The organism is Lysinibacillus canaveralius (assembly GCF_047301505.1).
In the GTDB taxonomy this organism is placed as follows: Bacteria; Bacillota; Bacilli; order Bacillales_A; family Planococcaceae; genus Lysinibacillus_B.
The window spans coordinates 3840172-3897842 of record NZ_CP154840.1 but is presented as its reverse complement, the minus strand read 5'-3'; the positions used below and the strand labels follow the sequence as shown (position 1 = coordinate 3897842).

Sequence of the window (57671 nt, the reverse complement as noted above, 5' to 3'; positions counted from 1 at the left end):
TTTGTACTTGTAAGAAAATCAAGACAAATTTTTGTAGATGCACCGGTAGTGGCAACAGAAGAAATACAGCGTGAAAAAACAGCGGTTTTACTTCGGAGGATTTTTTCAAGCCGGCAAGCATGGGCTCTATTCTTTTGTCATTTTGGCGTAGTCGGCGGTTATGTAGGTTTTATTAGTTCTTGGGCCGTACCATATGGAATGAATATGTATGAAATGACCCGCTCAGATGCAAGCCAGATGATCATGATCGGTCTTATCGGAGCACTTATTGGCGCCCCTGTAGCTAGCTGGGTTTCAAGCCGGTTAGAAACAATAAAATGGCCATATATTATCGTTCATCTCATTGTTTTGTTAAGTTGGTTTTCCTTCCTGTTGTTTAAGGGGCTGCCGCCGTTTTTCTTGTTAATGATACTCTTCTTTATTATTGGTTTTGGATACGGAGCGAGCGCATTGACATTTGCAGGTGTACGTCAATCCTTCCCTGTAAAAGAATCCGGTATTATTTCGGGATTTGCTAATACAGGAGGTTTTCTAAGTGCAGTATTGCTGCCAATCATTTTTGGCTATGTACTAGATTATTTTCAATCCACTTCAGGTAATCAAGGTGAGGGATACTATTACGGTTTCTTCACACCTGTTATTTTCTCCATAATGGGATTAGTTGGAGTGATTTTATTTAAAGAAAAGCGCCGGCAATCTAAGATTAGCACCGATATCCCGCAATCTTAATTAGTGTAGTTGAATAAAAGTGCTTCCCTACCTAAAAAAACTTAGGTCTGTTCCTTAAGGTTTTCTAATCAACTGCTGTAATAAAATTTTTATAATTTAAAAAGGAATGTTTCTCTTTATTGCTGTATAGTTAGAGAAAATTATAAAGCTTAAGCACAAACGGGAATGGGTGTACTAGCAGAGGGAGATGGACAATGAGAAGGATTATTTTAACGACAGAGAGTGGAGCAGATTTACCGAAAGAATTGGCTGAGAAACATCATGTTCAAATAGTACCAATGCATATTATTATGGAGGGTCAGGATTATTTAGATGGCCATTTATCCGTAAAAGAAATTTATAATTATTATGACCGCACAAAAAAGATACCGTCTACATCTGCGACAAATGTCCATGAGTATTCTGAGTTCTTTACGGGTATTAGAAAGGAATTTCCTGATAGTATCATTATTCATATTGGTTACACATCAAGAGCATCAGCATCCTTTCAGAATGCGTTAATTGCTGCGGAAGATTTTACAGATCTTTTTTTAATTGATGCGCTAAACGTTACAGGCGGACTAACTGCCGTGGTAATGTATGCTGCTGATTTACTAGAGAATGAACCGTCGATTGAGCCTGCTCAATTAATTGAAAAAATTAAATCCATGGTTCCTAAATCAAGACTTGCTTTCAGTCCAGGAAGCTTAGATTTTTTAAAGGCAGGTGGACGGGTAAGTAATTTAGCGTATCTCGGCGGCGCTTTGCTGAAAATAAAACCATGCATTGAGTTAGTAGACGGAAAGCTTGTTTCCACTAAGAAATACCGAGGGAATATGAGCGTTGTTGCGGAAAAATTAATGCGTGATTATTTATCTCAATATGATATTGATAGAAAACAAATTTATTTTATCTATTCAATTGGACTCAGTGAAAGTATTAAGCAGAAAATGAATGAGATGGCAGTTCAAGCTGGTTTTGAAAACATCACTTGGATTCAAGCTGGTGCTATGATTTCTACTCACTCGGGACCTGGCGGCTTTGGGATTGCTGGATTAGAGAATTAGAAGTGCTTCAGAAAAATGTGAAAAGAAGGTTTTATTAAAGAAATCCTTCAGGTGAAATAATAGTAGATAAAATAATAAAAGATACATTAGGTAAATGCCTTCACCAAGTCTTGATATCACTCGGTGGAGGCATAGTTTTTTATCTGCTCGCCTGGCAAAAGAAAGGCTGAGCCAAGGCTTTTATTTAAGTCCCTCTATGTTTCGTAACTTCCTGCGGAGCGTTATTATGAATGACTTGGTTTAGCTCTTTTGAATACTCTTCGCGTATATTTGTATCCTTGTGTTCTTTCTTTTCCTTTTTGAATGTAGTTTTACTTTTCTTTGCCATTTTATTTCACCTCCTTTTCGTAATATGAAGAACGGCCGATAAAGTCTAAACTAATATGTGCAAAGTTGCATGTTATATTAAAAGCAATTTGATTAGCTTATGGACGATTTACACGTTTAAAGTGTCTGTCTTCTTTTTCATCATTCCTTTTTTGCATAAATCAAATAAAGAAAAACAAACTAATGCAGTAATCAAAAATGAAGAGGAGGTCTTTAAAATGGCGATAAAGAAAAATAGGGATGGTAAATCGAATAATGCGTTAAGTCTGGATAGAATGATTGAAAATACAGAGGAAAATATCCGAGAAGCGGAGATCAGCATGGAATTTGCGGGTCCGGAAGAACGTGAAAACCTTGAAGAAAAAAATGAGCGCCGCAAGCATTCAGTTGATAAAATGAAGAAACAGTTAAGTGACGAGGCTGCATTTGAAGCCCGAAAAAATAGCTTCGAATAAGGCGATAGCTCAGAAAGAGGCAGCAGTCAATTCGAAATTTAAAATTGAATACATGAAAAATGGATTCCCAGGATGGGAATCCATTTTTGATTTAACGCAGTCCAGCAACTATTTTTTTACTAAATTTAGCGCAATATCAGCTTTTTCTAAGTCATGCTGCATCTGCTCATCTAAATCATATGCATGGTACATTTCATTTTTAATCATGTATTGAGCAATTTTATCATGCAGATCAATAGCGTTATCCAACTCACGGCGTAGCAGCTTTTTCACGGAAGGAGTAGCTGTTTCCGTAATTGCAACCGCTAAATTTCTTACGCCTGCTTTAGCTGTGATAAGTAAATCAGAAGCGATTGCCAGGTCATCAATAACAGTTACATCTAGCTGTTCATTTTTTGTTTCCTCGGATTTTTTAGTAGCCATTACTCTTCCTCCTGTCTTTTATTTACTTGCATCTGCAAGCACTTTTTTCAAATCTTTAATTGCTTTTGTGGAAAGCTCTAAATCTTCTTCGATAATTTCCTTTAATTTCTTGTCTTGAACTAGATCTACAAATAATTTACTTTTTGTTACACAAGTCGTTTTAAAAATAAGGACTTCATGTACTTCCAATTGTTCATGTAATGCAAGTTCCTTTGCAGCCATTCCATTACCTCCTAGTTCGTATTGGGTTTTCCCCTATCGTTTACCCGGAGTTGCTAATTTTAATCCTAGAATGATAATCCTATAAATTTTTACACGTATCTGCCTATGTAGAAATCTCCATAATAAATAGAGAACAGCCTCACATCTTCGCATGAGGTTTTGTGGAAAATACAATCTTTTAGGTGCCAGAACTTCTACACTTTCCAGCCTATAGGCAAAGCTGTTTTGTTTTATTGCTGCTTTCTTCATTCAGTTGAATTCTAAAAAGATAGCAATCTGGTAAAATACATATATTTAAATAACCATAATAAGGAATTGAATTCATGCAAAGAAGTATTACTTTACGGGCCGCCTCGTGTTTTTTGTACCACCAGATGAAAAGGCTATGAATGGTGATGCAGCACAGTTAGCTGTATGTACAAACCTTGACGCAGAAAAAATAGACAATAGATAAGGAGCCATAGGTGTGAAGAATCTAAGTGAAGATAATAAACCTACTATAAGTATCACTTTTGAGGAATACGATGAAAATCATCATATTGTTTTTGTTGAAAAAGACAATATAGATTTTAGCTTTTCATTGGTGTTATGTGAATTTCAAAATTGGATGGATCTTTTTTGTAATGTGCTAATTAAAATAGAAAAATATAAAGATAAAGTGGGTTTTGTTTTTCATAAAAAAGATATCACGACAATTGAGATGAGAGGCGAAATCATGCAATTTATTTACTACTATAATTTAGAAAAGCGGGGTTAAAGCTCACGAGAAGATATTCACCTAGCAGCGCTTTGGGTTTTGAGTTTAAGTAAGGGATCCGTGAAAATAAAACAGAGCTGCCCAGAAAGTTATTGCTTTCTGGGCAGCTGCTTTTTTAGAGGGAGAGTTGATGTTAAAAGCGGGAACAACTATACTAACTGCCTTTTATGGGGTTTCATACTAGTAACCACCGTATCCGCCGCTGTAGAAAGAAGCTCCTACAATAATTAAAAGGATAAAGAGAACAACTAAAAGAGCAAAGCCAGAACCAGAACCGTATCCGCCGTATCCGCCGCCGCCTTGATAACCTGATGCACCCATTCGTAACACCTCCTTTTGTTTTTATTCAGTTTAGTATATGTAAGGAAATAAAGCGGGTATGGATAAATGTAATAGATTGTTATCATTTTAAAAAATAAAATACAAAATGCATTTAACTTAAATACAAAATATCCTAATTATAAGCATTGGAACTAAGAGATTGTGGTCTATCATTCCTTCATGATGCAAGGGTCTTGCAATCGTTGTTTTTATTTACTTAAAGTGAGCTTTTCTATTCCCGAAAAGATGGAATTGGTCTTATAAAAATGGATGCATAGAATGATTAGAAAAATCCAAACTAATACCGAAATCTTTAGAAACTCAGGAGGTTACCATGTCTAATTCAAAACATCCAAAACCTGATGATCGTTCAAACAATGTGGAGCGAATCCGGGATATTATTAGAAATACGGAAGAAAATCTTCATGAAGCTGAAATCAGTATGGAGTTTGCTGATCCGATGCAAAGCGAAATAATCCAAGAGAAGAATGAACGACGCAAACAATCAATTGAAGGGTTAAAAGAAGAAATGAAAGATGAAATTGAAGCTCGTAAAAAAGGCAAGGCGTAGGGCATAATCTTTTATTTCACTAAGACAAAACAATTTAAAAGACGGCAATCTAGAAGCTCGGGAATGGGCTTCTGATTGCGGTCTTTTTTTTGTAAGTAAAATAATACCAATTCGTTTTTTTTCAATATGAAAGCCGCGAATTTTGTCGACTTGAAGCATGCTTATGTGAACTATTTAGAAAGCTGAAAAGTAATCCAGGTATTAAAAACTGGATGCAAGCCTTACTATCTATTCAATAATGAATGAGTCTTTTTCATTAATCCTCGCATGATAGAAATATTACATCTTATTTAAAACCTCCATGGCTCCTTCAATTTTAGCTGTATTTGATAATCAGAACAAAAGACCCGTTGTAGTTATTTTCCATATTTTTTGTTTATCTTCTTAAGTTTTTCTAGTCTAAATTAATTGTTTTTGTAAAAGCAGACTCTTTCTCTCTGAATTTCTCCTATTAAAAACCTATGTAGATCAGTACTACAACACTTTTTATAATATTTTTCTTAACTATTTACCTATATCCGAATAGGATATAGTTACTGAAAAGTAAATAATCATAATAGTATGACAAGTTATGACAGAAATAATTTACATACTCATTTATCATAGGACTCACATCTAGAAATCTCACAATGATCGAACTAATTCTTTTTACCTGAATTATTTAGCGTAAAGGAGGGAAGCGATTTATCAATCCCTTGCAGAGATTGATAGTGAAGAGTAGGTAAAAAGAGAATAAAAAACGAAGGGGGAAGGAAATTGAAGAGGAAAAAGTCTTCTGGCAAAGCAATTAGTGTGGTAGCCTCTGCATTTATGACGGTTTCTTTATTAACACCCGGATTTGTTAGCGCAGAAACAACTGCTAACCGTCTCTATGAATCTTTTAAAGATTCTAACAGCCCGGTCAGCTCTGTACGGGATAAGGTGAGTAATCGCTTGCTTGAAAGCTTTAAAAGCGATGATCAAGTGACATTTTTAGTGAAATTCAAAGAGAAAGCAAATTCAGCTCAGGCAGCTACGGAAGCCCGGGAAAAAGCAGAAGGATCAAACCTGTCCGCACATAATGCAAAGTTAATGCAGCGCTCTGCTGTTGTTTCTGAATTAAAGGCAACTTCTATAGAATCTCAACAAACAGTCCTTCAATTTCTTGAACAAGAGGCAGCTGCTGGGAATGCGGCTGATATTACATCCTTCTATATCGTAAATGCGATTGCCGTAACAGCAACAAAAGAAGTGGCCGAAAAAGTGGCGACGTTCGCTGAGGTAGAAAAAGTGCTGCCAAATGAAACACGTCAGCTGTTTACTACAAAAACTGAAGAGGCAGCAGCACCAAGTGCGGAAACGGCGAATGTTGAATGGAACATTGAGCGTGTAAAAGCACCGGAAGTATGGGATATGGGCATTGATGGTTCTGGAACGGTTGTTGCAAGTATCGATACAGGCGTTCAATGGGATCACCCGGCTTTAAAAGAGAAGTACCGTGGTTATAATGCCGCAACGGGACAAGTAACCCATGATTATAACTGGTATGATGCTACGGCTTCTGGACGGTCTGCCCCATATGATGATCTGGATCATGGAACACACGTAACAGGCACAATGGTCGGTAGTGAACCGGATGGCTCCAACCAAATTGGTGTGGCACCGGGTGCTAAATATATTGCTGTAAAAGCATTTACTTCAAATGGCGGATCAGATGCTGATCTTTTGGAAGCTGCACAATGGATTTTAGCGCCGACAGACGCCAATGGAAATCCACGTGTTGATATGGCTCCGGATATTGTAAACAACTCATGGGGCGGCGGCCCAGGCTTGGATGAGTGGTACCGAGATGTCGTTAATAACTGGCGTGCAGCCGAAATCTTCCCTGAATTTTCTGCCGGCAACACGACAGCTACAAATCCTGGAGGAGCAGGTTCAGTTGCTTCACCAGCCAATTACCCTGAGTCCTTTGCGACGGGTGCAACGGATATTAATAATAAAGTAGGGAGCTTCTCATTACGAGGACCATCTCCGTATGATGAAATTAAACCAGACATTTCAGCACCAGGTGTAAATATTCGTTCTGCTGTACCAGGTGGGGGCTATGAGGGAGGATGGAATGGTACCTCAATGGCAGGTCCTGCTGTATCAGGTGTAGCAGCCCTTCTTCGCCAAGTAGATGCAAATCTAACAGTCGATGAAATGGAAGAGATTTTGTTAGAGACTGCAAATCCGTTGACAGACAGCCAATATCCATCTGTTCCTAACCATGCTTACGGCTATGGATTAGTCGATGCGTATGAAGCTGTATCCTCTATCATTACAGGCCTTGGTACATTGGAAGGCCAAGTAACACAACAAGGTTCTGATAATGAAGCACCTACATTTGAGCATACTGCACCGGCTGAAACATATGCTGGCATGGCATTGAATCTCTCTGTTTCTGTGAGTGATAATATCAGTGTTTCCTCTGTCGTACTTCACTACAAAGATGCAAACAATGCATGGCAGCAAATTACAGCTGGCCGAAAATCCGGGGATTATAAATCCGGTGAATTCGCTGTAGTAGTACCGGGTGAGATGATTACCGGCAATTCATTCACATATAAATGGACAGTGAATGATTTTGGTAATAATGAAGTCAGCAGTGAAGAGTATGTGGTCGATGTGAAACCAGGAATTACAGTTGGTTATTCTGAAGACTTTGAAGTACAGCCAACTGGCTGGTATTCATTCGGCAGTCAGGATAGCTGGGAATGGGGTGTACCGACATCTGGTCCCGGAAATGCAGCATCAGGTGAAAAGGTATATGCGACAAATTTAGCAGGCTCCTATGCAAACAATATGAATGCTACACTTGTTGCACCGCCAATTGATTTACCGGAAGGAAACACATACCTTCAGTTTAAGCATTGGCATAATTTTGAACAGTCTACTTCTGGTCGAGCATGGGATTATGGACATGTATTTGTTTCAACAGACCAAGAAAATTGGACGCAATTATTAACAGTTCAAGGCCAATCGAATGGCTGGGTAGATGCAGAAGTTGACTTATCCGATTATGCGGGTCAGCGTATTTATATCGGCTTTAACGCTTACTCAGATTCAAGTGTACAGCGGGATGGCTGGTATATTGATGATATCGCATTAACTGATGTGTCTCAAACTGGTAAAGTATCAAAAGGTAAGAATAACGGAAACAATGGCAATAAGGGTAACGATGGTAATAAAGCAAACAATGGTATTCATGGAGGAAAAGGAAATAACGGAAATAACGGAAATAATGGAAATGCGAAGGATAAAGATAAAGAGGCATTAAAAGAAGCGATTGATCCAAAGACAATTAAACCGGAAGTGCGCTCAAAAGACGGGGCGCCAGTTGTTGAAAAAGTTAACAATCCTACACTGCTGCCATTAGGTGCTCAGGTAAGCGTACTGGAATCAGGACGCTCTGTTTATACGAATCCAGCAGATGGTTCTTATGCGCTTACACATGGAGCAGGGACGTTTACAGTGAAAGCGGAAGCTTACGGCTTCACATCTGAAGAACAGTCGGTCACAATCGAGGCGGATGGTACTTCCACTGCGAATTTCACATTAGATGAAGTCGCACAAAACACGGTACAAGGAACCATTACGGATCAGTCTACAGGAGAAGCAATTGAAGGAGCAACGGTCATTCTTGTGGAGGATGCCAATGTCGCTCCTGTTGTAACTGATGCAAGTGGTAACTTTACGGTAACTGCTTATGAGGGCGACTATACATTAAAAGTCATCGCTCGCGGTTATCATGGCCAAGAAGTGCCTGTATCGATTGCTGGACAACCAGTGACGCAAAATATTTCACTTGAACCATTCTACACGTACCCAGGTGGAGAAATTGGGTATGATGATGGTACAGCTGAAAATGCGCGTGCATTCAATGCTGCTGGTAATGCGTGGGCGGTGAAAATGTCTCTTCCTGAAGGGAAGGAAAATGGAATTGTTACAGATGGCGTCTTCCGCTTCTGGACAGCTGAGTGGCCTTCACCAGGTGGAACGGCATTTGCTGTAGAAGTATGGGATGCATCTGGTGCAGATGGTACGCCTGGCAAGAAGCTGGCAGGACCTATTGATGCTACTGCTTTACGTAATGGCGAATGGACAGTTGTTGACTTATCGGAACATAATATTGTCGTAAATGGCGACTTCTATATGGTGTACCGCCAAACAGTTGCAAATCCGAACAGCCCGGGGCTTGCTACAGATGAAGATGGCACAAATGCAGGTAGAAGCTATCAAGATGTATCAGGGGCTTGGTCATCATCTCCAACGAGCGAAGGAAATTATATGATTCGGGCACGTGTCAGCTATGAAGTAACTGGTCCAATGATTACGTCTCCGGCTACAGGCTCTATTACAAAAGAGGCTGCAACAACGGTTACTGGAACAGCTTCACCAACAACGACGATTGAATTAAAACAAAATGGCGAAGTAGTAGCGGATACAGTCGTTGGTGATGACGGCAAATTTGCCATTGATGTCAATCTGGTTGAAGGCTCAAATGAGTTTTCGGTTGTTTCGAAGCTAAATGATAAAGTAACAGGGGAATCTACTCCAGTATCTGTTATTTTAGATACAACGGCTCCAGAGCTAACAATCGATAAACCGGCGAATGGTGAAAAAGTAAATCGTGAAACAGTAACGGTAGAAGGGTTAATCTCGGATGCTAATATTGACACGGTTATGGTCAATGGTTCACCTGCAGCCGTAAGTGATGGCAAATATTCAAAACGTATGATTTTAGATAATGGGACAAATGAAATTACTGTAGTAGCAACGGATAAGGCCGGCAACAGCGTGTCAAAGACAGTGACAGTGACGGCTGATTTCGATGCACCACAAATTTCTAACTTAAAACCAGTAAGCGATATTTATGTGGCAACTGGTAGAACAGTCAAAATCGAATTTGATAGTGAGCCTGGATTAAAACCGACGTTTGTCATCCATATGCCACTAACAAACGATGTAAACAATGCGACTGAATTACCGATGATGGAACAAGGAAACGGTCATTATATCGGCTACTGGACGGTACCTGCTGATACTGTAGCTAATGGCGCAGTCATTGAAGTTATTGCAATCGATGGCTTTAACAATGAGACTCGTCAAAGAGCGGCTGGTAAATTATATGTCAATGTCCCAGCACCTGCAGGAGAGACTTCTGGTGGAGCTGAAGATAAACAAACTTCAGGTGAATCTGAAGACAAAGAAGCTGCTGAATCATTAAACGGTGAAGTAAAACAAACACCGTAAAATAACAATGAGAGAGGCCTCTAAATCGTTTATAACGATGATAGAGGCCGTTCTTTTTTAGTCTGCTTGAAAAAGAAAACCTCCCCTGATTGAAGCTGTAATTCTTTTTGAGGGAATTTGAGTTAGATTTTATAAGTAAAGTATTTCCTAATTATGCCGATATTCAGACTGTTGCAGTTACTAATTATACCCTGGAGGTAAGTACATGAATATTGAGACGTTAGGGAAGCAGTTTATAGATGGAGAGTGGCGAGATGGACACAGCAGTTCGCTTTTAAATAATATCAATCCTTATAATGATCAAGTAATTAATACATATAAATTAGCAAGTATCCAGGATATAGATCTTGCTTATCAGGCAGCAGAAAAGGCTAAACAGGAATGGGATAAAGTGAATCCCTATAAGAAACGCGATATTTTAGAAAATGCGGTGAAATATATTGAAGAGCATGAAGAAGAAATTACCTCCATCATTATGGATGAGCTGGGAGGTACAAGGCTAAAAGCGGCATTCGAGATTGGTCTTGTAAAGAATATCATTAAAGAGGCTGCTACTTTCCCATTAAGAATGGAGGGGAAAATTCTGCCTTCGACAATAGATGATGTGGAAAATAGATTGTATCGTATTCCAGCAGGCGTTGTAGGGGTTATTAGTCCATTCAACTTCCCTTTCTTTTTATCGATGAAATCAGTGGCACCTGCATTAGGAGCAGGAAATGGAGTTGTATTAAAACCACATGAAGATACACCAATTATGGGTGGAACATTAATCGGAAAAATCTTCGAGGAAGCAGGCGTTCCAAAAGGGTTAATTAATGTTGTTGTAACAGACATCAATGAAATTGGGGATGCATTTGTGGAGCATCCAATTCCAAGGATTATTTCCTTTACAGGTTCAACAAAAGTCGGAAGTTATATTGGACAGCTGGCTGTTAAAAACTTCAAAAAACCTTTACTGGAACTAGGTGGAAACAGTGCCTTTATTGTATTGGAGGATGCTGATATTGAATATGCTGTAAATGCTGCGACATTTAGCCGCTTTACACATCAAGGACAAATCTGTATGTCAGCCAATAGAATTCTTGTGCAACAATCAATTTACAATGAATTCATTGAAAAATATGCTCAAAAGGTAGCGAGTCTTACGGTTGGTGACCCGAAAGATCCTCAGACAATTATCGGCCCTGTCATTAATGACCGTCAGGCAAAAACTCTTGAAGCCTTAATTGAAAAAGGGATTGCAGAGGGGGCAACGCCGCTTCTTAAAGGAAATATTCATGGCAGACTGCTTGAGCCAACGATTTTAGCAGATGTAACAACTGATATGAGCGTTTCACAGGAAGAGCTGTTTGGTCCGGTAGTGTGTGTGATTCCATTTGAAACAGAAGAAGACGCAATTAATATTGCTAATAATACTCGCTTCGGCTTAAGCGGTGCAGTTCATACATCTAACTTGGAGCGTGGTGTGGAGCTGGCGAAAAAAGTACACACGGGTATGATTCATGTAAATGATTTAACAATTAATGATGAACCGATTGTAGCGTTTGGCGGGGAGAAACAATCTGGCCTAGGTCGCTTGAACGGAGAGTGGAGTCTAGAGGAGTTCACAACGTTAAAATGGATCTCTGTAAACTATGGTCAAAGAAAGTTACCTTATTAATAGAAAAGAGAGTGGAAAGCGATGTCACAACATGAAGTTATAAATGCATTTATAAAAATAGCTCCATTGCTAAATGATCTGATCCATGATGATATTACCGTGGGAATCTATGATACAGAAAAACTGATCATCAATATTCCAGGAAAAACCTTCGCTTTAAATGTAAGCCCTGGCGACCCATTGATGGAAGGCGATATTGTGACAAATGCTATTAAAACGAATCGGCCTTTATCAGCAACCCTCCCAAAAGAGTTATTTGGATTTCCATTGATCGCGCGTGCCCTCCCGCTTCATGATGACCAGGGTAAAGTGGTCGGTGGTGTAGGAATTGGGACTAGTTTGGAAAAAGCGAATAAGTTATTTGAAATGGCAGAAAGCTTTTCGGCAATCGTTGAACAGACAGCGGCTTCCGTTGAAGATATAAGTGAGTCCGTTACCCAGCTTGCCGATCGTGTAACGGATATAACCGGCCAAATGAAGGATGTTAGCTCAAGCGCCAATCAAATTGGTGAGATTTCTTCAGTTGTAAAGGGCATATCTGACCAGAGTAACCTTTTAGGCTTGAATGCTGCAATTGAAGCAGCACGGGCGGGAGAAGTAGGGAAAGGATTTTCGGTAGTAGCCGATGAGATTCGGAAGCTTGCAACGAATTCAAAAGAAAATGTAAATCAAATTAATGATATAACGAAAAATATTCATGGACTTCTTGTAACGTTGAACCAGGCCTTTGGTGAAATCAATACGCTAACTGATACCCAATCAGGCTCCATTCAAGAATTTTCAGCTACAATTCAGGAAATTAGTACAAAGGCTCAAGAATTAGCCCAATTAGCTGAAGCGACTTTATATGGGGATAGCAAGAAAAAGTAAGAAACTGTGCTCATCCAAGATCACTAGGAAAGGCTATCCGGCGTAAATAGCGCTTTATAGATAACTTATTTACACAAGTATATTTTTGATATGCATATATTGCAGGCTGTAAACATTTTGATTTTATCAAGTTGTTTGCAGCCTTTTTTGTTGCAATCTGTGGCAATAGAAAGTCTCCAAATCTTAACAGGTTTTTCAACATGTATTGCAGTAAGGAGAGTTTTATACTCTACGGAGCGTTTGTTGCCGGAAAAGTAATTAGCAACTATGATGAAAGTAGCTGGAGGTGAACAGATGAATTACAGCAAAATTGGTAGTTTGATTTCTACATTGCGGAAGGAAAAAGGGTTGACGCAGAAAGAACTGGCAGAGCAGATGCATCTATCTGACCGCACCATTTCGAAATGGGAACGAGGCCAAGGATGCCCAGATGTATCTTTGCTGCCGGAGTTATCTGCCCTTCTGGGTGTAAATATAGAGGATATGTTAGTCGGTGAACTTATGACAAATGATTTTGTAGGAGGAAATATGAAAAAGTCGAGCTATTTTGTTTGCCCATCTTGTCATAACATTGTTTTATCTACAGGAAACGCAACGATTTCTTGTTGTGGTAGAAAACTGGAGGCTTGTGTGCCGACGAAAGCGGTAGACGAAGAAAAACTGGAAGTTACACAAGCAGATGGCGAATGGTTTATTTCAAGCGATCATCCGATGAACAAAGATCATTTTATATCATTTATTGCTTTTGCAACAGGAGATCAGGTGCACATTATAAAGCAGTATCCAGAATGGGCACTGCAAACACGTTTACCCATGCGTAAACGAGGCACACTGCTTTGGTATTGCACACAACATGGTTTATTTTACCAATTTATATAGCTAAAAAAGAGCTGTTCAGAAGGATAAAACTTTCTGGACAGCTCTTTTACCTGGTTTTCCAACTGCTCCATTTCTACAGTAATCCCAAAATGATTATATAAACTATGATTATCACATTAGAAATCATGAAGCTCTCAAAGCTAATCCCGCCCTTTGAAGCAATGCGCTCTTCTAATGTTTCCTGATGTTCATATTTATTTTTATATTTGTTGATAGTTTTTATTGCGTGCTGCCGGTAAATGGAGTTTCCGGATATACCAAGAGAAATCATGACAGCTAACCTTAACAAACCGTCTATTTTACTGAAGTCAAGATTGAATAGCGCTGTCACTATATGAAGGAATAAGAATCCGCCCAGAATCGTTATAAGCGGTATGTACATTCTCCGGTAACCCAGCCACCATAATGAGAAAAAGAATGCAGCCCAATTCCATGTCGGCCTTGCTTGTGCCCATTTTTTCAGGTAGTACTCTCGCCCGTCATCACCGGCAAATAACCCTAATAAATGCTCTACATGATCATTATGTTGAATCAGTTTTGAACTATTAAAAAAGGATTTTTTTTGTTTCAGCGCTGTTTCCACTGAAGAAGGTTCGTTGGAATTAGCCTCGCTGCCTTGATGGTTATACTTTTCTGTAACTGTATGACCGTTCCTTGTCTGGTGCAATATATCTCCCCCTAAAGCTTTACATAATAGAATATAAGTTTAAAAAGATCAGCGGCCAAAGTAAATATATTACAATTATAAACATGTTATGAATAATTTTGGCATTACGATTCTTTTTATCTATTTTAATAAAGCTGCTATAGGAAAAAGAGTTTGATTTTTATAATAGGAAATCTATCTTTATCTGCTTCAAATAGTCTGAAAAATGGCTGTTCTATCCATAAAGCTTAGTATGAAGGGGGGGAACAGAAGGTGAGTTTTTGGGACAAATGCATTAGACAAGTCTCTGCTGTATGTTAGCGCCAACGCAGTGAAATCAGCAATCGGCAACATTCAACACCATCTATTGTTGATGTGAACTCTAAGCGAAGGCCATCTGGGTTGTACTGGGCATCTACATTCGCCGTGATGCCGAGCGAGCGGATTAAACGAGTAACTTCCGCTGTATCTGAGCGTTGGGCAGCCTCCATTAACTTAGCATCAAATTCTTTGGAAGTAGCCAAGCGGTCAAGTAAAATACTTGCTTCTGACATGAGCTTACGGGAGCTTTGGGCTGATTCATATAAATGATTAGGGTTGACAGGAGGAAATTCAGGTTTCTGAGCAGTCGGAAGTAAGCGTTTCGGCGCAGCAGTTGCAGCATTGCGGTGAGACATAGGGCGATTCAAAAGTTCAGGATCTATAGACGGGGAAACGGGAAAGGGATGATAAGCGATCTGTCCATAAGGAGATGGATAATGATGAGGTTGATACAAATAATACATAGCTGGACCCCTTTCTTTAGAAAAATATGCATACAGCTATTTCTAAATTATATTATGAAGGTTGCACATGATAGCTGGAGGTATATGCCTATCGCAAGTTTTGTTTTAACCTTTCAAATAAAAAATGAAGCTGATCATGGCTTGTTTACTTTGTTGATTAGCGGATAATTGGCGTTATCTCAAAAAAATAATTGCCAGGCATGAGTAAGTACTTTTTAATGTACCAATAGGGTTTTAGTACCTTTCTGCCCAATTTATCCTTTTACATTTTATTAAATATTGTTTGTTCCTCTGTGTATTTTCAACTCATTTTATTAAACACCCTTATTTTGTCATATTGTGTATAATCCTATCGACACATTGACTGAAGTTTCAACAATTTAATATATTGTAACCTGAATTGTATGATTATCCCAATGTTAGTTGGTGAGGAGGATTTAACAGGATGAAAAGGTTAGGATTTTTTACATTGTTTTTAATTTGTATGGTTGCTTTAGCAGGCTGCTCTTCTACAGGCGCAGCAGGCGGGGCGAAAGTAGAGGTAGAAGTGGAGAAAGCATCATTTGTTTTACTTGGGGATCAAGGTGAATCAATTGATGGTGAAGGCGAGAAAAATCCGCTTGCTGTTACAATTAACATTAAAAATAAATCAGACTCGACAATAAACGTTTCAACTTATTCTGAAATCAAAGTATATGATGGAGATAAACAGCTTACAATCGAGCCTGTCTATGATGCAGATTTAGGATTTGATTCCTCTCCAGGGGATGAAATTGGTGCAGGGAAGGCAAAGGAAGTAACGCTTATTTTCCAAGCTGAAAAAGACAAAGAATACGAAATTGGTGTAGCGCCATATATCATGGGGGAAACAAAGAAAGAAAAAGAAGTCAGTGTTACATTAGATACATCGGAATATACAGAGAGCTTCGATAACCTAGACAATCCAGCAAAGGCATTAGTCGCATATATCGAAACAATCTACTTGGATAAAGAAAATGTGGACTATGAAAAAATGGTAGTTGCTGATAAGCAGGCACTTCAGGATGCTGGGGCAAATGCCTTTAAAGAATCGCTTGGTGATTCGTTCTATGATTTGGAAATATCAAAAGAAGAGGCTGCAAAACAATACGCTATTTACAAAACGGCTATGGCGCAAAAAGTAGAAATAAAGGCTGCTACAATGGCAAATGCCAATGGAAAAGCGAAAGTAAAACTAGAATATTCTTCACTTCCGCTTGGTAATCTATACGATAAAATTAGTGATTATCGAGAGGAATATCTTGATAATACAGGGGAGTACGATGGAAAAAAACGTGATGAATATGCGTTTTCAAAATTAGATTCCATCATTAATTCTTTGGAACTGAAGAAAGCAGAACGTCCATTAGAAATTGAAATGGTTGAAAAAGATGGGAAATGGACAGTCAATATGGATCATTACAACAGTGAAGAGATGGTAGATGTTTTCGCTAAAGGCCGAGGCTATTAAGGAGCGATGACGTATGTCTAAAAGAGCACTTCTGATTATCGCTTTATCTGTTGTTTCGGTTATTGTCATTGGAGCAGGTGCGGTGTTTTTCGTTAGTCAGCTGAATAAGCCTGACAAAATCATTGCCCAATTTGAAACAGCAATCGAAGAAGAAAAGCCAGACATGCTGAAGGAACTTATCGTTCCTGATCAATCGGAGACTGTTGTAGATGCTCAATCTACTGCAGCGCTTGTTGATTATTTAAAAGCAAATAGCCACAGCTATCAAGCAATCAAGGATAGTTTGCATAAACAATTGGAAAAGAGGGACTACGCAAAAACGAATCAGCCAATCAGTCTTATATTGGACGGGAAAAAGGGACTGACAAAAAACTATAAATTACTAGTGAAGACAGCGTCCGTTAAAGTGTCAGGTCATAATGAGGATGATACCGTTAACTTCAATATCGATAAGTCCAAGTTGAACTTTAAAGAAAATGAAGATGGCTTATATGGTCCTTTCCTTCCTGGCACCTATTCCATTGCTTTGACTGTAAAAAATGATCTGGGAGATTTTACAGAAACAAAAAAAGTAGATGTATGGGGTAATGACATCATCACGTATATCGTAGACACAAAAAGTCTTGTGAAGCAGAATGAAAAAACGAAAAATGACCTTGTCGCAGCTGTTGATACATTCAATTACGACATGTCTGTCTTTGAAACGACGGAGTTTAATTTAGAGTCATTTACAAATTTAGATGCTACAGCTGAGGAAATGGCGTATTCGCAGGATTTAGTCAGTTCCGCATACATGGAGGCAGCTGATTATATTGATGAGTTTCACTCGAAATATGCCGGGGCAGTTTTGAATTTAGACGACTTTACCGTCAATTACTTTGATGGTAAATGGTCGGCTGAAGTAACGACTTATGTTACGTATACACGGAAAATAAAGCTTGTTGATTATCCTGATTTTGAGGATATTTCCTATGAGCTGATTCGGGATTTATATCTTGTGTACGACAAGGATGAGAAGAAATGGCTGATCAATGACTTTATCGAGACAGATAGAAATACGGATGAACATAAAGATTGGAAAGAAACACTAAAGTTAGAGGGCCGAGATGATGGATTGAAGTGGGTTCGTTCAGAAAACAGCAATCCCGCATCTAACATATAAAAGGACAGGGGTAAACTTATTTAAAAGTTATCTCTTGGTAAAAATCACAAAGACACATCTGCGGCTTTAACCTTCTAGAAGGTTAAGGCCGTTATTTTATGTACTTAGTTTATATGTAAATGGCAGCCGCAGCTTTTTTGCTGATCTAATCTATGAAGGGCAGACAGTTATGATAAAATAGCTGACCATACCAGAAAAGGAGAGATGGGTCGATGAGGAAAACGATTACTAGTGAATGGATGGGCATTTTCACTTTTGATGAGGGGAATAAATCATATTGGCTAGATCAAGGAGGTAGACGATGGAGCATAGAGGTACTGGATGGGCAGGCGGATGTCCAAGCGCTGCTTAAGAGAGCGGAAAAACTATTTCATTGTATCGAACAATTCGACGAAGAAGCAAAAAGGGCTATAGCAGGACGGTTGGTAAACTATAAAAATGATTTTTGGCCTGTATATGATGAGAATGATGAAAAGCTAGACTGGGATGCAGTAGATGCAGGAGAGTATGATATAACACCAGAAGCATTTGAGGAGGCAATCACTCTTTGTGACATTCAAATCGCTCCCGACCATATCTATTGCGAGTATAAAGATGGGGATTTATTTGGGGGGCATCGGATTCATGCTTCCTTTGGAAAAGACTATAAGCTGATCAGCGCTGATGTATAGTTCGATGGGAGAGTAACTATAACGAAAAGCGCATGTGGAAAATTCCACATACGCTTTTGCTAACTTATATAGAAAGTATTTTATGCTTGCAGTTCTTTTTCTAATTGAGAAATAGCTGCCTGCACTTGTTCCCCAGAAAGGCCATGCCTTACAATATAACGGTTTCGCTCATGCTTCGTACACTCGATTGTACAGCCTCCTAAATGCTTTGCTTCATTCTCCTCTGATGAAAGAATTTGCTTGTTGCACTCAGGGTTTGCACAATTAATATAACGCTCACAAGGCGTACCGTCAAAGTGGTCCTTCCCGACAATAACATGCTCGACCTGATTGATTGGTACAGTCAGACGCTCATCGAATACATACATTTGACCATCCCACAGCTGTCCTTTTGTAACAGGATCTTTACCATATGTGGCAATACCGCCGTGCAGCTGCCCAACATCCTCAAAACCTTCTCGTTTTAGCCAGCCGGAGAACTTTTCACAGCGTATACCACCTGTGCAATAAGTTAACACGCGTTTGCCTTCAAATAATTGACGGTTTTCGCGCACCCACTGTGGTGTATCACGAAACGTTTCAACATCTGGACGGATTGCTCCGCGGAAGTGGCCGACATCATATTCATATGTGTTACGCACATCCAGCACGACTGTATCTTCGCGCTGCATCTGTTCTAAAAACTCGGCAGGTGATAAATGTTCACCTGTAATTTCATGCGGGTTAACATCATCCTCCAGGCTTAAGTTAACAAGCTCTGGCCGCGGACGTACATGCATTTTTTTGAACGCATGTCCCTCTGCCTCATCAATTTTAAAGACAATACCGTCAAATAATGGGTTGTTCTTCATCATTTCCATGTAGGCATTTGTTTGTTCTACTGTGCCTGATACAGTGCCGTTAATCCCTTCACCTGCTACAAGGATTCGTCCTTTCAGCTCAAGGTCTTTACACTGCTGTAAATGTTCCTGTGCAAATGCAGCAGGATCTTCAATCGTTGTGTAATGGTAATATAATAAAATTTGATAATTCATATTCATTCACCTATCATTCATATTTGCAAGATATACCTGATAGCTAAAAAGGTATACTTACATAATAAACGAAAAAGAGCATTTTACCTATCAGTAATAAGACTGAATTTGTCCTTTAAAGGATAAGTTTATCTTAGCTTTTGGAAATTATCTTCGTAAAAAAGCGCTAGTTGCTTAGGGTCAATTTTTTAAAAGGAAAAATAATAAAGCAGCTAACAGCTAAAGGGGGAGAGGAAATTGAAAGAATTTAAAGTTACGTATTTTTTTGATGAGGAGCATTATATCAGAAGGTTCATTCATGTAGCGTCTCAGGAGGAGGCGGAAGAGCTTATCCGCAGTGAACGCGATCAATATATTTCCTTTACGGATAGTCGAGGTATTTACCATGAGCTGAATACAAAAAATGTAAGAGTGGTTCAAATTTCCGAATACCATCGAGTAGATAAAAGCAAATAGGACAATAATTAATTTTTACAGTCCATTATCATAAGAATGATTTTCTGAGGGACCCTAACGAAAAATAGTTAGGAGGTTAGCGTATGAATCAGGATAAGGAGGAATTTGCTTCTTTAGATACGGATGTAGAAGAAGTGAAGAGAAAAAATGCCGAGTCGGGATTGTCTTATAGAGAAGTGTTAGAGGTTCTTGCTCGGACAGGCGGACAAGGTACAGCTGCTTATAGTAATACGGATATTGAACAAGTAAAGAAGCATATCCATTCCGATAATTAAGAAGAAATTTCTGAGTGAACAACTCTCTTGTCATTAATCAATATCCGCTAAGAAGCATTGTTCTAGGGCAGTGGCATAAAAGACAATCAGTCTTCACAGCAAAAGGGCGTCTCGAAATGACTTTTCGGACGCTCTTTTTTATACGGTTTATTTCTTATTTTGAAAAGGCAATCCCATCGAATTTCTGACCGATATTTTAAGTTGTCAAAATGATTAGGTATCATACTTTGTCTCAGTTCATAATATGGTAGAAACATGCTCCTGAATGGAGGGATGGCTATCAGCATTTTAAACAAGGCAAGAAATTACCGTGAAGAAGAAAGTCGCTTGAAGTGGGAAGGAACGTTTGCAGAGTATTTGGAAATTGTAAAAGAACGGCCCGAAGTTGCACAAACAGCGCACTCGCGGGTGTACAGTATGATTAGGAGTGCAGGGATAGAAGAAAGAGATGGACAAAAAATGTACCACTTTTTCGGTAAGGAGATCTTCGGACTTGAAACAGCGCTTGAACGATTGGTGGAGGAATATTTCCATCCAGCTGCAAGAAGACTTGATGTTCGAAAGCGAATATTGCTATTGATGGGTCCTGTAAGTGGAGGGAAATCAACGATTGTGACATTGCTGAAAAGAGGACTGGAGCAATATTCACGTACAGATGAGGGCGCCATTTATGCAATTAAAGGCTGTCCGATGCATGAAGATCCGCTTCATCTTATTCCTCATCATTTACGGGATGATTTTTATGAAGAGTATGGTATTCGAATCGAGGGAAGTCTGTCGCCGCTGAATACAATGCGCTTAGAGCAGGAATATGATGGCCGTATTGAAAATGTCTTGGTCGAACGTATCTTCTTCTCAGAAGATAAACGTGTAGGTGTTGGAACATTTACTCCATCAGACCCTAAATCACAGGATATTGCTGATTTGACAGGAAGTATCGATTTCTCAACAATTGCGGAATACGGTTCTGAATCAGACCCCCGTGCTTATCGCTTTGACGGCGAGCTAAATAAGGCGAACCGAGGTATGATGGAGTTCCAAGAAATTTTAAAGCTGGATGAAAAGTTCCTTTGGCATCTACTGTCTCTAACACAAGAAGGAAATTTCAAGGCCGGACGTTTTGCGTTAATCAGTGCAGATGAACTGATTGTCGCCCATACGAATGAAACAGAGTACCGTTCTTTTATTTCTAACAAAAAGAATGAGGCACTTCATTCCAGAATTATTGTCATGCCTATTCCTTATAATCTAAAGGTAAGCCAGGAGGAGCGCATCTATAAAAAGATGATTAAGGATAGTGACATGGCAGATGTGCATATTGCCCCTCATGCTTTGAAAACAGCCGCTATTTTTTCTGTGTTGACAAGGCTGGAAGTTCCGAAGAAACAGGGCATCGATTTAGTGAAGAAGATGCGTCTATATGACGGAGAGAGTGTAGAGGGCTATAATGCAGTTGATGTTGAAGAGTTAAAAAAGGAGTATCCAACAGAAGGTATGCATGGCATAGATCCACGCTATGTCATTAACCGTATTTCTTCAGCTATCATCCGGAAAGAAGTATCGTCCATCAATGCGTTAGACGTCCTTCGCTCGCTGAAAGATGGGCTCGATCAACACGCTTCTATCTCTCCAGAGGACCGGGAAAAGTACATGAACTATATTGCGGTTGCTAGAAGAGAGTATGATGAAATTGCGAAAAGTGAAGTCCAAAAGGCATTTGTGTATTCATATGAGGAATCAGCAAAAACATTGATGAATAACTATCTGGATAATGTAGAGGCCTATTGTAATAAGAACAGGATACGCGACCCCCTTACAGGAGAAGAAATGAATCCGGATGAAAAATTAATGCGGTCGATTGAGGAACAGATCGGAGTTTCGGAAAATGCGAAAAAAGCATTCCGCGAAGAAATTTTAATTCGGCTTTCAGCATTCGCGCGTAAAGGAAAACGGTTTGAATACGATTCCCATGATAGATTGCGAGAGGCAATTCAAAAGAAAATGTTTGCAGATTTAAAAGACGTCGTAAAAATTACGACTTCCACAAAAACGCCTGATGAATCACAGTTGAAAAAGATCAATGAAGTAATTGCGACATTGATCGATGAGCATGGCTATAATTCTACTTCTGCAAACGAATTACTGCAGTATGTAGGTAGTTTACTAAATCGTTAAATGGTGTAACGGAGTGTCCCAATGATTTTTTGGGCGCTCTTTTTTCTTACTTAAATTAGTCGCAAAAATCTGAAAAGTTTTCATAGAATATAAAAAGTGCCCCCTGTAGTTTAGGGCCTTTTGATTGGAAAGCCGGACAATAAAAGGATGGAGGAAGATAAAAATGAGTGAAAATCAAAATAATCGTTTCGTCGTCTCTAAAGAAGATTGGTCACTCCATCGCAAAGGCCATCAGGATCAGCAGCGTCATATGGAAAAGGTAAGAGAAGCCATTAAAAATAATCTGCCGGATTTAATTAGTGAGGAAAGCATTGTTATGTCCAATGGCCGTGAGGTGTTAAAAATTCCAATCCGCTCATTGGATGAATATAAAATTCGCTACAATCATGATAAAACGAAGCACGTTGGCCAAGGGAAGGGCGATAGCAAAGTCGGAGATGTGCTGGCACGGGATGGAAGTCAAGGAAAGCCGGGACCGGGGCGCGGCAAAGAAGCAGGTGATGCTCCAGGTGAAGATTATTATGAAGCAGAAGTAAGTTTAGAAGAAGTAGAGAACATGCTATTCAGCGAGCTGGAACTGCCGAATCTACAACAAAAAGAGACAGCTGATATATCTATTGAAAAAATTGAATTCAATGATATTCGAAAAAAAGGACTGATGGGCAATATCGACAAGAAGCGAACAATTCTTTCCGCGATAAAGCGCAATGCAATGAGTGGAAAGGCGTCTATTGCTCCGATTCAGAATGATGATTTGCGATTTAAAACATGGGACGAAGAGGAAAAGCCGGAATCCAGAGCCGTCGTGCTTGCGATGATGGATACAAGTGGTTCGATGGGGCAATTTGAGAAATATTGTGCAAGAAGCTTTTTCTTCTGGATGACCAGATTCCTGCGTACCAACTATGAAACCGTAGAAATTGCATTTATTGCTCATCATACGGAAGCCAAGGTCGTGACAGAGGAGGAATTTTTCACAAAAGGAGAAAGCGGCGGGACAATGTGTTCCTCAGCTTACGCAAAAGCGCTGGAACTAATAAAGGAAAAATATAGCCCTGCTAAATATAATATTTACCCTGTTCATTTCTCGGATGGAGAGAATTTGTCATCTGACAATGAAAAATGTCTGCGCTACGTTCAGGAGCTGATGAAAGTATCCGGCATGTTCGGCTACGGGGAAGTCAATCCTCATGGACGCTATTCCACGATGATGTCCAATTACCGAAAGATCGATGATCCGCATTTTCGCCATTATATTTTAAAGCAGAAGAGCGATGTATATAAAGCGTTGAAGGCTTTTTTCAAAAAAGCAGACCCTTCCATGTAGATGAAGGACTTCAATGACTAAGGGGGGATATAGTTGATGGAAAAGGAACTCTACCGGGCCATCGATGAAATTACCGAAATTGCAAAAGGTTTCGGGCTTGATTTTTACCCTATGCATTACGAAATTTGTCCAGCTGATATCATCTATACCATTGGAGCATACGGCATGCCTACCAGGTATACACATTGGAGCTTTGGAAAGCAGTTTCATCGGATGAAGCTTCAATACGATTTAGGACTGAGTCAAATCTATGAGCTTGTCATCAATTCCAATCCATGCTACGCATTTTTGCTCGATACGAATACGCTTATTCAAAATAAGCTGATCATTGCCCATGTCTTGGCACACTGTGATTTCTTCAAAAATAATATTAGATTCTCCAACACAAGACGGGATATGGTGGAAAGCATGACTGCTACCGCAGAACGGATTGCCCACTATGAGCTGCTGTATGGAAAGGATGAGGTGGAACGGTTTATTGATGCTGTACTCTCTATTCAGGAGCATATTGATCCTTCTATTTTAAGACCAAAACAACTGATGGAAAATTATGATTTGGAAGAGGAAGTAGAGGAAATCATCGTTCCTAAAACAACGTACGATGATCTTTGGAGCTTGGATGAAAAAGAAGAGAAAGAGGAGATGCCGCGAAGAAGAAAAAAAGCGTTCCCCCCAAAGCCCGAAAAGGATTTACTGCTGTTCATTGAACAATTCAGCAGAGAATTGGAGGATTGGCAGCGAGACATTCTAACGATGATGCGTGAAGAGATGCTATACTTCTGGCCGCAGCTTGAAACAAAAATTATGAATGAGGGCTGGGCATCCTTTTGGCATCAGCGCATCTTGCGTGAACTGAATTTAACGGCATCTGAAACGATTGAATTTGCGAAATTGAATGCAGGCGTTGTCCAGCCGTCTAAGACAACAATTAATCCGTACTACTTAGGACTGAAGATTTTTGAGGATATCGAGAAGCGATATGACCAGCCAACGGAAGAAATGAAGAAGGCTGGGATAAAACCAAACTCCGGACGTGAGAAAATTTTTGAGGTGCGGGAAATTGAGTCTGATATTTCCTTTATCCGTAACTATTTGAAAAAGGAACTAGCAGCGCAGGAAGACCTTTATTTGTTTGAGAAAAAGGGCAATGAATATCGGGTCACTGACAAGGACTATGAACATGTCCGCGATCAGCTCGTTTCCATGCGTGTCAATGGCGGCTTTCCATACATCGTTGTAGAAAACGGAGACTTCGCTAAAAATGGGGAACTATATTTAAAGCACGGCTATGAAGGAACGGAGCTTGATCCAAAATATTTGGAATACGTACTGCCTTATATTTATCAGCTATGGGGACGTCCCGTTCATTTGGAGACTTGTATAGAAGCTAAGCCGATGCTTTACTCCTATGATGGGAAGAAGAATTACCGGAGCATGAAGTAAATAATGAAGCGCCATGACCGTGTAGGAAAGCCCTGCAAGGAATATGGCGCTATTTTTATGTAAACGTTCATCTGCTATAAAAGCTAAAATTGCTTTATTGTTTCCGCTGAATTCTTGGACATCCTGGCTTAGCTCCATAAAGACAGTATTAACGTTTTATATCGTGGCCGATTGCTGTTCAGCTACAACAGAAATCGTTTGTAAATTGGCAGAAGATTGCTCAGCAGCACGGGCAATCTTACAGTAAGTCTTCTTTACATGCTATGTGAGTTAAAGGAATAAGAGAAACTCAGGTAGATGGAATTTTCCCTGTATGATCTTCTACTTTTTTATCAAGCTAATTAGGAGTGAGATTTATTATTTAAAGAAGGGATGGGAAGAAAATGAAATATATCGTACAAGTTGATTTTATGATGGACGGGCCGTTCGGAGAGGAAATGTCGAGGGAATTTACTGATTTGGCCAAGAGTATTAACGAAGAACCAGGGTTCATCTGGAAAGTTTGGACAGAGAACGCTGAAACAAAGGAGGTTGGAGGTATTTACTTATTTGAAACAAAAGAGGATGCCGATAACTATTTAAAGATGCACTCCGAGCGATTGGCGAACTTTGGTATTACAAACATCCGCGGGAAAGTATTCGAAGTAAATGAACCTCTGTCCCTCTTGAATCATGGACCTATCAAGTGAGACCCGCCGGTAGGTAAGAAACGAAAGGGGACTTGGTTATATAGCCCCTTTCAACTTCCTGGTCATTTGTTAATGGGGCCTTTCTGCTCTTATGGCATCCATTTTTGTTGAATGAACTGTACCAAACGGATGTTGTGGAGGGGCGTAGATAGAATATAGTTTTAATGGACCGTTACCTGTATTCGTTAAATTATGCCATGTGCCTGCTGGTACCATAATGGCATCATCGGCATGCACGTTTCTAACAAAATTCAGTCGCTCCCTTGTATTTCCCATTTGAACAATTCCTTGACCTTGCTCAATACGGAGAAATTGATCAACAGTTGCGTGCATTTCGAGGCCAATATCCTCTCCTGGATTAAGGCTCATTAATGTTACTTGCAGATGCTTTCCTGTCCATAAAGCTGTACGGTATGTTTTATTTTGTACAGAAGCCTCATGAATATTTATTACAGAAGGGTTTGTTCCATGATCGGTTACCCTGAACGGCCTCTCTGCCATTGTTTGCCTCGGGGAGTTCCAGTAGTTATAGGCGTTCTCGTAATTTAACTGTCCTCCATATTGATACATGGGTGTATGGATATAGGAAGGGTAATGAAAGTAAGAACCATACATCCAAGGATTTTGATACATATTTTTCCTCCCTTGCTGGATATCTAAATGTATCCTATGCAGTACATGAGGGGAACGTACTTAAGTTGTTATTCAGCCGGGTGACCGACCTTCGTTAGTAAGCGGGTTGGTCTCTTTGTTTTCTTTTAGGTTTTATCAGATAAGAAAGAAATAACATAATCAGGACGATTCTTGCTAACAATATACAAGAATAAAGGCAATCCATAATAAAAAGGAGGAAAAGTGCATGAATTCATCCTATACAAAGCAGTATATCAATGGTGAATGGAAAGTAGGATCAAGCGAGAAAACCATTAAAAATAGTAATCCTTATACAGGGGAAGAAATTTTCACAATACGGTCAGCTGATAAGTCCGATTTGGATGTGGCATATGAAGCTGCTTATATGGCACAGCCGAAATGGGCAAACAGCACAGTAGCGGAGAAGCAGGGAATGTTTCAGAAGCTGGTTGAAGTCATGATGGAAGAAAAAGAGACAATTATCGATTGGCTAATTAAAGAATCAGGCAGTACGTATATGAAAGCGATGATCGAGTTTGATTCAGCGCTGGGAGTTGTTAAGGAGTCGATGACTTTTCCGACACGTATGACAGGCTACATTCTTCCCTCTGTCTTTCCAAACAAAGAAAATCGAATTTATCGTCTGCCAAAAGGAGTGGTTGCGGTAATCGGTCCCTGGAATTTCCCTTTTCATTTAACGATGCGATCCGTGGCACCAGCACTTGCAACCGGCAATAGTGTCGTAATCAAGCCTGCATCAGATACTCCTGTAACTTCAGGCCTTATCTTCGGAACACTGTTTGAGAAGGCAGGCTTTCCGAAAGGGCTCGTCAATGTCTTGGTAGGAAAGGGCTCTGAAATTGGCGATGAGTTTGTCCTTCATCCGGTCCCTAACCTAATTTCTTTCACAGGGTCAACAGAGGTCGGGAAAAGAATTGGGGAAAGAGCTGGTAACTATCTGAAGGATGTAGCACTGGAGCTAGGCGGAAATAATGTCATGATCGTATTGAAGGATGCAAATATCGAACAGGCTGCAAAAGCAGCTGCCTTTGGAAAGTTTCTTCACCAGGGCCAAATTTGTATGGCGTTAAACCGCATACTAGTGGCTAAAGAAATTTATGATGAATTTATTGATAGCTTCGTCAAAATAGTGAGCGGGTTGAAGTATGGAGATCCTGCCGACAAAGCTACATTTGTAGGGCCGGTCATTAATGAAGAGCAAGCAGAAAGACTTCAAGGAATGGTAGAGAAAAGTCTTGAACAAGGAGCAGAATTAATTTATGGAGGTAAAGTAGAGGGCTGTCTTATACAGCCGACCATATTAAAAAATGTCTCGAACGATATGGAGATTGCCCAGAAAGAAATTTTTGGGCCGATCGCTTCTATCTTAAAATTTGAAGATGAAAAGGAAGCAATTGAAATTGCCAATGGCTCCCCATATGGCTTGAGCGGGTCTATCTTTACGGAAGACCGTCATCATGGAGTGGAACTGGCGATGAAAATTGAAACCGGTATGATTCATATAAATGATCAGTCCGTCAACGATGAGGCACATGTTCCGTTTGGTGGCGAAAAAGATTCAGGTGTGGGACGCTTTAACGGAGAATGGGCGATTGAAAAATTTACGACGGTGAAATGGATTGGTGTACAAAGCGGTTATCGCGACTTTCCTTTATAATGAATGCAGCGAAGTTCAACTTAAGGAACTGCTCCTTAAGTTGAACTTTTTAGGTGATATTGATATAGCAAGTAAGCAGGTTTTATTACTCAATTTGGAGAAACGGGGGATACGATGTCGACCAATCCGCATTACTTTTTTGCCGTTCGACTATCTGATACGGTAAAACAAGTCATTCATGATAACATAATGGATTTAACTTCTATTTTTCAATTTAAGCGCTGGGTACATATGGAGGATTATCATATTACGCTGGCTTTTCTTGGATCGGTAGAAGAGGATAGGCTCTCATCTGTTATTCAATTAGTCGGAGATGCCATAAAGGAAGAAAACAGCTTTCCCTTGCATGTTGAAGGTTTAGATATATTTGGAAATAAGCGATCTCCAAGAATTTTTTGGGCCTCAGTAAAGAATGAGAGCAAATTATATCGACTGCAGGAATCGGTTTACCGGCAATGTATCGAGGCCGGTTTTACATTGGAAAGCCGTCCTTATCATCCGCATATTACACTAGCCAGGAAGTGGGGAGCAGATAGTGAATTTACTCTGGAGATGCTGGAGCGGTATAACCCATTTCGCGAAACCCCTGCATCTTTCCAGGTAAATGAGGTTGTGCTATACAAAACGAATATAGAAAAGACACCTAAGTATGAACCAATTGCCAGCTTTCTGATGAAGTAGGTAAGAATAGAGAAGTGCGGCTGTCTAGGCAGAAGTTTTAAAAGGGAAAACAGATAGTGAAAATGCTTGTTAAAAATCCGAAGCGATGATTCCTTCAAAGGAAGGCACTCTGTTATAATAGAGCCTAATGGTAAAGTGCAGGAGGAACAACAATGACAAACAATGATATTTTAATCCGCTTACGCTATGCGTTCGATATTAAAAATGTAGATATGGTGGAAATCTTCAAGCTTGGGGGCATGAACTTCACAAAGGAAGAAGTAATGAATATGCTCATTAAGGTAAAAGAGGACGAAGAGGCACCAGAAAATTTTTTAAAGGTAAACAATAAAACATTAGAAGCCTTTTTGAATGGATTTATTACGTTTAAACGCGGGCCGCAAAAAGACCAAGATGGTAATGTCAAGGAAGCGATGCCTGTAACAGGTAAGGAGAGCGCGAATAATATGCTGCTAAAGAAGGTGAAAATTGCCCTTCAACTGACGAGCGAGGATGTGCTCGACCTGCTTTATGAGGGTGGCGTCACGGTGTCAAAAGGTGAGCTGGGCGCAATTCTTCGCAGCCCTGACCATAAAAATTACAAGGAATGCGGAGACCGGTTTGCTAGAAACTTTTTAAAGGGATTGACAATGAAATACAGAGGCTAAACAACGAATGAGAAAAGGTACGGGAATGAGGATTAGATCATTTCCGTACCTTTTTTAATAAAAGGAACAAATTATTTATTTTTGTTTGATTGCTGGTTTTTGTCATGGTTCGTTTTATTGTTCTTGTTTTTCAGCTTGGAGTCGAACTCCTCTGCAAATTCCGCCGTATTGTCCTCTGGATTGTGGTCGTGACTTGTTGTGTTACGGTGCAGATGCTTATATGTTTCAAAAGGATTATGGGTACGTTCATTCATCGTTTTCCTATTATTTTTGCTCATGGATTATCACCTCCTAGAGCTAATGTGCGCAGGAAAGGAGGTTTTATAAGTGAGCATGCCATCCGAATTAGAATTCGATAATGATGGGCAGTAACAGTGGTTTCCTCTTCGTCTGGGTGGATATATACTGCCCAATTTCTTTTTTCAAAGCTTGTTTCATGCCAAATATATTGGGCTCTTTAAAGTTGCCGATTGTTTCTTTAGCAATGTTATTTAGCGTGTTCATCAGCTCTTCTGCCTCTTTTGCATACACAAATCCGCGAGAAATGATGTCAGGTTCAGAAACAAGAGATCCATCTGTTTTACTAACGGTTATAACGATGACAAGCATACCGTCTTCAGAGAGCTGCTTGCGATCTCGCAGCACGACCTGTCCTACCTCGCCAATCCCGTAGCCATCCACATACGTATCACCGGCTGGAATTTGGCGTGTTTGGCGGGCGACACCTTCTTGAATATCAACAATATCACCATTTCTTAAAATGAATGTGTTGCCCTCTTCTACTCCGATTGCTTCCGCTAATTGACGATGAATATGGAGCATTCGGTATTCACCATGGATAGGGATAAAATATTTTGGTTTCATCAAAGTGAGCATAAGCTTTAAATCCTCTTGATAGCCATGACCTGACACATGCATGCCTGTAATGCTTGCTGAGCCGTAGATCACATGGGCACCAAGCTGGAACAAATTGTCGACAATGCGGGATACATCCTTCTCATTCCCAGGTATAGGGGAAGCTGCCAGGATAACTGTATCTCCCGCGTGTACTTTTACATCGCGGTTGTTACCGGTAGAAAGGCGGGAAAGTGCAGCAAGCGGCTCTCCTTGGCTTCCGGTACATAAAATCGCAATCCGGTCAGAAGAGACCTCCCGCAGATCGCGTGAATTGATGAGCATCCAGTCAGGCATCTGCAAGTATCCGCGCTCCCTGGCAACTTGTACTACATTCACCATACTTCTTCCTAATAAGGCTAACTTCCGGTTGGTCTTGATACATGCATCGACTACCTGCTGAATTCGGTTAACATTGGAGGCAAATGTAGAAATAAAAATTTTCTGCTTTGCTTTTAGGAAAGCTTCTTCTAGATGGGCACCGACAAGCATTTCGGATGGTGTTATACCGGGACGTTCTGCATTTGTACTTTCGGAAATGAGGGCCAGCACACCTTCATCTCCTATTCTGGCCATTTTATGAATATCTGATAATTGATCGTTCACGGGTGTCAAATCGAATTTAAAGTCCCCGGTATGAATGACTTTTCCTTCTGGCGTATCAAATACAATTCCTAGGCAATCAGGGATACTATGGCTGACACTGAAGAAGCTGACATTAATTTTCCCGAAAGTAAGTTCAGAGTCAGCAGTTATGACATGCCGCTCGGATTCACGGAGGATTTTATGCTCCTTCAGCTTCGTTTCAATGAGGCCTAATGTGAAATTGGTAGCATAAACAGGAATGTTTAATTTTTTTAGGAAATAAGGAATCCCGCCTATATGGTCCTCATGGCCATGTGTCACAATTAATGCTTTGATTTTTTCGCTATGTTCCAGCAAATAATTCATATCAGGGATGATTAAATCCACGCCAAGTATGTTGTGCTCGGAAAATTTGGCGCCGCAGTCAATGACGACTATGTCCTCCCCATATTGAATGACATACATATTTTTGCCAATTTCATTTATTCCGCCTAAAGCAAAAAACGATAGTGTATTTTGGATGTTGGTCAAATAAATCCTCCTCTATTTAAAACGATATTTACTACCACATTGTTAGTATTTCTTCACATTTTTACTCTATACAAGAACGTTGAAAGTTCCCCGATAAGAAATTGGTATCTGAACATAAAAAAGCCGCCTTTTGGGAATACAAAAGGTGGCCGGCTGATTTTAGAAAACTTTTTTTGTGTCTTGATCATCCTTTAAGATTTCCACTGCCTCCCTGAATCGAAGGGAGTGGACAATCTCACGTTCCCGCAGGAATTTCAAACTGTCATTCAAGTCTGTATCATCTGACATATCGATAATCCATTGATAGGTGGCACGGGCTTTCTCCTCTGCAGCGATATCTTCATATAAATCGGCGATTGGATCACCCTTTGCCTGGATATAAGCAGCTGTAAAGGGCACACCGGCGGCATTATTGTAAAAAAGAGCACTATCATGAGCTACATAGTGATCCCCTAGACCTGCCTTTTTTAATTCTTCTGGTTTTGCATCTTTAGTCAATTTATAAATCATAGTAGCAATCATTTCTAAATGGGAAAGCTCTTCTGTTGCAATATCAGTCAGCAAACCTACTACCTTGTCAGGGATTGTATAGCGTTGATTCATATACCGGAGAGCTGCAGCTAGCTCCCCATCAGCACCGCCGTACTGCTCGACTAGAAATTTTGCCAGCATTGGGTTGCATTCGCTTACCTTCACAGGGTATTGAAGCTTTTTCTCATAATACCACACTGCCGCTTTCCCCCTTATTCATCCTTGTTAGACTTGCCATGGCCATGGTGTCTCATTCCAACTCCACGGATAACCGGAAAAACTCCGTCCAAAATTCATGAGTGGCCCAAATTGCTGCTCAAAGCTGTGTTTCAGCTCCATACTTTTTAGAGTCATTTCATTAAATTGTTTAATTGCTTCCAGGTCCTGCGGGTGGGTATCGAGGTAGAGGTTTAATTCCACTATTACAAAATCAACAGCCTGAATTTCTTCAAGGAGGCTGTAAAATTCAGGAGGTAAATTCTTACTCACTTTTGCTTCCTCCTTTATGGGGATTAGGGTAAGGGCTGTATAGCTGCGGCCAAAGCGTTCCGTGTTTCAATGCAAGTTTAGGAGAGTGAAATTGTGCAAGGCCAGGTGGTTGGAAACCGATGTATAACTGGGGCGGCGTATTATAGCTTTTTACTCTGATTGGCTTGCATGGATCAAGAGGGCTGATGTAGGGGTACCAGTATTTATATTGAGTAAACAAAAAATCCTCCCTTCCAATTTATTCATTATACGAAGTATATGAAAAAGATATTTGACTTACGACAAAAATATTGGTCACCTGCTTTGACAAAAAGTAAAGGAATACCTCCTCCCGAGTTTATTTCCTCTTATGGATAATATTTTTCCATTTTCGAATTACATAAGGAAAAAAGAAGCCAAGTTTATTCATAATTTGCAGAGGATTTACAATTTTTTCTTTCCATTTCTTATACAGCACAGTAAAATAGGTCGAGGTGTAGGTAAGGGAAAAACTGAAACGTATAGTAAAAGGGAAGAAGGAACTACAATATTATGCGATGGTGCAGTTTTTATTTTGACGAGCTGTGCGTATGCCGCTCATATAGGAATAGCAGTGGAGGAAATAAATGAAGAAATGGACAAAAAATTTACTAATTGGCACAGGGATTTATGCGACATATTCCATCTTTGCAACGGCCATTATACGCCGGCAGTCCTTTGTAGAAAAACGCTTTAAAGGAAAGGGAATAGCCCTGACGTTTGATGACGGGCCTCATCCGATTTATACACCGCAACTTCTTGATTTATTAAAGCGTTATGAAATCAAGGCTACATTTTTCGTCGTAGGGAGCAAAGTAGAAAAGTACCCATATATTATAAAACGCATGCATGAGGAAGGGCATACTATTGGTATCCACCATTACGAGCATAAATCGAATTGGGTGCTGACACCGTGGCAGCTGACGGAGCAGCTGGAGAGGACGGCAGCGGCTATTTCGAATTGCACTGGGAAGAGGCCTACTCTTTACCGCCCGCCTTGGGGGCATTTTAATATAGCAGTCCCATTTACAGCTAAAGGCTATCGAATCGTTTTATGGTCTCATATTTTTGGAGACTGGAAGGTTGAACGAGCTAAAATGCTTTATGAAGATCTACATAATGCTGTAGAGGACGGCGCCGTGTTTTTATTGCATGACTGCGGCAAAACGTTGGGGGCAGACGAGGAGGCACCGAAATTTATGCTTGAAAGTCTAGCGAGCTTTTTAGCAGATTGCCAAGAACAGAATATTCAATTTGTCCAGCTTGAAGGATCGCATAATGGATGAATTAATTAAACAAGTTGAATTATACGGGTATGCAATCATTATTCTCTCTTTATTTTTTGGTATCGTTGGTGTGCCGGCCCCTGAGGAATCAATGATGTTTCTTGTAGGTATACTTGCAGGCTACGATAAGCTGCAGCTATTATTGGCTATTTTAAGTACAATGTTTGGCGTATTTAGTGGAATGATAGTGGCGTATGGGCTTGGCAGGAAGGTTGGCAAGCCAATTCTTGAACGATTTGGGAAGTACGTAGGATTAAATGAGGAAAATTGGCACCGTGTCAGCAAGGGCTACAGTAGAAACGCTTTTCGTACAATTGTGTTAGGGCTGTATATACCTGGTGTGCGTCAGCTTAGTCCCTATTTTGCCGGGATGGCAAAGGTGCCATTTCGAAAGTACTGTTTTTATGCCGCCTGTGGAACAGTTTTATGGACGGTTCCTTTTATTATCGGAGGCTATTATTTAGGAACTGCCTTTCATATTGATCCAATGTATGCGCCGTATATTGGTATAATATTTTTCGTATTATTTATTGTTTATGTCTTATGGAAAAAGGGGAAAGCGGGTAGAAATAAGCGCCGCGCTACTTAGCGAAAGAAGAGAGGTGGCTACAATGAAAAAAGCGTTATTTTTACCGTTCTTAACAATGCAAACAGGCCATCATCAGGTAGCGGATGCTTTAATGGCATGTATTGAAAAACATATTGAAAATGTAGAGGTAAAAAAAATAGATTTATTGCATTACGCAAATCCAACCATTGAAAAAATCATTTCCCAAAGCTATTTAAAATGGATCAGCTATGCACCTGGGATTTTTAATCATGTCTATAGTAAACTATACGATCAGCCCGTAGATGTGCAGCCCAATTTTAAAGTGTACGAGCTTTTACTGAAATATCTGCAGGAAATGTTGAAGGAAGAACAGCCGGATGTGATTTTCTGCACCCATAGTGTACCTTCTTATTTACTGAATGTATTAAAAAAGAAAAAAGCATGTGACATTCCGGTCGTAAATGTCTATACAGACTTTTTTGTAAGTAAATTGTGGGGGAAGGAACTAATCGACTATCACTTCCTTCCAATGGAAGAAATGAAAGAAACACTGTCGAGTTATAATATAGATCACTCACGGATGCTTGTAACAGGTATTCCAATCCATGAAGAGCTTATGCGAACGTCTTCTTTGTTTAACAAAGGGAAAAACGTGCTCATTGCAGGGGGCAACTGTGGTATTATTGATAACCATTTATTGTCAGGCCAATTGAAAAGACAAAAGAATTTCCATTTTTATATATTGTGCGGGAACAACAAAAAGCTATATCATAAAATTCAACATTGGCAGCTGCCGAATGTAACACCGCTTCGCTACATTTCGTCTCGTGTGGAAATGAATGCTCTATATGATCAAATGGACGCAATCGTAACAAAACCTGGAGGAGTAACGGTAAGTGAGGCCCTCCGAAAAAAACTGCCGATTTTTGTTCATTCGATTTTACCAGGGCAAGAGGAACGGAATTTTACTTACCTGATGAATCGTGGTCTGGCCTTTTCGCTGAAAAACCAGGGATCATTGCAAGAACAGCTCGAGCAAATTTTGCTGAATGAACAGGCAATGCAGCAATATAAGCAGTCAGTCAATCTATATCATGAAGAACTGGCAATTAAAACGGCGGACGATTTCATTGAAGTAATGCATAACATCCTCTATGGAAAGCTTGTGCAAACTTTTACTGCTGTATAGGCGGAGAAAATCTCTATCTTTATTTCTTTCTAAAGTCTGTTAGAATAAAGACGACTTAAGAAAGAAGAATGGTGAATGGAAAATGAAAACATTTAAAAAAGTATATATAGAGATTACGAGTGTATGTAATCTGGCCTGCAGTTTCTGCCCGCCAACCCAGCGTGCAAAAGGGCTAATAAAGGTGGAGCAGTTTGAGAAGGTCCTGGACGAAATCAGACCGCATACAAAATACATTTATCTTCATGTGAAGGGGGAGCCGCTGCTGCACCCCCGCATCGATCAATTGTTGGACGCGGCTCATGAGCGCGGCTTTAAAGTAAATATTACGACGAATGGTACACTGATTAAAAAGCAGCGGGAGAAACTGCTCGGTAAGCCTGCACTTCGCCAGATGAACTTCTCTCTACATAGCTTCGATGGGCATGAGGGTTCCGAAAACAGAGAGAAATATTTAGGTGACATTCTGGAATTTGTTCGAGAGGCACGAGAGCATAATGTTATCTTCTCCTACCGATTATGGAATCTGCAGCGACATGACCAGACGGATATAGACCGCCGTAAAAATGCGGAGACACTTGAAGTTTTGGAAAAAGAATACGGGCTTGATTTCAAGATTGAGGAGCGGGTAGAACCTGGAAAAGGCGTAAAAATTGCACCGAATATCTACTTGAATCAGGACCACGAATTTAAGTGGCCAAGCCTGCTAGAGCCAGAGTACACAGGAAAGGGCTTCTGTCATGCCCTGCGCAGCCAGGCAGCTGTGCTGGTGGATGGAACTGTTGTCCCTTGCTGCCTAGACGGAGAAGGGGTCATTAAATTGGGGAACATCAATGAACAGTCATTCTCAGAAATTGTAGAGGGCGAACGAGCAAACAATTTGATAGATGGGTTTTCCCGCCGTGAAGCAGTGGAAGAGCTATGCCGTAAATGCGGCTACCGTCAAAAATTCGGGTGAAAATCTGATATTCCTTATTAGTGAATAAGAGCGGGAAATGTTTCCTATATAACATCGAACATAACAGCCATCTGAAGTTGATAATACCAATTTCAGATGGCTTTATTATTTTACTAAACTAATTCTGCTGTAAAGGAAGGCCATGCCAAAAAAGAAGAGCGGATTTTTTACATACAATGAATCCTTGCATCCAAAGTTATTCATAAAGCCCTTTTGTATATAACGTAACAATAGTTCTCGCTACATGAGCAACGTCTGCATTTTCCCGCCTGATAAGTGAAAATAGCATTTGCTCATTCAAGTGAAACCAGCTCACTGCAACAAGAGCTACATCGAGCTGCCTAGCTAATCCAGCTTGTTGGACATATTGAATATCCTTCATAATTCCATTCACAAAATGCTCCCGGACAGTTTTCCATTTATCTTCAACAATAGAAGAATGCCGGATTGCCTCCTCAATTATAATAAATACCTCCCTATGATCATAGGCGGCTTGTAGAAATTGTTCTGTCTGTTGTTCAATTTTTTCAACAGCTTCATTTACTGAAGTTGGAGTAAACGGGCTGCCTGCAACGATCAGCATCTTCTGGATATATGTATCGATTACTTCACAGAAGAGCGTATCCTTATTTGGAAAATATACATAGGCTGTCCCGTAACCGACATCGGCCTCTGTAATGATATCTTTCATCGTACACTGTTGAAAGCCATACGCTGAAAACATTTTTCGAGCAGCCTCTACTAATTTTTGACGGGTCATTTGAGCCTTGCGTTGCTTATGTTTCATGTCCTGCACCACCTTCATTAGAAGAGTAAATCGAAATTGACATGATGTCAATGACACTGTATCATTTATTTTGAAAATACTGAAAAATAAAAGGGGATTATTATATATGAGTAAAGATACAGCAATTCAACTGGATGAACAGGATCCATTGAAAGCGTACCGCAATGAGTTTTATGTGAAAGAAGGACAGTACTATTTAGACGGCAATTCCCTTGGGTTGATGTCAAAGCGGGCGGAAAAAAAGGTACTGTCATTATTAGAATCATGGAAAGAATACGGTATTGATGGCTGGACGGAGGGAGAACATCCATGGTATTACTTCTCTGAAAAATTGGGGGAAATGTGTGCTCCTTTAGTAGGCGCTAAAATGGAGGAAGTTATTTTAACAGGTTCAACGACGACAAACCTTCATCAATTATTAGCGACTTTTTATAAACCTGAAGGGAAAAAGGTTAAAATCTTAGCAGACGAGCTGAACTTTCCAACCGACTTATATGCTATTACAAGTCATCTAGCTATTCATGGCCATGATGCATCCTATATGAAATTAGTAAAAAGTGAAGACGGCCATTTGCTAAAAGAAGAAGCAATTATAGAAGCAATGACAGAAGATGTCGCATTAGTTATCTTACCAGGAGTCCTTTATCGAAGCGGCCAAGTGCTTGATTTAGCAAAGCTGACGAAAGCTGCCCATGCAAGGGGAATTTTAATTGGTTTTGATTTATGTCACTCAATTGGCTCTATACCGCATCAGCTGCATGAGATTGGTGCCGATTTTGCATTTTGGTGCAATTATAAGCATTTGAACGGTGGCCCGGGTTCTGTAGCAGGAATCTTTGTTCATGAAAAACACTTTGGCACAAGGCCGGGACTTGCCGGCTGGTTCGGTTCGGATAAATCGAAGCAATTTGATTTAACGACTGAAATGACGCCAGCTAATACAGCTGGTGCTTATCAGATCGGAACACCCCATATATTAAGTTTGGCTCCTATCTATGGTTCTTTGGAAATATTCCATGAAGCAGGAATTGAAGCAATTCGGAAAAAGTCTTTACGGCTTACGCAGTTTTTTATTGATTTAATTGATCAGGAGCTGGCAGCGTTTGGCTTTACATTAGGCAGTCCTAAAGACGAAACCCGCGGAGGACATATTTATTTAGTTCATGAGGAAGCAGCCCGCATTTGCAAAGCATTGAAAGAGGCTGGGGTAACACCGGATTTCCGCGCGCCTAATGGGATACGTCTTGCACCAGTAGCGCTATATAATTCCTTTACTGATGTGTGGGAAACCGTACAAATTTTAAAAAGCATTATGGAAAATGAAACATATAAGAAGTTCGAAAATAAACGCGGCGTTATTGCTTAGGTAAGAACTTGCAAGAGGAAAACACAAAGGGGGATTCTACATGGCTGAACGGTCCATTTCAGAATTAGGGGAAAAAATAAAGCAGGAAAAGGGTATCCATACAAATTTTAAGGATGACATGACATACGGGGAATACTTATCGCTGGATCAGATTCTAGGCAGTCAGAACCGGCTTTCCAACCATCATGATGAAATGCTCTTTATCATCATACATCAGGTGAGTGAGTTATGGATGAAGCTTATTCTACATGAAATGAACGGAGCTATTGCTGCTATTCAGCGAGACGAGATGCAGCCTGCGTTTAAAATGCTAGCCAGGGTGTCGAAAATACAGACACAAATTATTCAGGCATGGGATGTGCTGGCAACGATGACACCGGCTGAATATTTAGAGTTCCGAGATGATTTAGGAAAGGCTTCCGGCTTCCAATCTTATCAATATCGTCTCATAGAATTTGCGCTTGGGTATAAATCTTCTCATATTTTAAAAATATACGAGAAAAATCCTTCTCTCTCCGCTATTCTTAAAGAAGCACATCAAGCACCAAGTATTTATGATGTGACAATACAAGCATTAGCGAGAGCAGGCTTGCCAATCAATCCGGAATTGCTGACACGTGATACGAGCATCACGTATGGCGGGGATGAAACGGTTGCGAAAGCCTGGAAAACTGTATATGAAAATGTAAATCAGTACTGGGACCTTTATCAGTTAGGTGAAAAGCTTGTAGATATTGAAGATTGGCTCCAGCAGTGGCGTTTCCGTCATATGAAGACTGTAGAACGAATCATTGGCTTCAAGGTAGGTACAGGCGGCTCATCAGGGGTCAATTATTTACGTCAAGTACTGGATCATCGTTTTTTCCCAGAGCTTTGGGATCTACGTACAGTTTTGTAGAGAGTGGAGGTTTTTGAGTGGAGAAGAGTAAAAATCAGTGGTCAAGCAAATTAGGGTTTGTCTTGGCATCAGCGGGCGCTGCAATCGGCTTGGGCGCCATTTGGAAAATGCCTTATGTTGCCGGTCAAAGCGGCGGCGGCGCATTTTTCCTTGTTTTTATCCTGCTAACATTGTTGATCGGCTTGCCGATGCTGCTGGCTGAATATATCATTGGCCGAAGCACGCAGAAGGAAGCTGTTACAGCTTATAAAATATTAGCCCCGCATGCACCAGCCTGGTCCTGGATCGGCAAGATGGGGATTATCGGCTGTTTTCTACTATTATCGTTTTATAGTGTAGTAGGGGGCTGGATTTTTATCTATAGCGGCGTCTCTGTCGTAGGAAATGTGATCGATCCATCTATTGATCCAGGCGCATTTTTCGGAGACGTGACGGGGACACCATGGATTGTGTTAATTGGATTAGGTCTGTTTACATTAGCAAACGTAGTCGTAATTGCATTAGGGGTCCAGAACGGTATTGAAAAGGCTAATAAGTTCATGATGCCGTTTTTATTTGTCATGTTCTTTATCCTTGTTATACGGGCTGTGACACTGGACGGAGCTATGGAAGGCATTAAGTTTTTCCTGTACCCGGATTTTACGAATATGACCGGTGAGTCCATTTTATATGCCTTAGGGCAGTCCTTCTTCGCATTGGCAGTGGGCTTTTCTTGTTTAGTAACCTATAGTTCCTATTTAAAGAAGGATGTCAGTCTGCCGAATTCTGCCGGGTCTGTTGTGGTGTTAAGCTTATTTGTATCGTTTCTTGCCGGCCTCGCCATTTTCCCAGTTGTATTTGCATTTGATATGGAAGTTGCCAGTGGCCCGCCGTTGTTATTTATGGTATTGCCGGCAGCATTTTCACAAATGCCATTTGGTGAAGTATTTCTAGCGATGTTTCTTATTCTTTTCTTGTTTGCTACATTGACATCATCTTTCAGTATGTATGAGATCATTGTTGCAGCGGTGGTGGAAAAATGGCATATTTCACGTGGAAAGCTGACGGTGATAATCGGTGTTCTTGTTTTTATTGCTTCTATCCCCTCAGCCCTGACGTATAGTACGCTGGCAGATGTCTCGATATTTGGCCGTAATATTTTTGATGCGACAGATTTTATCGTCTCTAACGTCATTTTGCCATTAGGTAACTTACTGATTGCCATATTCCTTGCGTATGTGATGGATAAACATCTTGTGAAACAGGAGCTTCTCCAGGGCAGCGGGATGAAAGAAAAGTATTTCAATATATTTTATTTTTTAATGAGGTATGTTGTTCCGATTGTCATTATCGTCGTTTTAGGTTATTCCATCATTCAATATTAAGAGGTGCGATATGTGGATTGATATTACGCAGACTTTGAAAAAAGGTATACCAAACTGGCCGGGAGATACACCCTTTTCATTTGAGGTTTCGTATTCTAAAGAGCAGACAGGGTCGGTCAATATCGGGAAAATGGAGACATCTCTCCATACAGGCACCCACGCTGATGCACCTTTTCATTTTGACTCAGCAGCCCCAACAATCGAGCTGCTTGACGTGAATTTGTTTATCGGGGATGCATACGTTGTGGATTGTGTAGGAGTACGGGAAATTGGTCCAGAGCATATTAATGCTGTTGATTTACAAGGAGCGCCTCGCTTGCTGCTAAAAACTATTCCTTCGATCAGCGGCACATTTCCTATAGATATTCCAGTTATTAAGCCGGAGCTTGCCGGTTACCTGAAGAAGCACGGGATCTTTTTAATTGGGGTCGATAACCCTTCTGTTGACCCTGTTGATAGCAAACAAGTGGCTGCACATCATGCGCTCTATCAGCATGGTATTACCATTGTAGAAGGATTGGTACTGGAGCATGTTGACCCTGGCTTATATGATTTTATTGGTTTGCCGTTAAAAGTAGAGGGGGCGGACGGTGCTCCTATCCGAGCTGTCATCCGGAAAAAGTAAAAGCTGGTCTGAGCGTCCTTGCGGCGGCTCGGGCCGGCTTTTTTAATACCTCTTCCGGTACATAGAAAGTAAAGACTTTAACAGCGATTTAATGAACAAGGAAAGAGGCTATCCAGTTAATGGATAGCCTCTTGATTTCATTCTATCCTTCATCAAATTAAAACTGTCTCGCCTTGGCCTCAGATCTCAATAATTGGTTATGGAGAGAAACCTCTGTTTCGCCATTTACCTGAGATTTTGAATGCTTTATTCTCGTCCAGTTCTGGTGGATCTTCTGAGATTTTGGATCTAATTGGTCCTTCTTGCTCATCGGTATCTCCTCCTTGTTGATGTTTGGACATCCTTGAATGAAACCTCAGTTAGTATGGTCCCAATTTTGGCCTTTATTCATAGAGAATCACATCTTGGGCAGTGATACTACGGCAAGTCCCATGAGCTGTTGGGAAACGAACAGGTATTTAATAGGTTAGAGAAGCCTCATCTAGAGGTGCCTGAAAGAAAGTTACCGTCATCTGGTCGCTATCATATAGGCACCAGTCTCGTGATTCTACGACCGCACCTACATTGATTTCATATGTATGACCATCTCCTACATGAATTGGTTGATTGTATTCGACTGTTGTCCGTACATTTTTTATGTAAATGGCGGCACGGTGACTATGTCCAAAAAATAAAAGCGGTGTATCATATACCGGAAAGCTTGGCTCAAACTTTTCGTTCCAGCCAAATTGATGGCCATGAAGCAAAGTAGCTCTTTCAATAAGGAGTTTTTCCTCATATAAGAGAAATTCCCTTTTTCCTGTTACGTGAGCAATCCGCTCTTCCTGATTGCCTATGATAGAAGGAAAGGTAAGGAGCTTTGTAAATTTCTTTTGAAATACAGCTGCTTCTTTCAGTGGCAGATAGTTTGTCAAAGACTTTAATTTCTTTTTGCCGATTTTACATTCAAATAAATCTCCTAAACCAATAATTTGGGCGTTCGGAGCTGTTTCTTTTATATGTTTTAATACAGCTTTAGTGTTGTGATAATGAGAGTGTAAATCTCCCAGCAACGCATATTGCATATAGTTATCCTCCTTTTCTCTCTTTAATTATAGTAAAAAAGGCAGCTAATAAATCATCCTTTTATTGTAAAGTGATGGAATTTTCATTGCCATGAATAGGCATTCATTGTTAAAATGTTGATAAGTTTAAATTTTCTGATTTCAGAGGGGTTGGCTGAGGAATGGGGAACTTATTTACAGAAGAACATGAAATGTTTCGTAAATCACTACGAAAAATGCTGGATAAGGAAGCATATCCTTATTTTGAAGAATGGGAAGAAAAACGGGATGTTCCCCGTGCGTTTTGGCGCAAGCTTGGGGAAAATGGTTTCTTATGCCCCATGATCAGCGAAGAGAACGGCGGTCTAGGGTTGGATTTTGGCTACTCTATGATTTTAACAGAGGAGCTGGAGCGTGTCGGGGCTGGATTAGCAAGTGGAATTGTACTGCATTCAGATATCGTGACCCCCTATATAGAAGCATATGGCACTGAGGAGCAAAAGCGGCGTTGGCTGCCAAAAAGTGTAACAGGTGAACTGATTTCGGCAGTAGCTATGACGGAGCCCGGTGCTGGTTCAGACTTAGCAGGAATTAGTACAACGGCCAGGAAAGAAGGGGACTACTATATTCTGAATGGCGAAAAGACCTTTATTACGAACGGAATCAACGCTGATTATGTAGTAGTTGTTTGTAAAACTGACCCGCAGGCGACTCCTGCCTATAAAGGAATCAGTCTTCTTGTTGTGGAAGCAGGAACACCGGGGTTTAAAAAGGGGAAAAAGCTCGATAAAATCGGTATGCATTCGGCAGATACAGGAGAACTCATCTTCGAAGATGCAAGGGTGCCTGCTGAAAATCTCTTAGGAGAAGAAGGTAAGGGTTTTTATTACTTGATGGATAAACTGCAGCAGGAACGTCTCATCGTAGCGGTTGAGGTGCAGATTGAGGCAGAAGAAATGCTGAGGCTGACAACGAATTATGTCAAGGAACGAAAGGCATTCGGCAGCCGCATAGCAGACTTTCAAAACACCCAGTTCAAACTGGCAGAAATGGCAACGGAAATCGATATTGGCCGTACATATATAAATTCTTTAGCTGCTAAGCATATCGCAGGTGAAGAAATCGTCAAAGAGGTATCGATGGCTAAGTGGTGGATTAGTGAAATGGCCAAACGTGTGGCAAGTGAATGTCTGCAGCTTCACGGCGGCTATGGTTATATGGAGGAATACGAGATTGCCCGCCGCTATCGGGATATTCCCGTTGCAGCGATTTATGCAGGTACAACTGAGATTATGAAAGGCATCATTGCAAAACAGATTCTAAAATAGATAAGCTTGTAGACTGGTAAGAATGTAAGAGAATTGAAGGCTTTAAATTAGGGGAGGGCTTCAAATGTTTATGACAAATGTATTAACACAGCATGCGCTCGACAGACCAGAAGAAACGGCAATTATATTTGAGGGCAATGAGTGGACATATCGTGATCTCTATCAGAATGCGAAGAAAATCGCAGGCTATCTGCAAAGCCGCGGCTATCAAAAGGGGGATATTATCGCTCAGTTTATGCTGAACTCAGATCTATTCATGGCCATCTACTATGGTGTGCAGATGGCAGGGTGTACGGTAATGCCAGTCAATACGAAGCTTGCGGCTCCGGAAGTGGATTATATTTTCATGCATTCGGAGGCAAAGGTACTTTTCTATGATGATGCCATTGCTCAAACGCTTGAGGCGACGAACTATCATTTTAAAGAAGAGCTGAACCTGCAGGATATACGTTCTATTTTAGAGGAAGATTCTTCAACAGGCGATGATTTCATCTCCCTGGAGGCTGATGATACGGCGGTCGTTATGTATACATCTGGCACTACCGGCAAACCAAAGGGCGTTATGCTGTCACATCGCAATATATACGAAACAGCAGAAATTTGGTCAGAATCCATGAATATGACACACGAAGATCGTATGTATATTTGTACACCATTATTTCATTGTGCAGGCAGCCATGTGTTTGCTGTGCCGACAATGTACCGAGGCGGAACCGTTATTATTGCTGAAAGCTTTTCTCCTGATCAAACACTTGCGCATTTAGTGGATACATCTGCGACAATTTTCTTTGGTGTGCCGGCAATGTATACAATCCTTCTGAATAAACCTGAACTAAAGATGTATAATTTCGAACATCTCCGACTGTTTTGCTATGGGGCCGCGCCAATGCCATATGAGCTGGTGAAACAGTTAAAAGAGGCCTTTCCTAAAGTGGCGGTACAAAACTTATATGGTCAGACAGAAAATACACCCGCAGCTACCTCGCTGCTTGATGATGCAGCGCTAACCAAAATCGGATCCGTTGGAAAACCGCTTGCGAGAACGGAAGTGAAGCTTGTGGATGCTGAAGGGGAGAAGGTGCCTGTTGGAAAAGTAGGAGAAATCTGTGTACGCGGGCCTCAGGTAATGAAAGGGTACTTGCGGAATCCTGAAGAAACGTCTGCAGCAATCCGCAATGGCTGGCTGTATTCAGGAGACTTGGGCCGCTTTGATGAAGAAGGGTATCTTTACATCGTAGACCGCAAAAAGGATATGATTATCCGAGGCGGGGAGAACATTTATCCGATTGAAATTGAAGAAGTCCTTTATCAAATACCAGAAATTCTAGAGGCAGCAGTGGTTGGCGTTCCACATAAAATCTATGGGGAAGTGGCCAAGGCCTTTGTTGTTTTAAAGGATGGAGTATCGTTGGTAGAAGAAGATATTTTACAATATGCAAGAACCCAGCTGGCCAAATATAAAGTGCCTGCGGAAATCGAATTTATTAGTAGTCTGCCGCGTAATGCTTCTGGAAAAGTACTGAAGCATACATTGCGCCCAACACAAAATGTCTAAATAAGCAAAGGGGATTTGAGAGTATGGCAAATGTATATATAGTAGATGGAGCAAGAACTGCCTTTGCAGCATTCGGCGGTTCATTCGCAGGAGTAGATGCTGTGCAGCTTGGGACAGCAACAGCAGTAGAAGCATTAAAGCGTTCTGGAGTGAAGCCGGAACAGGTTGATCATGTTGTATATGGCGGGGTCATTACAACAGGACCGAACTCAGCATATTTAGCGAGACATATCGGATTGTATGCCGGTGTACCACAGGAAGTGCCCGCGCTCACGCAAAACCGCCTCTGTGGTTCGGGTATGCAATCTGTCGTGACTGCTGCTCAGCAAATCCTTCTTAGGGAAGCGGACGTCGTGCTGGCTGGCGGTGCGGAAAATATGTCACAGTCCCCATATTCAAATTTTGAACAGCGCTTCGGCGGCTCCAAGATGGGAGATATGAAATTCATTGATATGCTATCAGCAACATTGACAGATCAATATACAGGAAGCGGTATGGGAATGACTGCTGAAAAACTATCGGAACAGTACGGCATTACCCGCTCAGAGCAGGATGAATTTGCCCTCCTGTCCCATGCCCGTGCAGCGGCAGCCCGTGAAGCTGGGAAGTTTAAAGAGGAAATCGTACCGGTCACAATACAAACACGTAAAGGTGAAGTAACGATTGATACCGATGAGCATATTAAAGAAGGCGGTACATTGGAGGCTCTTACGAAGCTCCGTCCAGCATTTAAAAAAGACGGTACGGTAACCGCGGCTAATGCTTCTGGTATTAATGACGGAGCTGCTTCCATTGTTGTGGCAAGCGAACATTTTGTCGAGGAAAACGGGCTGAAGCCGATTGCCCGAATTGTATCTTGGGGCATAGCTGGTGTTGACCCTACTGTAATGGGAATTGGTCCTGTCCCTGCCATCAAGCAGGCATTAGAGCGCGCCAATCTACAACTGGAAGATTTAGATGTAGTAGAGGTAAATGAAGCGTTCGCAGCGCAATATTTGGCGGTGGAAAAAGAACTACGCCTAAATCGTGAAAAGACAAACGTTAATGGCGGCGCAATTGCACTTGGCCATCCGGTTGGTGCGAGCGGTACTCGAGTCATCCTTAGCGCGGCGTACGAATTAAAGCGCAGAGGCGGCAAATATGCGGCAGCGAGCCTATGTATCGGCGGAGGGCAAGGAATCGCCTTAATTATTGAATCCGTTTAATTTTAGAGACTCTTGGAAAATAGAAGATAATTATTTGATAGCAAAGCTAGCATGATCAGGTATGATCATGCTAGTTTTTTATTTCTTTCCCTTATGAAATTTGCAATACTTTCCGCGTGACCGTAGTATAAAATGTGATAAACTAAACTTTAACGAAATTAAAATCAAAGCGAGTTGAATAGATAATGGTAGCAAAAGAACAACCATTTTTACCAATATTATTAGGTTCCGATATGAACGCCTATGGCATGGCACGTGCTTTTTATGAAGCGTACGGTTTAAAACCAGTTGTACTAGGCCGTTCTCATCTGACACCTACACAGGACAGCCGTATTTTACATTTTCAGCAAATTGAGGACCTTAACAGTCAAGAAGTATTCGTGGGAGCAATGGAAAAGGTAGCAGCACAGTATCCTGACAAAAAATTACTGCTTTTAGCTTGTGGAGATGATTATGCGAAACTGATCATCAAAAATAAGCCGGCATTGCAGCAATGGTTTACTGTCCCGTATATTGATGAGTCTCTAATGGATCAAATCCTACTAAAGGAAAACTTCTATAATATGTGTGAGAAATATGGTTTTAAATATCCGGGGACAACGACAGTTACAGCTGAAAATTATGAATCTTTCACACCGCCTTTCGATTACCCGATTATCTTAAAAGCGTCCAATTCCGTTGAGTACTGGGCTTGTAAATTCCCGGGAAAAAAGAAGGTGTTCATAGCCCATGATGAGGCGGAAAAAACGGCTATTTTAAAAGCAATTTACAGCTCTACATATCAGGATACAATGATTGTGCAGGAATTCATTCCGGGTGACGATTCCTATATGCGCGTATTGAATGCATATGTAGGGAAAGATGGAAAAGTGAAATTAATGTGTCTTGGCAATCCGATTCTAGAGGAGCATTCCCCTGAAGGAATCGGTAGTTATGCAGCTATTATCACAACATATGATAAGGAATTGATGGATCAGGTCCGATTCTTCCTGGAGGATATCGGCTATACAGGGTTTGCGAATTTCGATATGAAGTATGATGTACGTGATAAACAGTACAAGCTGTTTGAAATCAATCTACGTAACGGCCGTTCAAGCTACTATGTGACGGCAGCGGGTTATAACTTGATGAAATATGTAGCAGATGACCATATGCTTGATATCAAGCAAAACATCACATATGCGGATAACGAACATCTGTGGATGGTTATTCCAAAGGGAGTATTATTTAAATATGCTTCCAATGAAAAATTGAAGTTAAAGGCGAAAAGCCTGATTCGCGAAGGGAAATATACGAATTCGCTGTTCTTCAATCAGGATATGAATGCGAAACGCTGGACTAAATTAACGTTAAATAGTTTAAACTATTACCGTAAATACAAAAAATACTTCAATAATAAAGGTCTGTCTGAATAAATGAAAAAAGTTCTAGGAATTATAGGCGGCGTTGGTCCGCTAGCAACAATGCTGATCGGTGAGATGATTGTGCGCCGTACAAAAGCAAAAAAAGATCAGGAACATATTCATACAATCATCGATAATGATACATCAATTCCAGATCGTACGGCATATATATTGGGTGATTCAAAAGAAAATCCAATGCCTTATTTAGCGCGTGATGCCAAAAAGCTTGCGGAATATGGTGCAGGTGTTATTTGTATTCCCTGCAATACTGCCCATTCATTTTATGAGGAGCTTCAGCAGGCATCGCCGGTCCCAGTACTTCATATGATTCGGGAAACGGCAAAACGTGCGAAGAATTTAGGGGCCAATCGGGTCGGTATTTTAGCAACAGATGGGACATTGATGGCTGGGGTGTATCAAACAGCCTTGGAGGAACAAGGGTTGACCACAGTCCTCCCTAAACCGGATATCCAAAAGCAGGTTATGTCCGTCATTTATGATTATGTAAAGGCTGGGCATGATGTGACAGAAGAAATATGGGCACCGATCGAGCGGGCTATGGAAGGGTGCGATTTCGTGGTGCTAGGCTGTACAGAACTCTCTATTGTCAATAAAGAGTTAAAGCTTGGAAATCATTATATTGACTCATTGTCTGTACTTGCAGAAGCGGCTATTACAGCGTGCGGATACGAGGTATGCGCAAACGAGCATAAGGTATTTTCAACCGAATAAGTTTCGTAAAGACCTGTCGTCAAGGCAGGTCTTTTGCTACGTATATGTGTTACACTAAACTCAAGTAAACAAAGGTAGGTATAAATAATGTCAGTTATTCAACTATTAAATGAAACACTACAGAAAAAATGGCAATTTGATTCTGAAATGAAAATACAACAAGAAATGATTCCAGCGATGCTGGACGGTAAAGATATCGTCGCAGAATCACCGACAGGTTCCGGAAAGACGCTTGCTTATGTACTGCCGATCCTTAATAAGGTAGATGGTGCAAAAAAACAGACGCAAGCTTTGATTGTGGCCCCGTCTCAAGAACTGGCAATGCAAATTGTAGAAGTAATCCGTGAGTGGACAGCAGATACTGATATTACTGTACAGCAGCTGATTGGCGGTGCTAACTCGGCACGCCAAATTGAAAAGCTAAAGAAAAAGCCGACCATTGTTGTTGGAACACCAGGTCGTTTGAATGAGCTCGCACGCAGTGGCAAGCTGAAGCTGAAAGAAATTGAAACAATTGTACTTGATGAATGTGACCAGCTGCTGAGCCGGGAATATCGTGTAGTTGTGAAATCATTCATCGATGGCTCTGCCTGGGGGCGCCAAGTTGTCGTCGTTTCTGCGACAATTACAGAGGAAATCGAGCTTGTAGCAGAACGAATGATGTTGGAACCGCTGCGTATTAAAATCAAGCCCGAGGATATGGTAAAGGTAGGAAAGGTGGTGCATTCCTTCGTAAAAGTTGAGGAACGAGATAAAACGGATTTACTGCGTCGTCTATCTAACCTAGAAGAAATGCATGGTCTAGCTTTCGTCAATAATATCGATCAAGTGTTAATGAAAGAAACAAAGCTGAAATATAAGGATGCACCGATTGTTACCCTTCATTCTGATATGAAAAAGGAAGAACGAAAGAAAGCGCTAGATGCATTCCGTAAAGGGGAAGCGCGTATTTTAATTGCTACGGATATTGCGGCGCGGGGGCTTGATATTGCAGGCTTAACACACGTTATTCACGTAGATGTACCACGTACAATCGAGCAGTATCTTCACCGCTCCGGACGGACAGGCCGCGCAGGAGCAGATGGGGAGATATTGACGCTTCTTTCTTACAAAGACGAGAAAACATATAAAAAATGGACGCGTGAGCTTTCGCAGAAACCGGTCCAAAAAATCTGGACGCAAGGCACGCTTATTGAAGGGAATTCAAAAACAATAGAGAAGACCCCAAAGAAGGACAATGGCAAAGAGGACAAGGAACCTATGAAGAAACCGTACAAGGCAAAGGACGGTAAGGGAAAAGCAAAAAGAACATTTAAAAAGGGGAAGTAATGGATGACATTTGAGGAGAAATTGTCTGCGTTTGCAGAACTGGCTGTAAAGGTTGGAGTAAATATTCAAAAGGGGCAGTATCTTTTAATCAACACCTCGACAGATACGCTTCCGTTTACGCGCGAATTGGTGAAGAAGGCATATGAAGCTGGAGCAGGGCGGGTGCATGTCAATTTGACGGATGATGTATTTGAACGTGCCTTTTTCGAAAATGCGACAGTAGAGGAGCTTGAAAAATTCCCGCGCTGGATTGTTGAGCAGCGCCAGGAGCTCATCGACCGCAATGGGGCATTTTTATGGATTGACGCAGCAGATCCAGATTTGTTAAAGGGTATCGATGTTAAAAAGATATCGACTCATCAAAAAGCAGCTGGTGCAGCGCTTGCAGGATATCGGAAGGCTGTCATGAATGATAATGTAGCATGGTCTATCGTGGCGGTACCTTCTTCGGATTGGGCAGCAAAGGTATTCCCGCAATTGCCCAAAGAAGAGCAGGTAGATGCCTTATGGGAAGCGATCTTCCAAACAGTACGTATTGGCGGCGGTGATGCCGTAAAAGCTTGGCGTGAGCATGTAGCAAACCTGGAGCAGCGGGCAGCAATGCTAAATGAAAAGCGTTATAAAAAATTGCATTATAAAGCACCAGGAACAGACTTGACGATTGAATTACCGGATAAGCACCTATGGCTGACAGGTGGAAGTAAATCTCCCCAAGGTGTAACTTTCATTGCCAATATGCCGACCGAAGAGGTATATACTATGCCTGCAAAATACGGAGTAAACGGCACTGTTGCTAATACAAAGCCGCTTGCCTATAAAGGAAACATTATTGATCAGTTTTCTTTAACATTTGAGAATGGAAAAATTATTAAGGCTCATGCTGAGGTAGGAAATGACCTGCTGCAGCAGCTGATTACAGCAGATGAGGGGTCTAGCTATTTAGGAGAAGTGGCTCTTGTTCCACATGAGTCACCAATTTCTTCTTCGAATATCTTGTACTACAATACGTTGTTTGACGAAAATGCCTCCAACCATCTAGCTATTGGGGAAGCGTATCCTACTTGCTATGAAGGAGGGCGTGCACTAGAGGAAGGACAGCTTGAAGCACTTGGTATTAATACATCCATTACGCATGAAGATTTTATGATCGGCAGCGCTGAGATGGACATTGACGGAGAGTTGGCTGATGGAACAATGGAGCCGATTTTCCGTAAAGGAAGCTGGGCATTTTAACTTCTTCTACACAAGTCTTCGGGTCCTGTAAATAAAAGGGTGAATACAAATCCAAATATCTTTTCAGCCGGACAGCGTTTAAGGAGGAAGTTGGTTTAGGTTTGTTATATTAAACAGACAACGAACCTGAACCGCACTCTATCGGTCCAAGTGTGAAACCAAACCTATAAGCTCGGTGTCACTGAGCATATGAAAGCTGCTGTCATTTGCAACTGATAGAAAAGCATATGAAGGAAAATACTTTAGATAAAACCAAAGGGAGGGATGCAGGATGAAAAAGGTGTGGATCTTTCTCCTTGCATCTTTTCTGTTTACATCTAGTGCCTCGGCAAAAGAAGTATATGTTGCCCTAGGGGATTCCCTTGCAGCGGGGCAAACACCGTATGCAGAAATTGATGCAGGCTATACTGATTTGATTGCCACGCAATTAATGCGTTCCGGTCAGCTGACGTCATTTACAAAACAGCTTGCTTTTCCAGGATATACAGTAGGAGATGTCCTGGAACGAGTCCAGACAGAGGAAGCACATAGGCTATTGAAGGATGCTACACTTATCACGATTTCAGCCGGTGCAAATAATTTACTTTCTCTCGTGTCACACAATCCTCAGTCAGGCAAAATCAGCTACTCGCAGTTGTCAGCTAATTTTGCTTTAAACAAGGCGAGAAAGGATTATATAGAGCTGCTGACACAAGTAAGGGAACTTGCTCCTAGTGCAAAGATCTATGTAATGGGATATTATTTCCCATATACAAGTGTTCACGAATCGCAGGCCGAGGGAGTTAAACGGCAGCTTAGCATACTTAATGAAATTTTGGAGCGCATTGCAGGTCAATTTGAAGCCGAATTTGTACCCGTAGTATTTGGTGATGAAGCAGCCAGATATTTGCCGAATCCATCTGATGTACACCCGAACATCGAAGGCTATATGGTGATGGCAAATGCCTTCTTAGAAAAGCAGGGTTTGCGAAAGCTGAGCATAGCGGAATTGCCGGCTCCGAACCCGCTCACGTTTGAAGAGCTGCTGCAGCAGCGGGAGCAATTGCAATCAGTTGAAGAAGATGGGGTGGCGCTGAAGCCGATTGAAGAAATTGCAGTACATTACGGGTATGAACGCTGGAAGCGATTCTTTCTTTAGAGGGAATCGCTTTTTCTTTCTAATGAGATAAGATACGCCGCTGCAATTGATAGGAGAAAAAATTCTTAGGATAAAGGGCTGCACTTCTATTCGATAAAAAAACAGAACGTACGTTTTAATTTGCAAATACATGTTATATGATAATGGTAACTCAACGGAATTTGAAAGGAGGCAACTATTATGAAAATTTTCCACACAGCCGACTGGCATTTAGGGAAGCTTGTACAAGGTGTCTATATGACAGAGGACCAGCGCTATATTTTACAGCAATTCATAGAGGCAATCGATAAAGAAAAGCCAGATGTCATCGTTATAGCAGGAGACTTGTACGACAGGGCAATCCCGCCAGTAGATGCTGTCGATTTATTGGATGATACACTTGCTGAAATTGTTTTAAAGCGGAAGATTCCTGTCATAGCCATTTCGGGGAACCATGATAGTCCGACACGTTTGCAGTTCGGCAGTAAGCTTATGCAGGATGCGGGTCTTTATTTAGCAGGGGAAATGAGAGCCGATTTACAGCCGGTCATATTAAAGGACGAGCATGGAGAAGTGCATTTTCATCTCATCCCATTTGCTGAGCCGAGTATTATAAGACAGATATTTGGCAATCGGCAGGTGACGACCTATAATCAGGCAATGAAAGAAACCGTATCCCACATCCAGCAGCAGATGAAACCGGAAGTCCGGCATGTGGCCGTGGCGCATGCCTTCGTTACCCCTTATGGAGAAGATGCTGAAAACACGAGTGATTCAGAACGCCCTCTTGCTATCGGAGGCTCGGAATGCGTAAATGCTGACCATTTTGCGGCGTTCCATTATACGGCACTGGGACATTTACATAAGGGCCATTATGTATTGCAGGAGAAAATACGTTACGCCGGGTCACCGCTTAAATATTCATTATCTGAAGCAGCACATGAAAAGGGCTTCTATGTGGTGGAACTGGCAGCAGATGGCGCCATTAAGGTAGACAAGCGAAAGCTCATTCCACGTCGTGACATTCGTGTTGTAGAGGGAGAAATTCAACAGATTTTAAGACACGAGGAAAGTGATGATTACGTTTTTGTACGCCTTACTGATCAAGCCCCTGTTATCAATGCGATGGAGCAGGTTCGTACGGTATATAAAAATGCTTTGCATGTAGAGCGAAAAACAATACGCATGGCAAAGGAAGAGGAAATGGGACTGGCTAAACGTGAGCAGCTGGATGACTTTACGCTGTTTAAAGCCTTTTATGAGGAAGTAACGAAGCAGGAACCAAGTGATATGATGGAGCAATTGTTTAAGGAAGCGGTAAATGAACTGCTAGTAGAGGAACGAGAAGGGCAGGAGGTAGGAGCGAAATGAAACCTCTTAAACTAATGATGCGAGCATTTGGACCTTATAAGGGCGAAGAAGTTATCGATTTTACTCAGCTTGAAAATCATCGGCTATTCGTTATCTCGGGGAAAACAGGAGCTGGAAAGACAACAATCTTTGATGGTATCGCCTTTGCTCTCTATGGGAGCGGAAGTGGTTCCGACCGAAAGGATCAAAAGTCGCTGCGCAGCCAATTTGCCGAGGACAAGGTGCATACAGCTGTCGAGCTGCTGTTTGAAGTGCACGACAGGACATATCGTGTATTCCGGCAGCTTCCCCATGTGAAAAAGGGAAGAAAGACAGCGACGGGCGAAGACTACGCATTTTTTGAGATTGGACCTAAAGGCGAAGAAGTAAAAGTTGTCGAACGGCAAAAGGCTAAGGAAATTAATACTAAAATTGAAGAGATTATTGGATTGACATATGATCAATTCAATCAAATTATCATGCTGCCTCAGGGTGAATTCCGAAAGCTATTAACCTCCCAGACAGAAAATAAAGAAGCGATTCTGCGGAAAATTTTCAAGACCGAAAGATACGGAGAAATCGCTAAAAAGCTAGAGGGAAAAAAGCAGGCTGCAGAGGATCAATCAAAAATGGCCAAGGCAATGCGTGACCAGTATATCGACCAAATTTCAGGAGCACTGCCATTACGTGAATCATTATTATTTGAGCGTATAGAGAGCCATGCAAATGTTTATCAAATTTTGCAGGCGCTTGAAGAAGAAAAACGGTATTATGAACAAAAAACTCTGCTGGATGAGACTGCTTACACTGCAAGTTTTAAAGCACATAATGAATTGCAGGAAAAGTGCATTGAAGGAGAGAAGTTGAACGAACGTCTTCATACTTTACAGTTGAAGCGCGATTTGCTTGTTAAAAAAGAAGAAGAACGTCCGTTATTTGAACAGAAGAACAAAGAATGGGAGACGGCTGTAAAGGCAGCTGGTATCCTTCCGGTATATCAAGCATGCAGCGCAACTGAGCAAGAGCTTGCCGCTGCTTCTGAAAGACTGAATGCTTATGGGACGGAGCTAAAGCGTCTTGAAGTAACATTTACAGAAGCAGAAGTTCGTTTAAAGCAAGAGCAAGCACGTGAACCTGAACGAACGGCACAAGCAAATAAAATCAATGAACTAGAAAAAATCAAGCCTATTTATGAAGAAATAGACAGACTATCCGCAAGTGTTCCTATGTTGCAACAATCAGTTGAACAAGTGGAGCAGCAACTGCTGGAAGTTACAGCACTTTCTCAACAGCATAAAAAGCTGTTAGAAAATCAATCGGTTACGTTGGAAGAAGTGGAAAAGCAGATTGTAAAGCTACCGGAGAAGATGGCGGAGGAACAGCGGTTAAAGGAAATTGTTCTTGGGTTTGATAAGATCGGAAAAATATTAAAACAGATTACAAGTCTTCAATCAGATACTGAACAAGCTAAGGCGGCATATGAACAGGCGCTTCGATTTTATGAGGAGCAAGAGCAGAAATGGATTCACAATCGAGCCTATGAGTTAGCTATAGCACTTAGACCGGGAGACGCCTGTCCGGTATGTGGCAGCACAGAGCACCCGAATATTCAGATTCATGCAGAAGAAACCATTGATAAAAAAGTCCTCCAGCAGCTTAAAGAGACAGTGGTGCACACGCAACAGCAGCATTCGCTTGTATTCGGCAGAATGGAAGCATCACAAGTACAGCTGCAAGATCAACAGGAAGAGCTGCTTGCGATGGGGGTGAACCTCTATTGCGCAGAAGATTATAAAGTGCAGTATATAGAAGCATCTACGGAAGTCAAAGTCTTGCATCAGAAAAGTGAAGAAGCTGCCGTATTAAAGTCTCAGGTAAAGCAAACACAGCACATTCTGGACCAGTGTGAAGAAAACCTTGAAGTACTGCGGAAGGATTATGAACAGAAAAAGCAGGAGTTCATTCAACAACAGGCAACTTTAGAGGAAAAACAGCGCAATATTCCCGCACAGTTAGAAACGCTTACACAGGTAAAAGAAGCATATAATGAAGCCAAGAGAAAACTGGCTGTCCTGCAGCAATCATTAAAGGAAGCGGAACAGCACTATGAACAAGTCCATACTGATTTTGTAAAAGCTCAGGAAGCAGTCAAGCATACTTCCGAATTAAAACAAATACTGGCTGATAAGCTTGCCGATACAAAAGTGAAATTGCAAAATGCTATGTTCCAAGCAAATTTTAAAGATGAAGAAGCCTTTAAGTCAGCGTTGCGAACAGAAGAACAAATAGCTGCACTAAAGCAGCAATATATGGATTTTATAAAAGATACTCATGCACTCAAGGAGTACATAGAGGCAGAGCAAAAAGCATTGGAAGGAAAGGAACAAATAGATGTAGAAGTGATGCGCGAACAGCTGCAAGAATTAAAAGCGGCCTACGAGGAAGCGTTCAATATATTGAACAGGACAAGAGAATATGCTGTTCAGTGCGATTACTATATACAGAAACTGGCTATGGCGGCAGAGGAAATCGACCGGCTTGAGAAAATTTCCGGAGAGATTGTTCAGCTGTATGATGTGCTTAGAGGGAAAAATGAACCTCGTATTTCTTTTGAGCGGTATGTACAGATGGGGTATCTTGAACAAATTACAGAAGCCGCTAACATTCGTCTGGATCATTTATCAAATGGACAGTTCAGGCTGGAATGCTCAGAACGCCAGGAATCCCATGGCCGGCAAAGCGGGTTGAGCCTTGATGTATATGATGGCTATACTGGACAAGTCCGGGACGTAAAAACGTTATCCGGCGGGGAAAAATTTAATGCTTCGCTCTGCCTGGCGCTTGGTATGGCAGATGTCATCCAAAGCTTCCAAGGAAATGTCCGTATAGATACGATGTTTATCGATGAAGGGTTTGGTTCACTTGATGAAGAATCATTAGTGCGTGCAATTGATACGTTAATTGAACTGCAGAAATCTGGACGTATGGTAGGTGTCATCTCCCATGTAGCAGAGCTGAAAGAAGCAATGCCTGCTATTCTGGAAGTAGAAAAGTTAAAGGAAGGCCATAGCCGTACGAATATTATATTGAAGTAAAGATAAACAAAGAGGCTGTTAAAATGTCTTTTGAGAGGCATTTATAAGTTTGATGGCTATTCTTCTTGAAGGATATGTATCACAAAAAAGGCTGTCCAGAAAGTTATGCTTTCTGGACAGCCTTTTCTTGCTTAGCGTGTGATTAATCCATTAAGGGAAGGAACAAAGCAGTAAGAATAGCTTCTAGACGAAACTGTTGTATGTCGCTGACCAGTTATCGGCGTCGCGTCCCCATAGAAGTCTTAGCCTTTCGATTACCCAAAATCTTTTTGATGACAGGATATAAAACAGGACCCCATTTAACAGCTGTTTTAAATAAATTTTTAATCTTCATGTATGTCAGCCTCCTTCAGCCTTTGTGATGATGTTTAGTATGGTACTTTTTTAAGTACCCAAAACACCCTTTCACATAAACTTATTAGCGGAGAACTTTTATTCCCTGCACCACATTCCAAATAGTGATAGCTAGATAAAGAACACCATATCCAAGAACGAAAATGATCCAAAAGACAAACATTGTTTCCTCGTTCCCCTGTACTCCGAATACCTCTACGACAAACATCAAAATAAAGAGTACAACGCCAAGTACTACCGGGATAAGGTGAGATAATAAAGCCCGCATTGCATGACGTTTCACCTCAGGATCCGAGCTCACAAAATAAACAATGATTGGAACGATGAACGGAGCGAAAAACACGCTGAAATAATTTAGAGCGCTTAATCCTTTGTTAGTATCCATTGAATCATACCCCTTTTTATTTACACATTTGTTATATTTACGTATTAAATATGTGGAAGTTTCATAATTTTTAGTACTTGAAAAATGTAACACACTCTCGTACAATAAAGGAAATTTAAGATGTACCACAAGGGGGGCCGAGTAAGTCG

Annotated in this window: 57 protein-coding genes and 1 riboswitch (2 of these 58 only partly in view); of the genes, 40 read left to right on the top strand and 17 right to left on the bottom strand. The window is 40.9% G+C overall.

Annotated elements, in window-relative coordinates; genetic code table 11:
* Together AA0Y26_RS19750 and AA0Y26_RS19745 are read left to right on the top strand one after the other, a co-directional pair.
* Nucleotides 1-729, top strand: partial view of an MFS transporter gene (locus AA0Y26_RS19750; RefSeq protein WP_413363722.1) — the 3' portion only. It extends 549 nt beyond the left edge of the window; only the last 729 of its 1278 coding nucleotides appear in the window; its start codon lies beyond the left edge, outside the window; its stop codon occupies nucleotides 727-729.
* A gap of 194 nt (nucleotides 730-923) precedes the next feature.
* On the top strand, nucleotides 924-1775 hold the full coding sequence (locus AA0Y26_RS19745; RefSeq protein WP_413363721.1) for a DegV family protein: 852 nt from the start codon (nucleotides 924-926) through the stop codon (nucleotides 1773-1775).
* Nucleotides 1776-1959: 184 nt separating this feature from the next.
* Here the strand turns inward: AA0Y26_RS19745 and AA0Y26_RS19740 are convergent, their stop codons facing one another.
* Nucleotides 1960-2103 (bottom strand): hypothetical protein, encoded by a 144-nt coding sequence (locus tag AA0Y26_RS19740; protein ID WP_413363720.1) that lies wholly within the window; start codon nucleotides 2101-2103, stop codon nucleotides 1960-1962.
* 217 nt (nucleotides 2104-2320) lie between these two features.
* On the opposite strand from AA0Y26_RS19740, the gene AA0Y26_RS19735 reads away from it, so the two are divergent.
* Nucleotides 2321-2557: a small acid-soluble spore protein Tlp gene (locus tag AA0Y26_RS19735; RefSeq protein WP_413363719.1), complete on the top strand. Its 237-nt coding sequence runs from the start codon at nucleotides 2321-2323 to the stop codon at nucleotides 2555-2557.
* Between the two features lie 108 nt (nucleotides 2558-2665).
* Here AA0Y26_RS19735 and AA0Y26_RS19730 read toward each other — a convergent pair whose 3' ends face one another.
* The gene (locus AA0Y26_RS19730; protein WP_413363718.1) at nucleotides 2666-2980 is read right to left on the bottom strand and encodes a spore coat protein; all 315 of its coding nucleotides are present in this window, start codon (nucleotides 2978-2980) and stop codon (nucleotides 2666-2668) included.
* Between the two features lie 18 nt (nucleotides 2981-2998).
* Entirely contained in the window at nucleotides 2999-3202 is a 204-nt protein-coding gene (locus AA0Y26_RS19725; RefSeq protein ID WP_413363717.1) for a spore coat protein, read from the bottom strand.
* A 466-nt stretch (nucleotides 3203-3668) separates the two neighbouring features.
* Between AA0Y26_RS19725 and AA0Y26_RS19720 the strand changes: the two genes are divergently transcribed.
* Complete coding sequence (locus AA0Y26_RS19720) at nucleotides 3669-3959, top strand: hypothetical protein (protein ID WP_413363716.1); 291 nt, start codon at nucleotides 3669-3671, stop codon at nucleotides 3957-3959.
* A gap of 180 nt (nucleotides 3960-4139) precedes the next feature.
* On the opposite strand, the gene AA0Y26_RS19715 is transcribed toward AA0Y26_RS19720, so the two are convergent.
* The gene (locus AA0Y26_RS19715) at nucleotides 4140-4280 is read right to left on the bottom strand and encodes a YjcZ family sporulation protein (protein WP_413363715.1); all 141 of its coding nucleotides are present in this window, start codon (nucleotides 4278-4280) and stop codon (nucleotides 4140-4142) included.
* A gap of 334 nt (nucleotides 4281-4614) precedes the next feature.
* Between AA0Y26_RS19715 and tlp the strand changes: the two genes are divergently transcribed.
* The 5 genes from tlp to AA0Y26_RS19690 all read left to right on the top strand — a co-directional run bounded on the left by tlp (nucleotide 4615) and on the right by AA0Y26_RS19690 (nucleotide 13534).
* Nucleotides 4615-4851, top strand: coding sequence for a small acid-soluble spore protein Tlp (gene tlp / locus AA0Y26_RS19710; protein WP_413363714.1), 237 nt, complete (start codon nucleotides 4615-4617; stop codon nucleotides 4849-4851).
* A 756-nt stretch (nucleotides 4852-5607) separates the two neighbouring features.
* Nucleotides 5608-10125, top strand: coding sequence for a S8 family serine peptidase (locus AA0Y26_RS19705; protein ID WP_413363713.1), 4518 nt, complete (start codon nucleotides 5608-5610; stop codon nucleotides 10123-10125).
* A gap of 205 nt (nucleotides 10126-10330) precedes the next feature.
* Nucleotides 10331-11785 (top strand): aldehyde dehydrogenase family protein, encoded by a 1455-nt coding sequence (locus AA0Y26_RS19700; RefSeq protein WP_413363712.1) that lies wholly within the window; start codon nucleotides 10331-10333, stop codon nucleotides 11783-11785.
* Between the two features lie 21 nt (nucleotides 11786-11806).
* On the top strand, nucleotides 11807-12655 hold the full coding sequence (locus AA0Y26_RS19695) for a methyl-accepting chemotaxis protein (protein WP_413363711.1): 849 nt from the start codon (nucleotides 11807-11809) through the stop codon (nucleotides 12653-12655).
* Nucleotides 12656-12949: 294 nt separating this feature from the next.
* On the top strand, nucleotides 12950-13534 hold the full coding sequence (locus AA0Y26_RS19690; RefSeq protein WP_413363710.1) for a helix-turn-helix domain-containing protein: 585 nt from the start codon (nucleotides 12950-12952) through the stop codon (nucleotides 13532-13534).
* A gap of 73 nt (nucleotides 13535-13607) precedes the next feature.
* Here the strand turns inward: AA0Y26_RS19690 and AA0Y26_RS19685 are convergent, their stop codons facing one another.
* Nucleotides 13608-14201, bottom strand: a complete 594-nt coding sequence (locus AA0Y26_RS19685) for a DUF2628 domain-containing protein (RefSeq protein WP_413363708.1) — start codon at nucleotides 14199-14201, stop codon at nucleotides 13608-13610.
* A gap of 296 nt (nucleotides 14202-14497) precedes the next feature.
* The gene (locus AA0Y26_RS19680; RefSeq protein WP_413363707.1) at nucleotides 14498-14857 is read right to left on the bottom strand and encodes a hypothetical protein; all 360 of its coding nucleotides are present in this window, start codon (nucleotides 14855-14857) and stop codon (nucleotides 14498-14500) included.
* Nucleotides 14858-15410: 553 nt separating this feature from the next.
* Between AA0Y26_RS19680 and AA0Y26_RS19675 the strand changes: the two genes are divergently transcribed.
* The 3 genes from AA0Y26_RS19675 (at nucleotide 15411) to AA0Y26_RS19665 (ending at nucleotide 18287) form a co-directional block, all read left to right on the top strand.
* Nucleotides 15411-16454 carry a DUF5105 domain-containing protein gene (locus AA0Y26_RS19675; protein ID WP_413363706.1) on the top strand — a complete coding sequence of 348 codons (1044 nt, stop codon included), beginning with the start codon at nucleotides 15411-15413 and terminating at the stop codon, nucleotides 16452-16454.
* Nucleotides 16455-16467: 13 nt separating this feature from the next.
* Entirely contained in the window at nucleotides 16468-17616 is a 1149-nt protein-coding gene (locus AA0Y26_RS19670; RefSeq protein ID WP_413363705.1) for a TcaA second domain-containing protein, read from the top strand.
* A 212-nt stretch (nucleotides 17617-17828) separates the two neighbouring features.
* On the top strand, nucleotides 17829-18287 hold the full coding sequence (locus AA0Y26_RS19665) for a DUF2262 domain-containing protein (RefSeq protein ID WP_413363704.1): 459 nt from the start codon (nucleotides 17829-17831) through the stop codon (nucleotides 18285-18287).
* Between the two features lie 80 nt (nucleotides 18288-18367).
* Here AA0Y26_RS19665 and AA0Y26_RS19660 read toward each other — a convergent pair whose 3' ends face one another.
* Nucleotides 18368-19321 carry a rhodanese-related sulfurtransferase gene (locus tag AA0Y26_RS19660; RefSeq protein WP_413363703.1) on the bottom strand — a complete coding sequence of 318 codons (954 nt, stop codon included), beginning with the start codon at nucleotides 19319-19321 and terminating at the stop codon, nucleotides 18368-18370.
* Between the two features lie 237 nt (nucleotides 19322-19558).
* Between AA0Y26_RS19660 and AA0Y26_RS19655 the strand changes: the two genes are divergently transcribed.
* From AA0Y26_RS19655 to AA0Y26_RS19625, 7 genes are all read left to right on the top strand, one after another.
* Nucleotides 19559-19777, top strand: a complete 219-nt coding sequence (locus AA0Y26_RS19655) for a hypothetical protein (protein ID WP_413363702.1) — start codon at nucleotides 19559-19561, stop codon at nucleotides 19775-19777.
* 83 nt (nucleotides 19778-19860) lie between these two features.
* Nucleotides 19861-20052 carry a gamma-type small acid-soluble spore protein gene (locus AA0Y26_RS19650; protein ID WP_413363701.1) on the top strand — a complete coding sequence of 64 codons (192 nt, stop codon included), beginning with the start codon at nucleotides 19861-19863 and terminating at the stop codon, nucleotides 20050-20052.
* Nucleotides 20053-20331: 279 nt separating this feature from the next.
* Nucleotides 20332-22227 (top strand): PrkA family serine protein kinase, encoded by a 1896-nt coding sequence (locus AA0Y26_RS19645; RefSeq protein WP_413368322.1) that lies wholly within the window; start codon nucleotides 20332-20334, stop codon nucleotides 22225-22227.
* 163 nt (nucleotides 22228-22390) lie between these two features.
* Nucleotides 22391-23554, top strand: coding sequence for a sporulation protein YhbH (yhbH, locus tag AA0Y26_RS19640; RefSeq protein ID WP_413363700.1), 1164 nt, complete (start codon nucleotides 22391-22393; stop codon nucleotides 23552-23554).
* 36 nt (nucleotides 23555-23590) lie between these two features.
* On the top strand, nucleotides 23591-24997 hold the full coding sequence (locus AA0Y26_RS19635; RefSeq protein ID WP_413368320.1) for a SpoVR family protein: 1407 nt from the start codon (nucleotides 23591-23593) through the stop codon (nucleotides 24995-24997).
* Between the two features lie 43 nt (nucleotides 24998-25040).
* Nucleotides 25041-25244, top strand: a complete 204-nt coding sequence (locus tag AA0Y26_RS19630; protein ID WP_413363699.1) for a hypothetical protein — start codon at nucleotides 25041-25043, stop codon at nucleotides 25242-25244.
* Between the two features lie 136 nt (nucleotides 25245-25380).
* Nucleotides 25381-25686: a monooxygenase gene (locus tag AA0Y26_RS19625; protein WP_413363698.1), complete on the top strand. Its 306-nt coding sequence runs from the start codon at nucleotides 25381-25383 to the stop codon at nucleotides 25684-25686.
* A 69-nt stretch (nucleotides 25687-25755) separates the two neighbouring features.
* On the opposite strand, the gene AA0Y26_RS19620 is transcribed toward AA0Y26_RS19625, so the two are convergent.
* Nucleotides 25756-26319 carry a cupin domain-containing protein gene (locus AA0Y26_RS19620; RefSeq protein WP_413363697.1) on the bottom strand — a complete coding sequence of 188 codons (564 nt, stop codon included), beginning with the start codon at nucleotides 26317-26319 and terminating at the stop codon, nucleotides 25756-25758.
* A 226-nt stretch (nucleotides 26320-26545) separates the two neighbouring features.
* On the opposite strand from AA0Y26_RS19620, the gene AA0Y26_RS19615 reads away from it, so the two are divergent.
* From AA0Y26_RS19615 to AA0Y26_RS19605, 3 genes are all read left to right on the top strand, one after another.
* Nucleotides 26546-27997 (top strand): aldehyde dehydrogenase family protein, encoded by a 1452-nt coding sequence (locus tag AA0Y26_RS19615; protein ID WP_413363696.1) that lies wholly within the window; start codon nucleotides 26546-26548, stop codon nucleotides 27995-27997.
* Between the two features lie 114 nt (nucleotides 27998-28111).
* A complete protein-coding gene (gene thpR, locus AA0Y26_RS19610; protein WP_413363695.1) occupies nucleotides 28112-28678 on the top strand; it encodes an RNA 2',3'-cyclic phosphodiesterase in 567 nt (188 codons plus the stop codon).
* A 152-nt stretch (nucleotides 28679-28830) separates the two neighbouring features.
* A complete protein-coding gene (locus tag AA0Y26_RS19605; RefSeq protein WP_413363694.1) occupies nucleotides 28831-29325 on the top strand; it encodes a DUF1456 family protein in 495 nt (164 codons plus the stop codon).
* A gap of 71 nt (nucleotides 29326-29396) precedes the next feature.
* Here the strand turns inward: AA0Y26_RS19605 and AA0Y26_RS19600 are convergent, their stop codons facing one another.
* From AA0Y26_RS19600 to AA0Y26_RS19580, 5 genes are all read right to left on the bottom strand, one after another.
* Nucleotides 29397-29603 carry a hypothetical protein gene (locus AA0Y26_RS19600; protein ID WP_413363693.1) on the bottom strand — a complete coding sequence of 69 codons (207 nt, stop codon included), beginning with the start codon at nucleotides 29601-29603 and terminating at the stop codon, nucleotides 29397-29399.
* Nucleotides 29604-29670: 67 nt separating this feature from the next.
* Nucleotides 29671-31335 carry a ribonuclease J gene (locus AA0Y26_RS19595; protein WP_413363692.1) on the bottom strand — a complete coding sequence of 555 codons (1665 nt, stop codon included), beginning with the start codon at nucleotides 31333-31335 and terminating at the stop codon, nucleotides 29671-29673.
* Between the two features lie 159 nt (nucleotides 31336-31494).
* Nucleotides 31495-32064 carry a manganese catalase family protein gene (locus tag AA0Y26_RS19590; protein WP_413363691.1) on the bottom strand — a complete coding sequence of 190 codons (570 nt, stop codon included), beginning with the start codon at nucleotides 32062-32064 and terminating at the stop codon, nucleotides 31495-31497.
* Nucleotides 32065-32091: 27 nt separating this feature from the next.
* On the bottom strand, nucleotides 32092-32355 hold the full coding sequence (locus tag AA0Y26_RS19585) for a spore coat protein CotJB (protein ID WP_413363690.1): 264 nt from the start codon (nucleotides 32353-32355) through the stop codon (nucleotides 32092-32094).
* Nucleotides 32348-32575 (bottom strand): spore coat associated protein CotJA, encoded by a 228-nt coding sequence (locus AA0Y26_RS19580; protein ID WP_413363689.1) that lies wholly within the window; start codon nucleotides 32573-32575, stop codon nucleotides 32348-32350. The genes AA0Y26_RS19585 and AA0Y26_RS19580 overlap by 8 nt, the downstream gene beginning before the upstream one ends.
* Nucleotides 32576-32960: 385 nt before the next feature.
* Here AA0Y26_RS19580 and AA0Y26_RS19575 point away from each other — a divergent pair, with 385 nt between their 5' ends.
* The 4 genes from AA0Y26_RS19575 (at nucleotide 32961) to AA0Y26_RS19560 (ending at nucleotide 36353) form a co-directional block, all read left to right on the top strand.
* On the top strand, nucleotides 32961-33659 hold the full coding sequence (locus tag AA0Y26_RS19575) for a polysaccharide deacetylase family protein (RefSeq protein WP_413363688.1): 699 nt from the start codon (nucleotides 32961-32963) through the stop codon (nucleotides 33657-33659).
* Complete coding sequence (locus AA0Y26_RS19570; protein ID WP_413363687.1) at nucleotides 33652-34248, top strand: DedA family protein; 597 nt, start codon at nucleotides 33652-33654, stop codon at nucleotides 34246-34248. Before AA0Y26_RS19575 ends, AA0Y26_RS19570 begins: the two co-directional genes overlap by 8 nt.
* 22 nt (nucleotides 34249-34270) lie before the next feature.
* On the top strand, nucleotides 34271-35398 hold the full coding sequence (locus tag AA0Y26_RS19565) for an MGDG synthase family glycosyltransferase (RefSeq protein WP_413363686.1): 1128 nt from the start codon (nucleotides 34271-34273) through the stop codon (nucleotides 35396-35398).
* 82 nt (nucleotides 35399-35480) lie between these two features.
* Nucleotides 35481-36353 (top strand): radical SAM/SPASM domain-containing protein, encoded by an 873-nt coding sequence (locus AA0Y26_RS19560; RefSeq protein WP_413363685.1) that lies wholly within the window; start codon nucleotides 35481-35483, stop codon nucleotides 36351-36353.
* Nucleotides 36354-36549: 196 nt separating this feature from the next.
* Here the strand turns inward: AA0Y26_RS19560 and AA0Y26_RS19555 are convergent, their stop codons facing one another.
* The gene (locus AA0Y26_RS19555) at nucleotides 36550-37140 is read right to left on the bottom strand and encodes a TetR/AcrR family transcriptional regulator (protein ID WP_413363684.1); all 591 of its coding nucleotides are present in this window, start codon (nucleotides 37138-37140) and stop codon (nucleotides 36550-36552) included.
* Nucleotides 37141-37246: 106 nt separating this feature from the next.
* On the opposite strand from AA0Y26_RS19555, the gene kynU reads away from it, so the two are divergent.
* From kynU to kynB, 4 genes are read left to right on the top strand one after another with little or no spacing between them, the layout of a single operon-like run.
* Entirely contained in the window at nucleotides 37247-38506 is a 1260-nt protein-coding gene (gene kynU, locus AA0Y26_RS19550) for a kynureninase (protein WP_413363683.1), read from the top strand.
* A gap of 40 nt (nucleotides 38507-38546) precedes the next feature.
* A complete protein-coding gene (kynA, locus tag AA0Y26_RS19545; RefSeq protein WP_413363682.1) occupies nucleotides 38547-39404 on the top strand; it encodes a tryptophan 2,3-dioxygenase in 858 nt (285 codons plus the stop codon).
* 17 nt (nucleotides 39405-39421) lie between these two features.
* Complete coding sequence (locus tag AA0Y26_RS19540) at nucleotides 39422-40768, top strand: sodium-dependent transporter (RefSeq protein WP_413363681.1); 1347 nt, start codon at nucleotides 39422-39424, stop codon at nucleotides 40766-40768.
* A 10-nt stretch (nucleotides 40769-40778) separates the two neighbouring features.
* Nucleotides 40779-41393 carry an arylformamidase gene (gene kynB, locus AA0Y26_RS19535; protein WP_413363680.1) on the top strand — a complete coding sequence of 205 codons (615 nt, stop codon included), beginning with the start codon at nucleotides 40779-40781 and terminating at the stop codon, nucleotides 41391-41393.
* 157 nt (nucleotides 41394-41550) lie between these two features.
* Here the strand turns inward: kynB and AA0Y26_RS19530 are convergent, their stop codons facing one another.
* Complete coding sequence (locus AA0Y26_RS19530) at nucleotides 41551-41703, bottom strand: YpzG family protein (protein ID WP_413363679.1); 153 nt, start codon at nucleotides 41701-41703, stop codon at nucleotides 41551-41553.
* A gap of 148 nt (nucleotides 41704-41851) precedes the next feature.
* Entirely contained in the window at nucleotides 41852-42457 is a 606-nt protein-coding gene (locus AA0Y26_RS19525; protein ID WP_413363678.1) for a metallophosphoesterase family protein, read from the bottom strand.
* A 161-nt stretch (nucleotides 42458-42618) separates the two neighbouring features.
* Here AA0Y26_RS19525 and AA0Y26_RS19520 point away from each other — a divergent pair, with 161 nt between their 5' ends.
* The 10 genes from AA0Y26_RS19520 (at nucleotide 42619) to AA0Y26_RS19475 (ending at nucleotide 56783) form a co-directional block, all read left to right on the top strand.
* On the top strand, nucleotides 42619-43764 hold the full coding sequence (locus tag AA0Y26_RS19520) for an acyl-CoA dehydrogenase family protein (protein ID WP_413363677.1): 1146 nt from the start codon (nucleotides 42619-42621) through the stop codon (nucleotides 43762-43764).
* Between the two features lie 64 nt (nucleotides 43765-43828).
* Nucleotides 43829-45319: a class I adenylate-forming enzyme family protein gene (locus AA0Y26_RS19515; RefSeq protein WP_413363676.1), complete on the top strand. Its 1491-nt coding sequence runs from the start codon at nucleotides 43829-43831 to the stop codon at nucleotides 45317-45319.
* A 23-nt stretch (nucleotides 45320-45342) separates the two neighbouring features.
* Complete coding sequence (locus AA0Y26_RS19510) at nucleotides 45343-46524, top strand: acetyl-CoA C-acetyltransferase (RefSeq protein ID WP_413363675.1); 1182 nt, start codon at nucleotides 45343-45345, stop codon at nucleotides 46522-46524.
* A gap of 185 nt (nucleotides 46525-46709) precedes the next feature.
* A complete protein-coding gene (locus AA0Y26_RS19505; RefSeq protein ID WP_413363674.1) occupies nucleotides 46710-47939 on the top strand; it encodes an ATP-grasp domain-containing protein in 1230 nt (409 codons plus the stop codon).
* Complete coding sequence (locus AA0Y26_RS19500; protein ID WP_413363673.1) at nucleotides 47940-48659, top strand: aspartate/glutamate racemase family protein; 720 nt, start codon at nucleotides 47940-47942, stop codon at nucleotides 48657-48659.
* Nucleotides 48660-48746: 87 nt separating this feature from the next.
* Nucleotides 48747-49988, top strand: a complete 1242-nt coding sequence (locus AA0Y26_RS19495) for a DEAD/DEAH box helicase (protein WP_413363672.1) — start codon at nucleotides 48747-48749, stop codon at nucleotides 49986-49988.
* A gap of 3 nt (nucleotides 49989-49991) precedes the next feature.
* Nucleotides 49992-51221 carry an aminopeptidase gene (locus AA0Y26_RS19490; RefSeq protein WP_413363671.1) on the top strand — a complete coding sequence of 410 codons (1230 nt, stop codon included), beginning with the start codon at nucleotides 49992-49994 and terminating at the stop codon, nucleotides 51219-51221.
* Between the two features lie 271 nt (nucleotides 51222-51492).
* Nucleotides 51493-52359 carry an SGNH/GDSL hydrolase family protein gene (locus AA0Y26_RS19485; RefSeq protein ID WP_413363670.1) on the top strand — a complete coding sequence of 289 codons (867 nt, stop codon included), beginning with the start codon at nucleotides 51493-51495 and terminating at the stop codon, nucleotides 52357-52359.
* A 180-nt stretch (nucleotides 52360-52539) separates the two neighbouring features.
* The gene (locus AA0Y26_RS19480) at nucleotides 52540-53709 is read left to right on the top strand and encodes an exonuclease SbcCD subunit D (protein ID WP_413363669.1); all 1170 of its coding nucleotides are present in this window, start codon (nucleotides 52540-52542) and stop codon (nucleotides 53707-53709) included.
* Nucleotides 53706-56783, top strand: a complete 3078-nt coding sequence (locus tag AA0Y26_RS19475) for an AAA family ATPase (protein WP_413363668.1) — start codon at nucleotides 53706-53708, stop codon at nucleotides 56781-56783. Before AA0Y26_RS19480 ends, AA0Y26_RS19475 begins: the two co-directional genes overlap by 4 nt.
* Nucleotides 56784-57201: 418 nt before the next feature.
* Here the strand turns inward: AA0Y26_RS19475 and AA0Y26_RS19470 are convergent, their stop codons facing one another.
* Entirely contained in the window at nucleotides 57202-57522 is a 321-nt protein-coding gene (locus tag AA0Y26_RS19470; protein WP_413363667.1) for a DUF4870 domain-containing protein, read from the bottom strand.
* A gap of 120 nt (nucleotides 57523-57642) precedes the next feature.
* A riboswitch (TPP riboswitch) is annotated at nucleotides 57643-57671 on the top strand (it continues 81 nt past the right edge of the window).

What these genes read in the sequence shown, in the direction of transcription:
- AA0Y26_RS19615 (WP_413363696.1), top strand. Translation starts at nt 26,546, where the DNA reads ATGAATTCATCCTATACAAAGCAGTATATCAATGGTGAATGGAAAGTA.
- AA0Y26_RS19520 (WP_413363677.1), top strand. Translation starts at nt 42,619, where the DNA reads ATGGGGAACTTATTTACAGAAGAACATGAAATGTTTCGTAAATCACTA.
- AA0Y26_RS19560 (WP_413363685.1), top strand. Translation starts at nt 35,481, where the DNA reads ATGAAAACATTTAAAAAAGTATATATAGAGATTACGAGTGTATGTAAT.
- kynA (WP_413363682.1), top strand. Translation starts at nt 38,547, where the DNA reads ATGGCTGAACGGTCCATTTCAGAATTAGGGGAAAAAATAAAGCAGGAA.
- AA0Y26_RS19690 (WP_413363710.1), top strand. Translation starts at nt 12,950, where the DNA reads ATGAATTACAGCAAAATTGGTAGTTTGATTTCTACATTGCGGAAGGAA.
- AA0Y26_RS19620 (WP_413363697.1), bottom strand. Translation starts at nt 26,319, where the DNA reads ATGTATCAAAATCCTTGGATGTATGGTTCTTACTTTCATTACCCTTCC.
- AA0Y26_RS19470 (WP_413363667.1), bottom strand. Translation starts at nt 57,522, where the DNA reads ATGGATACTAACAAAGGATTAAGCGCTCTAAATTATTTCAGCGTGTTT.
- kynU (WP_413363683.1), top strand. Translation starts at nt 37,247, where the DNA reads ATGAGTAAAGATACAGCAATTCAACTGGATGAACAGGATCCATTGAAA.
- AA0Y26_RS19480 (WP_413363669.1), top strand. Translation starts at nt 52,540, where the DNA reads ATGAAAATTTTCCACACAGCCGACTGGCATTTAGGGAAGCTTGTACAA.
- AA0Y26_RS19735 (WP_413363719.1), top strand. Translation starts at nt 2,321, where the DNA reads ATGGCGATAAAGAAAAATAGGGATGGTAAATCGAATAATGCGTTAAGT.
- AA0Y26_RS19730 (WP_413363718.1), bottom strand. Translation starts at nt 2,980, where the DNA reads ATGGCTACTAAAAAATCCGAGGAAACAAAAAATGAACAGCTAGATGTA.
- AA0Y26_RS19700 (WP_413363712.1), top strand. Translation starts at nt 10,331, where the DNA reads ATGAATATTGAGACGTTAGGGAAGCAGTTTATAGATGGAGAGTGGCGA.
- AA0Y26_RS19740 (WP_413363720.1), bottom strand. Translation starts at nt 2,103, where the DNA reads ATGGCAAAGAAAAGTAAAACTACATTCAAAAAGGAAAAGAAAGAACAC.
- AA0Y26_RS19525 (WP_413363678.1), bottom strand. Translation starts at nt 42,457, where the DNA reads ATGCAATATGCGTTGCTGGGAGATTTACACTCTCATTATCACAACACT.
- AA0Y26_RS19715 (WP_413363715.1), bottom strand. Translation starts at nt 4,280, where the DNA reads ATGGGTGCATCAGGTTATCAAGGCGGCGGCGGATACGGCGGATACGGT.
- AA0Y26_RS19680 (WP_413363707.1), bottom strand. Translation starts at nt 14,857, where the DNA reads ATGTCTCACCGCAATGCTGCAACTGCTGCGCCGAAACGCTTACTTCCG.
- AA0Y26_RS19630 (WP_413363699.1), top strand. Translation starts at nt 25,041, where the DNA reads ATGGCGCTATTTTTATGTAAACGTTCATCTGCTATAAAAGCTAAAATT.
- AA0Y26_RS19500 (WP_413363673.1), top strand. Translation starts at nt 47,940, where the DNA reads ATGAAAAAAGTTCTAGGAATTATAGGCGGCGTTGGTCCGCTAGCAACA.
- kynB (WP_413363680.1), top strand. Translation starts at nt 40,779, where the DNA reads ATGTGGATTGATATTACGCAGACTTTGAAAAAAGGTATACCAAACTGG.
- AA0Y26_RS19695 (WP_413363711.1), top strand. Translation starts at nt 11,807, where the DNA reads ATGTCACAACATGAAGTTATAAATGCATTTATAAAAATAGCTCCATTG.
- yhbH (WP_413363700.1), top strand. Translation starts at nt 22,391, where the DNA reads ATGAGTGAAAATCAAAATAATCGTTTCGTCGTCTCTAAAGAAGATTGG.
- AA0Y26_RS19675 (WP_413363706.1), top strand. Translation starts at nt 15,411, where the DNA reads ATGAAAAGGTTAGGATTTTTTACATTGTTTTTAATTTGTATGGTTGCT.
- tlp (WP_413363714.1), top strand. Translation starts at nt 4,615, where the DNA reads ATGTCTAATTCAAAACATCCAAAACCTGATGATCGTTCAAACAATGTG.
- AA0Y26_RS19485 (WP_413363670.1), top strand. Translation starts at nt 51,493, where the DNA reads ATGAAAAAGGTGTGGATCTTTCTCCTTGCATCTTTTCTGTTTACATCT.
- AA0Y26_RS19510 (WP_413363675.1), top strand. Translation starts at nt 45,343, where the DNA reads ATGGCAAATGTATATATAGTAGATGGAGCAAGAACTGCCTTTGCAGCA.
- AA0Y26_RS19635 (WP_413368320.1), top strand. Translation starts at nt 23,591, where the DNA reads ATGGAAAAGGAACTCTACCGGGCCATCGATGAAATTACCGAAATTGCA.
- AA0Y26_RS19650 (WP_413363701.1), top strand. Translation starts at nt 19,861, where the DNA reads ATGAATCAGGATAAGGAGGAATTTGCTTCTTTAGATACGGATGTAGAA.
- AA0Y26_RS19575 (WP_413363688.1), top strand. Translation starts at nt 32,961, where the DNA reads ATGAAGAAATGGACAAAAAATTTACTAATTGGCACAGGGATTTATGCG.
- AA0Y26_RS19570 (WP_413363687.1), top strand. Translation starts at nt 33,652, where the DNA reads ATGGATGAATTAATTAAACAAGTTGAATTATACGGGTATGCAATCATT.
- AA0Y26_RS19605 (WP_413363694.1), top strand. Translation starts at nt 28,831, where the DNA reads ATGACAAACAATGATATTTTAATCCGCTTACGCTATGCGTTCGATATT.
- AA0Y26_RS19725 (WP_413363717.1), bottom strand. Translation starts at nt 3,202, where the DNA reads ATGGCTGCAAAGGAACTTGCATTACATGAACAATTGGAAGTACATGAA.
- AA0Y26_RS19665 (WP_413363704.1), top strand. Translation starts at nt 17,829, where the DNA reads ATGAGGAAAACGATTACTAGTGAATGGATGGGCATTTTCACTTTTGAT.
- AA0Y26_RS19505 (WP_413363674.1), top strand. Translation starts at nt 46,710, where the DNA reads ATGGTAGCAAAAGAACAACCATTTTTACCAATATTATTAGGTTCCGAT.
- AA0Y26_RS19600 (WP_413363693.1), bottom strand. Translation starts at nt 29,603, where the DNA reads ATGAGCAAAAATAATAGGAAAACGATGAATGAACGTACCCATAATCCT.
- AA0Y26_RS19565 (WP_413363686.1), top strand. Translation starts at nt 34,271, where the DNA reads ATGAAAAAAGCGTTATTTTTACCGTTCTTAACAATGCAAACAGGCCAT.
- AA0Y26_RS19475 (WP_413363668.1), top strand. Translation starts at nt 53,706, where the DNA reads ATGAAACCTCTTAAACTAATGATGCGAGCATTTGGACCTTATAAGGGC.
- AA0Y26_RS19625 (WP_413363698.1), top strand. Translation starts at nt 25,381, where the DNA reads ATGAAATATATCGTACAAGTTGATTTTATGATGGACGGGCCGTTCGGA.
- AA0Y26_RS19745 (WP_413363721.1), top strand. Translation starts at nt 924, where the DNA reads ATGAGAAGGATTATTTTAACGACAGAGAGTGGAGCAGATTTACCGAAA.
- AA0Y26_RS19515 (WP_413363676.1), top strand. Translation starts at nt 43,829, where the DNA reads ATGTTTATGACAAATGTATTAACACAGCATGCGCTCGACAGACCAGAA.
- AA0Y26_RS19495 (WP_413363672.1), top strand. Translation starts at nt 48,747, where the DNA reads ATGTCAGTTATTCAACTATTAAATGAAACACTACAGAAAAAATGGCAA.
- AA0Y26_RS19670 (WP_413363705.1), top strand. Translation starts at nt 16,468, where the DNA reads ATGTCTAAAAGAGCACTTCTGATTATCGCTTTATCTGTTGTTTCGGTT.
- thpR (WP_413363695.1), top strand. Translation starts at nt 28,112, where the DNA reads ATGTCGACCAATCCGCATTACTTTTTTGCCGTTCGACTATCTGATACG.
- AA0Y26_RS19555 (WP_413363684.1), bottom strand. Translation starts at nt 37,140, where the DNA reads ATGAAACATAAGCAACGCAAGGCTCAAATGACCCGTCAAAAATTAGTA.
- AA0Y26_RS19490 (WP_413363671.1), top strand. Translation starts at nt 49,992, where the DNA reads ATGACATTTGAGGAGAAATTGTCTGCGTTTGCAGAACTGGCTGTAAAG.
- AA0Y26_RS19530 (WP_413363679.1), bottom strand. Translation starts at nt 41,703, where the DNA reads ATGAGCAAGAAGGACCAATTAGATCCAAAATCTCAGAAGATCCACCAG.
- AA0Y26_RS19660 (WP_413363703.1), bottom strand. Translation starts at nt 19,321, where the DNA reads ATGAATTATCAAATTTTATTATATTACCATTACACAACGATTGAAGAT.